The following is a 46756-nucleotide window of genomic DNA, read 5'->3' on the forward strand; positions in this document are numbered from 1 at the left end:
TCGGCGACAGGGACGTCGCCGACGCAGCGTACATGGATGTATTCACAGCGGTTTTGAAAACAAATCCCCGGTGCATTGCCGCCACCGCGCCAGCTTCCAAACCACCAATACCAAAGAAACAAAAAACCGGCAAAAGGCCGGTTTTTTTTATTACAGAGCGAGCTTAGACAACAGCCCCAATATGCCAAGGCAAAAACTCGTTATCACCGTAATCGAGTTTCTCACTGGCACTTTGCTCGCCGGAAGCAATCGCCAGAATGTGCTGGAAAATCATCTCTCCGCACTCGGCAACGCTGTAGCGCTTGTCGAGGATGCCGCCGCAGTCGACATCCATATCTTCACGCATACGCTCGAAAAGATTCGAGTTGCTCGCCAGCTTGATACTCGGTACCGGCTTGCCACCAAATGCAGAGCCGCGGCCAGTAGTGAAGCACACCACGTTCGCACCGCTTGCCACCTGGCCGGTGACGGAAACCGGGTCGAATCCAGGGCTGTCCATAAATACCAGGCCTTTCTTGCGCACCTGCTCCGCGTACAGGTAAACATCCTGCAGCGCAGTGGTGCCGCCCTTCGCCTGCGCACCCAGGGATTTCTCCGCGATGGTGGTCAGGCCGCCGGCCTTGTTGCCCGGAGACGGGTTGTTGTTCAGCTCCACACCGTTCATCTCGGTGTAGTGCTCCCACCACTTGATGCGGTCTACCAGCTTCTGTGCAACTTCCGGACTCACCGCGCGGCGGGTCAGCAGATGCTCCGCACCGTAGATTTCCGGGGTTTCTGAATAAATAACGGTGCCGCCCTGGCGCACCAGGATATCCGCCGCCGCACCCAGGCCCGCATTCGCGGTAATACCGGAGTAGGCGTCACTGCCGCCGCACTGAACTGCCAGGGTCAGCTCGGAAGCGGGAATCGGTTCGCGTACACAGGCGTTGGCGGCCGGCAGCATCGCGGTCAGGCGCTCGATACCCGCCTCGATGGCCGCGCGTGTGCCACCCAGGCCCTGAATGGTCATTACCTGGAAGTGGTCGCCTTCCTGAAGGCCGGTTTCGCGCATCAGGCTGGTGATCTGCATCGCCTCGCAACCGAGGCCGATCAGCAGAACACCGGCAAAGTTCGGGTGCACAATGTGGCCGTGCAAGGTGCGCAGCAAGGTCTGGTAACCTTCGCCGGATGTGGACATGCCACAGCCGCTGTCGTGGCCCAGAGCCACAATGCCGTCGATATTCGGGAAATCGCGCAACTTGCCAGTGTCGCGGAAATGGGCCGCGATAGCGCGGGATACGGTAACGGAACAGTTTACGGTGGACACAACCGCGAGGTAATTGCGGGTGCCGGCCTTGCCACTGGCGCGGCGGTAACCCATAAAGGTCGCGCGCTCATTTTCCGGTACCAGAGTTGTGGGTACGTAGTCCTTACAGAACTCGTGCGCAACCTGGTGGTTGCCCGCCTCCATGTTGTACTCGTGCACATGGGTGCCGGGAGCAATATCCTCCCGCGCAAAACCGATAACCTGCCCGTACTTGATCACCGCCTCACCCGCGGCAATAGCGCGCACACAGACCTTGTGCATGGCAGGCACATCCGTGAGCAGGGGCAGCATGCTGCCGCCCCAGTTCACCAGTGTACCGGCGGGCAGGGGGGCCTTGCTGACGGCGACGTTATCGTCTGAATGTATATGTATGAGATCCATCTTGTCCTGACTCCGCTAACGGACTGGCGGTCAGTTGTCGTTATGATTGGTTGCAATCTAACACTATATTGGTAAGGCCGCAATCTGGAGAATAGTAGCTTTTGGTAAGACTGTGAGCCAGATTGCCGTGTTGTGGTGGCTAAACCCCTTCTGCTAAACTGCGCCGAAATAGTTCCGCTACTTATATATAAGCACCGTGTTCGCGAAATTCGGTCAGCAAAGCGGAAACTCCGGATGGGTCAGGCAGGTTTCTGCCGCAGGCGCCACCCGGATACCATTAAAGATGGGTGTGAGGGTGGCGGCGCAGGTTAGGCATGCGTGCGTCCATCGTCAGAAGCACACAAACAAAAGAACAGACGCAGTATTAGCGCAGGAGATTGGTCTGATGCAGGGTGCCAGACTTTACCAACAAGTGGCCGAAAAACTGGCCGCCGCCATCGCCGCCGGTGACTATCCGGCAGGTACCCGTTTGCCCGCTGAGCGCAAGCTGGCGGAGCGCTTTGAAGTCAGTCGTCCCACCGTGCGCGAAGCCATTATCGCCCTGGAACTCGCCGGCTGTGTGGAAGTGAAAGGCGGCTCTGGCGTCTATGTGACCGATACCGAAGCCAGCGCCTTCTCTGCGGGTGAAAGCGATATCGGTGCGTTCGAGATCCTGCAGGCCCGTATGATGTTCGAAGGGGAGGCCGCTGGCCTCGCCGCCCGCGAAATGTCCGATGCGGAAATCAAGGAGCTGGAAGGCATCCTGGAAGAGATGGTCGAGGAAAACGCCTCTGACTCCAATGCCGAAGTGGCAGACGAAAAGTTCCACCTGCATATCGCCCGCTGTACTCACAACGATGCTGTGGTGTCCGTGTGTGATCACCTGTGGAAGCTGCGCAACAACTCTTCCGTATCCGCACGCATTCTGGAAAAGGTGCGTCAGGTCGGCTCCAAGCCCCGGATTGAAGAGCACCGTCGTATTCTCGAGGCCATCAAGAAGCGCGATCCTGAGGGCGCGCGCAATGCCATGCGCGACCATTTGCAGCGCGTGGTGCAGCAGCTGCTGGATGCCACCGAAGCGGAAGCGCTGGAGCAGGCGCGCCGTGAAATGAGCGCCGCCCGTCAGCGTTTCGCAATGCCCTGATCCTGTTTTTCGTTCGCTCGAACCCGAAAGCCGGCCTCTGCGCCGGCTTTTTTGTGCCCGCAAATCCCCGCCCTTCTTAAGGCCGTTAGCCGCTGCCAACGCCCGCCCGGTTGTTGCCCTGCAAAAATTGGTATGACAGTATTGGCGAAAATTTTGTACTGGTCTTGCCAGATGTGCGGGCAGTCCGGTGGATGATGGGGCTGTTGGTGCCGCAACTCGCCGCGGCAAAGCCCACTAAAAGGCCCAGTAAAACAATAAACCCGGGAGGTAATGATGACTGGACTCAACCGGAGAGTATTCCTGCAATCCATGATGGCGGCAGCGGTGGTGCCCGGTGTCTCCGGTCTGCCCATGCAGGCGCTGGCCATGAGTCGCCCGCCCCGGGCCCAGTACAATGGCCCCTGGGCGCAGGTGCCGCAAATTCTGTCCTCCATCAAGCTGCCGGTTATTCCCGCCCGTGACTTCAGCCTCAAGGCGCTGGGCGCGCGCGGCGAGGGGGAAGATGCCAGCGAGTACTTCGCCGCTGCCATCGAAGCCTGTCGCAAGGCCGGTGGCGGTCGCATTGTGGTGCCGGCAGGTAAATACCGCACCGGTCCCATCCACCTGGTTTCCAATACCGAGCTGCACCTGGAAGAGGGTGCGGAGATTCACTTTATCCCCGAGCCCGAACGCTACCTGCCGGCGGTCAAAACCCGCTGGGAAGGCATGGAAATGATGGGCTACTCCCCGCTGATCTATGCCCACCAGGCAGAGAACGTGGCGCTCACCGGCAAGGGGTTGATCGACGGCGGTGCCGACTGCGACACCTGGTGGCCGTGGAAGGGCGAGAACACCAAGTGCGACAACAGCTCCAACGAAGGGGATACCCAGTTCGCCGCGCGCAATCGCCTGATGGAGGAAATGGAGGCCGGTGTGCCGGTGGGCGAGCGTGCCTATGCCGAGAACTCCTTCCTGCGCCCGCCGCTGGTGCAGTTCTATGAGTGCAACAATGTGCTTATCGAGGGGGTCACCCTGGAAAACTCTCCGTTCTGGGTCATTCACCCGGTTCTGTGTGAAAGCCTCACTGTGCGCAACGTCACCACTCGCAGTCACGGCCCCAACTCCGACGGCTGTGACCCGGAGTCCTGTCGCAATGTACTGATCGAAGGGTGCCTGTTTGACAATGGCGACGACTGTATTGCGATCAAATCCGGGCGCAATGCGGATGGCCGCCGCCTGAACATTCCTACCGAAAACGTGGTGGTGCGGAACTGTCAGATGCGCGACGGTCACGGCGGCCTGGTGCTGGGCAGTGAAATCTCCGGTGGTGTGCGCAATGTCTTCATGGAGGACTGCGTGATGAGCAGTCCGCATCTGGAGCGTGGCCTGCGCATCAAGACCAATGCCATGCGCGGCGGTGATATCCACGATATCTATGTGCGCAATGTGACCATTGGGCAGGTAAAGGACGTCATCGTGATCAACTTCTTCTACGAGGAGGGTGACAAGGGCAGCTTCGACCCGAATGTGTATAACATCCAGGTGGAAAACCTGGTGTGCGAGGAGGCCGATCGCGCCTTCCATATCCGGGGCTTCGAGCGTGCCCCCATTCGTGGTCTGCAGATTTCCAACAGCCGTATTGACCAGGCTGCCTCTCTTGGTGTGATCGAAGAGGTGACCGGTCTGACCGTGAGCAACGTCACCATCAATGGTCAGGCCTTTAAGCCCGGCTGAGCCTCCCTCTCCCAACAGGCTTTCCAAATATCTTCAGAAGACAACCAGTGCGGTGAAAACCGCACTGGTTCTGGGGTCTTTGGCGCTGTATTCTTCGAATTGACGAGAAATAAAGCAGAATTAGGTGATTAATTGGTCTGCCAAAAGTTGATAGTTGGTAGTCCATGTGCGAATATCGGCCTGCATTGATAATAAGCGGTAATACCAAAAAAGGTTTTACCAAAATAACGACGAAGCGGAGATGAGAGTCATGAAGACTTTTGAGCTGAAACCACTCACTCTTGCGATGGCCATGATTGCAGTTCCGGCCTTTGCACAAGAATCCACCCCCTCCACCCTCGGCGATGCCAGCCTGGAGGAGATCACGGTAACCGGTAGCTACCGTGACAGCCTGACGAACGCGCTGAACCAGAAGCGCGACGCAGTAGGCAGCAAAGACACAATTCTGGCGGAAGACATTGCTGACTTCCCCGACCTCAACCTGGCCGAATCCCTGCAGCGTATCCCCGGTGTAGCCATTACCCGCGACGCTGGTGAAGGCCGTAATATTTCCGTACGCGGTCTGGGTGCACAGTTCACCCGCGTGCGCATCAATGGAATGGAAGCCATCTCCACCACTGGTGGTGCAGACTCTTCCGGTGGTGCCAACCGCGATCGTTCTTTCGACTTCAATACCTTCGCTTCCGAACTGTTCTCCAACCTGACCGTACACAAAACCACAGCGTCCGAGCTGGACGAAGGTTCGCTGGGTGCGACTGTTGACCTGGGTACCGGTCGCCCGCTGGACATGGCTGACGATTTCACCTTCGCGGCGAACATGCAGTACGGCTACAACAGCCAGTCTGAAGAAGCGAACCCGCGCACCTCCTTCCTGGTCGGTGGCAAGAACGAAGCCGAAACTTTCGGCTGGATGGCTTCCTACTCCTACTCCGATCGCAACATTCTGGAAGAGGGTTTCTCCACTGTGCGCTGGAGCGGCAGTGAGCAAATCGTAAACTGTTCCGCCTGTGCGGATGACGCCGAACTGGCCACTCTGAACGAAGGTTTCCGTCCGCGTATTCCGCGCTACGGCAAGTTCACCCACGAGCAGGAGCGTCAGGGCTTTACCGGTACCCTGCAATTCCGCCCGACCGATCGCACCGAAATCCTGGTCGACTACCTGACCTCCAATTTCGATGCGACCCGCCAGGAAGAGTTTGTTTCCGTAAACATGGCGAACAGCGGTAACTACCGAGAGTTCGATGTAACCGACTACACCATTGACGGTAATGGCACCGTTACCTCAATGACGGTCGATAACTACGACCTGCGTGTTGAGAACCGCTTTGATGTGCTGGAGACCAAATTTGACCAGTTCTCCATCCGCGCTTCTCACGATTTCACCGATCGCCTGCGCGGCAACATGCTCTGGGGAGCTTCCGAGTCCAATTTCAGCAACCCGATGCAGACCACTGCCATCGTTGACGCGCTCAACGTGCAGAACAGTTTCACCTACAACGCCACCACTTCCGGCGGCTCTATCGATTTTGCCGATTTTGATACCAGAAATCCGGCAAATTTCGATTTTGTTGAGCTGCGTCACCGCCCGAATACCGTCGACAATACGTTCGACACCGCGGCATTCAACCTGGAATTCGACCTCAACGACAGCATGACCCTGAAGGGTGGTGTGTCCCAGAAGAGCTTCGAGTTCGACGTATACGAAGAGCGTGCAACTTCCAGGTTCGGCGGCCAGGGCATTACCGGCGCCGATCTGCAGGGCAGCCTGACCAGCAGCAGTGGCATCACCTGGTTCTCTCCGGATGTGGACTCCACTCTGGCGACCTACGCCGACGTAGTAGCTGGCGACCTGTCGCCCCGCGCTCAGGACATTCGCAACGTTAAGGAAGACAGCACCGGTTATTACGTGCAATTGGATTGGAGCTCTGAAGTTTGGGGCATGCCACTGCGCGGTAACGTCGGCGTGCGTCAGGTTACCACCGAAGTCGAATCCAACGGCCTGACCGAGCTCGGTGACGACCTTATCGCTGTTACCGTTAACAACGAGTACGACGATACCCTGCCGTCCCTGAACCTGGCGCTGGATGTGCATGAAGACATGGTAGTGCGCTTCTCTGCCTCTGACGTAATGGCGCGTCCTGGCTTGGGTACCCTGACCCCCGGCGGCCGCATCGATCCGTTCAACGGCGCTGTCAGCTACGGCAACCCGAACCTGGATCCGTTCCGCGCGCGTGCCTACGACGTATCCTACGAGTGGTACTTCAATGACGACGCGGTATTCGCGGCGGCCTACTTCTACAAAGACATCGATTCTTTCATCACCCGCCAGACTGACTCCGGCGTGAGCTGGGCAGAAACCGGCCTCGACGCCTCGCTGCTCACTGGTGAAGGCTATTTCGGTGTGAATGATCCGTGGGATGTGACCCGCAACGTGAATGGTGAAGGCGGCAAGCTGTCCGGTGTCGAAATGCAATACCAGCAGATGTTCTTCGACAACTACGGCCTGTTGTTGAACTACACCTACGTAGATTCAAGAATGAACTACGGCACCGAAGAAGAGCCGATGTATGACGTTCTCACCGGTATGTCCAAGAACACCTACAACGCGACCGTGTTCTACGAAAACGAGGACTTCACCGCGCGTGTGTCCTACGCCAAGCGTAGCGATTACCTGACCCAGTCTCCGGCTGCGGTGCGTAACGGCAATGACAAGGAGTACACCGAAGGTACTGGCAACATCGATTTCGTTGCCAGCTACAACGTGAACGACAACTGGAAGCTGAGCCTCGAAGGTATCAACCTGACCAACGAGCCCAACCGCCAGATGATCGATACTGCCGGACGTATTGTGGTTGACCACACTACCGGTCGTCAGTACTACGTCGGTGCGCAGTACAAGTTCTGATAACGAGCTGTCTGCTTAATCGGGAAGCCCGGCCAATCGCTGGCCGGGCTTTCTGATGAAAAATTTCAAGTTGTACCCAAACGGCCGAGTGCAGGAATCCGCCACGTCTCGTGGACAAGGAAGATTCGAAATCGCACGCGGCCGTTTTTCGATTTAAACATCGATAAAACAGAATAAAACCCGAATTCGTGGAGACGTCTGTGAAACTGTTTGATAAGTCCATTCGCACCTCGAGCCTGAGTGCCCTGGCATTTGCGCTTACCGCTGCCACCCTCACCGCCTGTGGCGAAAAATCTGCTGAATCCATTGCGGACAACGCCCCTGCGGCCGTTGCTGAAAAGCCCGGTGCCATTGCCACCCTTGAGCTTTCCAACCCCTCGGATTTTCCTCGTCTGGACGAAGCGGTTTACCTGAGCTTCTACGAACTCGGCCTCAAGCAGGGTTTTGCATCGCCGATTGCGGTGTGGAACCAGGCGCAACAACTTCCGGTACAGGCCATCGACAAAGATGCCGATGGCGAGAAAGACGGCATCCTGTTCACGGTGGATGTTGCGGTCGATGAAACCGTAACCCTGCGCATCGCCGAAGCCGACGCGGCGGGTGATGCCGCGGCCAAACGCACCCAGGCGGAGATTTCCCGCAAGGTGGGCGGCGAGTGGAAAGAGCGCGAATACCTCGGCGGCAGCTTTGAAAACGTCAGCACGTTAGAGGTGCCGAAGGAGCATACCGACCACTCGTGGTATATCCGCTATGAGGGCCCGGGCATCGAATCCGATCTGGTGGGCTACCGGGTATATCTCGACTGGCGCAACGGTTTCGATATCTTCGGAAAATCCACCCTGGCACCGGTACTGCAGAACGTTGGCCAGGATGGCTTTGATTCCTACCACGAGCCGTCTGATTGGGGTATGGACATCCTCAAGGTCGGAAGCGCCGTCGGTGTTGGTGGCTACGGATTCTGGGATGGTGAAAAAGTCATTCGCGTGAGCGACGTGCAGGACTGGCGCGCCGAGATCACCGAGAACGGCGACCTCTACTCTGCGTTCAAAATCGACTACCTGGGCTGGAAACCGGTGGAAGGTGTGCAGACCGACCTGAGTGCACAGCTCTCGATGCACGCGGGCAGCCGCCTGGTTGAAGTTAATGCGAAAACCAGCGAAGAGCTGGATAACATGATCGCCGGTATCGTCAATCACCCGGGCACCGAGCTGATTGTCGGTGACATGGATATCACCGGTCACGCCTATACCTATATTGGCACCTACGGCGCACAGAGCCTGGACGGTGCCAACCTCGGCATGGCGGTGCTGGCCAAGCGCAAAGCCATCGACGAGGTGACCAGGGACGAGCACAACCAAGTTGCCATCCTGAAGCCGGCGGACAAGGAAATTCAGTACTACTTCGTCGCCGCCTGGGCCAACGAAGTAGAGAGCCGTCACGGCCCGATCACCAGCAAAGCGCAGTTTGAAACCTATCTCCAGCAGGAAGCGGAAAAGCTCACCATGCCGCTGCGACAGCGCCTGACCACCGCGGCGAGCCTGGCGGAAACTCAGCAGCCGCTGACCGCGGACGTGGCGCTGGCGTGGAGCAAGCGCCTGGCGGACTCCGAGCTGCAGCGCAAAACCCTGGATTACGCCTTCGGCGGTTTCGACCATATCCGCAAGCGTCCATCCTACTTCGAGTACACCACCGGCATGGTGATGCAAGCCTACGATGAACTGAACCAGGTTGCGCCGGAAGCACGCTATGCCGATGCAGTGCAGAAGGTGATGGGTTCCTTCGTCAACGAAGACGGCAGCATCAACGGTTACGAACAGTCGAAATACAACATCGACAGCATTCGCTCCGGCACCATGTTGCTGCGTATGTACGAGCGCAACCACGACGAGAGCTACAAGAAAGCGGTCGATACCCTGTTCGAGCAACTGGAACACCACCCGCGCACCTCCGCGGGCGCCTTCTGGCACAAGAAAATTTATCCGCACCAGGTGTGGCTCGACGGCGTCTACATGGGTATTCCGTTCCTCGCCCAGTACGAGCAGTTGATGCACGAAGAACCCAACGTGGATGAAGTGCTGGCGGAATTCAAAGTGGTGCGCGACAAACTGCGTGACCCGCAAACCGGCCTCTACTATCACGCCTGGGATGAAAAGCGCGAGCAGGTGTGGGCCGACAAGGAAACCGGACTCTCCGGTTACCACTGGGGGCGCGGCATGGGCTGGCTGGCGATGGCGCTGGTGGACGTGCTGGATTACATCCCCAAGGAAAACACGGAACAGCGCCAGTACCTGCTGGACATGATCGCCGAGATTGCGCCGGTGATCGAAAAATACCAGGACCCGGCGACCGGTACCTGGTGGCAAATCATGGACAAGCCCGGCGAGCGCGGTAATTACCTCGAGTCTTCCGCCAGCACCATGTACACCTACTTCTTCGCCAAGGCCCTGAATCAGGGTTACCTGCCGGAGGGCAAGTACCTGGCAACCGCGAAAAAGGCCTATCAAGGTCTGCTGGATGAGTTCGTACAGGTGCATGCCGATGGCAGCATCACCATTACCGACATGTGCCAAGTGGCCGGTCTTGGTTTTGGTCGCGACGGCAGCTACAAGTACTACATGAGCGAGCCGATTTACGACGACGACCCCAAGGGTACCGCACCGTTCATTACCTCGGGCGTCGAGATGTACAAACTGCTGAAATCGAAGTCCTGAACAGAACATTGAAATCTATCCGGATTTCATACACCCAGGATTTATCAAAGAGTTACCGGGAAAAATTATGACCACCGTTTTTGACGAGCGTTACTCCAGCCATCCGGCGGACTACGTGAACTACGATACCGAGCGCCTGAGAAAAGAATATCTGGTGCCGACCCTGTTCACCGCCGACACCGTAAACCTGACCTACACCCATGTGGATCGCGTGATCGTCGGCGGCGTCATGCCGGTGGAAGGTGCGGTAAAACTGGAAACCGTGGACGCGCTCAAGGCGGATTATTTTCTCGAACGCCGCGAGCTGGGCATTATCAACATCGGTGCCCCCGGCTGTGTGGAAGTCGACGGTACCCTGTATGAAATTGGCACCAAGGAAGCGCTGTACGTAAGCCGCGGTTCCAAAGAAGTGGTCTTCACCAGCAATGTAAAAACTTCGCCGGCGAAGTTCTACATCCTGTCCACTCCCGCACACCGCGAATTCCCCACCCGCAAGGTTGGCCAGGGCGATGCCCAGGTCATCGAACTGGGTGCGGCGGAAACCTGCAACAAGCGCACCCTGCGCAAGCTGCTGGTGAAGGACGTGCTGGAAACCTGCCAGCTGCAGATGGGTATGACCGAACTGGCCGAAGGCAGCTGCTGGAACACCATGCCGTGCCACACCCACAGCCGCCGCATGGAAGTGTACATGTACTTCAATGTGCCGGAAGGGCAGGCGGTATGCCACTTCATGGGCCCGCCCCAGCAAACCCGCACCATCTGGATGGCCAACGAGCAGGCGGTGATCTCTCCCACCTGGTCACTGCACTCCGGCGTCGGCACCAGCAATTACACCTTTATCTGGGGTATGGCTGGTGAAAACCACGATTACGACGATATGGACAAAGTGCAGCCCAACGAACTGCGTTGATCCATCGAAATGATTGAAATTTTTGCAGGACCCCGCGTGTGGGCTCCTGCGAAAAGATTGGAGTAGATTTATGTCCAAATCCCTATTTGATCTCACCGGAAAACTGGCACTGGTGACCGGTGCCACGCACGGCCTCGGCATGGCGATGGCGGAAGGCCTCGGCAACGCGGGCGCCAAGCTGGTGATCACCGGCCACTCCTCCCAGGAAAAACTGGATAACGCGGTTGCCGAGCTGCGCGAGAAAGGCCTGGATGCCCACGGTTACCTGTTCAACGTCACCGACGAAGCAGTGGTGAATGAAATGGTGGCGGTGATCGAGCAGGAGCAGGGCCCCATCGATGTGCTGGTGAACAATGCCGGTATCATCCGCCGCGTACCACTGCTGGAAATGGACCTGGCGGAATGGAACCTGGTATTGCAGACCAACCTCACCGGGGTGATGGTCATGACCCGCCCGGTGGTGAAGCGCATGATCGAGCGCGGTGCCGGCAAGATCATCAATATCTGTTCCATGATGAGCGAGCTGGGACGCGACAGTGTTTCCGCCTACGCCGCAGCCAAGGGCGGTCTGAAAATGTTGACCCGCAATATGGCCACCGAGTGGGCGCGCCACAATATTCAGGTGAACGGTATTGGCCCCGGCTACTTCGCCACCAGCCAGACCGCCCCGATTCGGGTGGATGGCCATCCGTTCAACGATTTCATTATTGGCCGCACGCCGGCGGGACGCTGGGGTAACCCGGAAGACCTGCAGGGAACCGCAGTATTCCTGTCCAGTGACGCGAGCAATTTCGTCAACGGCCAGATCGTGTATGTGGATGGCGGTATTCTCGCCACCATCGGCAAACCCAGTAATGAATAACGCGTAATGCAATATTTGCCGGTGTCCTGCCGGCGGCGGTAAACCCTGTTACCGCAAGGCATATCGGCGCCTCCTGCGCCGGTATGCCTGGTTCCGCTGAAATTTCGATTTTCGATTGCTGATTGTCTAGTTGCTTCCCTCTCAAGTTGTTGAGTGAGAGGGCGGGTGGGCGCCTGCCTGCCCAGAATAAATTTAAAAAATCCTTCGGGAGCAACGATGAATGCGATGATATCCCTACCCCGCGGTCTGCGGGGCATAGTCCTGTGCGCCTTATTTGCCGGCGTCTCCACTGCGGTTTGTGCAAAAAGCTCCAATGCCGTTGACAATGACTGGAAACTGGCAGAGAAAATTGTTGCCGGTATTCAGGCACCGGTTATTCCCGCGCGCGAATTTTCCGTCACTGATTTTGCTGCGGATGCCAATGATGTGCGCCCGGCGATTATTGCGGCGATTGATGCAGCGGTCAGCGCCGGTGGAGGCCGTGTCGTTATCCCACCCGGTGAGTGGGTCAGTCACGGTCCCGTGGTTCTGCAGAGCCGTATTGAGTTACATCTGCGGGAAGGTGCCGTACTGCGCTTTTCCGCAGATCCAGAAGACTATCTGCCAGTGGTGAAAAGCCGCTGGGAGGGTACCGAGCTTTTCACCTATTCTCCGCTGATCTATGCCAGTCATGTCGAGGATGTCGCGATTACCGGCACCGGCATCATCGACGGCAATGCGGACAGCCGATTCAAGAGCTGGCACCCACAGCAGAATGCGGATATGCAGCGTCTGCGGCGCATGGGGGCCGATTCCGTCCCCGTCGAGCAGCGCATTTTTGGTGAGGGCACTTTCCTGCGACCGCCGCTGGTTCAGTTCTTCCATGCCAGGCGCGTATTGCTGCAGGATTTTACCGCGCTCAACTCCCCGTTCTGGGTCAATCACATTGTCTATACCGATCACGCCACGGTGCGCGGCATTCGTGTGGACAGTCACTTCCCCAATAACGACGGCATCGACATCGAATCCAGCAGTAATGTGCTGGTGGAAAACAGCTGGTTCCGCACCGGCGACGACTCCGTGGTGGTCAAATCCGGGCGCGATCTGGACGGCCGCAATATCGGTGTGCCGAGCCAGCGCATAGTGGTGCGCAATAACGACATGGGCGGGGAAGACGGCATCGCGCTGGGCAGTGAAATGTCCGGTGGTATTCGCGATGTATTTTTTACCGACAATATCCTGCGCAAGGGCATTTCCGCATTTCGCTTCAAGTCCAATCTGGACCGCGGTGGATTGGTGGAAAATGTGCGCCTGCGCAATCTCACGGTCGAGTCCTTCGACAGCCTGTTCTGGTTCCAGCTCAATTATCCCGGCGAACTTGGTGGCTTTTTCCCGTCCACCTATCAGGACATCGTGTTTGAAAATATTCAGGTGCAGGAAGTGGGTACTTTCCTTGAGGTACACGCGCCCGATGCCGCCCCGCTGAAAGATGTAGTGTTCAGGGATATCCATGTCGAGAAGGTGGCTACACCCCTTGTCATCGAGAACGCGGTCAATCTGAAGTTTGAAGAAGTAAAACTTGGCAGCCAGCGCATAGACGGCGTCTTGAGCTGGCGAAAATAATCGAAGAGAGAGTAATGGAGCGTTAGTAATGAGCAATTACAAAATAAAACCGCTTGTTCTGGCCATGGCACTGGCAACCCCTGCGTTTGCGCAGGAAGCGGCTGAGGAAGTAACCCAGCAACCTGATCAGCAGGGTCAGGTCCTGGAAGAAGTCGCGGTTACCGGCTTCCGCCAGTCCCTGGAGCAGGCACTGGATACCAAGCGTACCAGTGCCAACAATACCGACAGCATCATCGCTGAAGATATCGGCAAGATGCCCGACCTGAACCTGGCAGAGTCGCTGCAGCGGGTTCCGGGGGTGGCGATCACCCGTGAAGGTGGCGAAGGCCGCAACATCACCGTGCGCGGTCTCGGCCCGGGCTTTTCCCGCACCACCTTGAACGGTATGGAAGTGCCCGCCAGTACCGGTGGCCTGGATACCTCCGGCGGTGTAAACCGCAGCCGTGATTTCGACTTCAACATATTTGCGTCTGAACTGTTCAACCGCATCACCATTCACAAGTCACCGATCGCGTCCGTGGAAGAGGGTGGTCTGGCCTCGACCGTGGAGCTGTCCACCGCGCGTCCGTTTGACAACCCCGGTCAGCACTTTTCCTTCGGCGGCCAGATGATGGTCGACAGTTTTGCCGAGAAAGAGAGTCCGCGTTTTGTGGGCCTCTACAGTAATACCTTTATGGATGACAAACTGGGTGTGCTGGTGAGCGCGGCTTACTCCGAGCGCTCCGTGCGTCAGGAAGGTTTCGGTACCGTGCGCTGGACCAGCCCGTTTGATAACGGCAACCGCAGCTGGGCGGGAACCGATGCCGACGTGATCATCCACGGTACGCCAAACCCCCAGGCGAACTACCCGGATGACGACATCAAGGCGGATGAAAAACTGGATTACATGTGGGCGCCGCGTCTGCCGCGTATGGACTCCTTCAACCGCGAGCAGGAGCGTCTCGGTCTGACCGGTTCTCTCCAGTTCCGTCCCAGCGATTCCATGGCATTCAGCCTGGATGTACTGAACTCCAACCTGAAAGCCGACGTAACCTCTTACAACTACTTCGCGCAGTTCCGCAACAGCTTCAACGGAATCACTCCGCTGGAAGTGACGCTGGATGAGAGCGGTCGCAATATCGTAGCCGGCACCTTTGCAGGCGTGAAGCCCCGCTCCGAGAGTCGCGGCCAGTTCAGCGAAACCGACTTCACCCAGGTGGTACTGTCCGGTAAGTTCGATCTTACCGAAAACGTGGTGCTGGATGTGATGTACGGCAATGCGGTGTCCAAACATACCGAAGACCAGCTGCGCTTCAACATCGAAGCCCGAGACGCGTCCACCTTTTCCTACTCCTTCCTGGAAGATGGCGATATCGCGGAAATGTCCTACGGCTTCGATATCCTGAATCCGGACAATTACGTGTTCTCCGGCCCGACCCTGCGCCGCGACGTGGTCGAGCGCACCAATGACACCGTCCGTGCCGACCTGACCTTCAATGGTGACAGCTCCGTGCTGAAAACCGGTCTGATCTGGAACAGCCGGGAAGTGGATTCCGAGCGTTGGGATCCGACCAGAGGCACGCTCAGCAGCCCCACGCTGACCGCCGCGCTGACCACACAGTTGGCGAACGAGATCAGCGGGTTTGGCAGCGGCATCGATTCGCCTTCAGGCTTCCCCACCAACTGGCTGGTGAACGACTTCAATGCGACCAAGCAAGCCTACGGCGTCGGTCAGTGGACGCTGAACGACAACGACTCCAGCACCTACAACGTGGTGGAAGAAACCCTCGGCGGCTATGTCGAAGCAACCGTGGAAACCCAGCTGCTGGGCCTGCCGCTGACCGTCAACAGTGGTCTGCGGATCGTGGAAACCTCCACCGACGTGGGCAACCTGCCGGAAGACAGCTACACCGAAATCCTGCCGTCCACCAACCTGGTGCTGGAGCTGCAGGAAGACCTGCTGCTGCGTGTGGGCCTCGCGCGTAACTTCGCGCGTCCGGGTCTCGGCGGCCTGGCGGCGACTACCGTGACCCCGGTGCGCGGTACCGTGAGTGCGGCCAACCCCGAAGTTGAGCCGATGCGCGCCGACTCCGCGGACGTGAGCCTGGAGTGGTACTTCGACGCGGAGTCCGTGCTGGCGCTGACCGTATTCCACAAGCAGATCGACAGCTTCCTCACCAGCGTTACCGTGAACGACCAGGAACTGCCGGCCGAACTGGCTGCGATCGTCGCCGCCCGTCCGGAATACGATCCTGCCAGCCCACTGTATGACGCGAACGTGGAAAACCCCTACAGCAGTGGCTGGGACATTACCACCACTGTGAACGGTGAAGGGGCAACGGTGGATGGTTACGAAATTTCCTACCAGCAGCCGCTGAGCTTCCTGCCCGGCTGGGGCAGCAACTTCGGTGTGCTGGCCAACTTCACCCACGTGAAGTCCAATGCCGAGTACGGCAATGGCGTGCGCGGTCCGCTGGAAGGTTTGTCGGAGAACAGCTACAACTTCGGTGTTTACTACGAAGAAGATCGCTTCGGTGCCCGCGTGGTGGTCAATGACCGTGACGACTACGTGACTTCCGGAACCGGCGGCGAAGGCAACGCGTCCTTCGCCACCACCGGCCCGACCCGTGTGGATATGTCGGCGTTCTACGATGTAACCGACAACATCAAGGTCAGCCTGGAAGCGATCAACCTGACCAACGAAACCGAGCGCCTGTACACCACTGGCCCTATGGGTGATCAGGATCTGGTGCGTGAATACAACAGCACCGGTCGTGAAGTACTGCTTGGCCTGCGGGTGAATTTCTAACCCGCCGCAACGCACATCGCGTTCCGCGCCCGGTGTGGTTTCCGGTCGCGGAACGGATGGTTAGGTGACGCTATCCGAGATTCTGGCGGCACCGAACGCAGTTGGTTGTATTCTCGTTTCCGCTTATTTTTTGCCGGACCCTGGTCCGGCATTTTTTCGGGGGAATTTACTCCCCCGTCCTTTTCATCCTTCTCCCGATCTCAATACGCTTACGCTGCCATTTTCCACTACAGCTGGTTTTCCCTGTTTGTCGGGCTCGCGGCGGCGTCAGGGGAAATAGCATATCTAAGGCGAAAATATTGCCGCTAGATGCCCAGTGCTTTCTACACTCTAGATATATGGCCGGCAATGGCGCCGGACTTTACCTGTTTGCATATGCCCGGGGCGTAAAGGCTGTTTTTCCCTTGGATGTCGCTGCCGAGAGCAATTGTCATATCCAAAGCGCCACTGATTTCATTTGGTAATGAACAGGGAGAATTCCTTGGCACAACAGAACCCCATGGCCACCTCGGAACAGCGCCGCCGCGAAAGACGCCTGGTGCTGTTCATCCTGATATTTCTGTTCCCGATTCTTGCCATCGCCATTGTCGGTGGCTACGGATTCCTGGTGTGGATCTTACAGATGATCTTTGGTCCCCCGGGGCCGCCGGTCTGAGTCTCCCCGTAAACGGCTCAAAAAAGTGGTCAGCATTTATTGGATTGCAAACTTCCGGCGCCTCGCCGGAGCGAGCGAGTAAACGGACTATGCCAGAGCAGTGCGCACAGAGCGGCCAGGTCACCGACAACCCATCCCTGCATATCGTCAGCCTGATCGTACATGTGCGACCACAGCAGCTTGCTTCCGTCAGCCACTGGATGCACGAGCGCCCGGACCTCGAAATTCATCTCGGCAACGAAGAGGGCAAGCTGGTGGTGGTGGTGGAGACACCAGACCAATTTCAGATTAATGAAATTATTGAAGCCATCAAGGACCGTGCCGGTGTGCTGAACGTGGCGATGGTTTATCACGAAGAGCTGACGCTTGCGGATGCGGACGATGTGCTGGTGGAAGCGGCGGCCGCAGCGACCGTTGAGCAACCGGTGAAGATTGTGGGAGAAGGGTGACATGGCGATCACGCGCAGAGAATTTTCCAAGGCGAGTGCAGTGGTGGCTGCTGCGGCGGCTGCAGGATTGGCTGTTCCCGCCAGGACCCAGAACCTGGTAAGCCAGGGGGCCGCCAACGAACTGCAGTGGAGCAAGGCCGCCTGCCGCTTCTGTGGCACTGGCTGCAGTGTGATGGTGGCCACCAAGGACAATCGCGTGGTTGCCACCCACGGCGATATCAAGGCGGAAGTGAACCGCGGTCTCAACTGTGTAAAGGGCTATTTCCTGTCGAAAATCATGTATGGCAGCGATCGGCTGATGAAGCCGTTGTTGCGCATGAAGGACGGCAAGTACGACAAGAATGGTGACTTTGCCGAAGTGACCTGGGACCAGGCATTCGACATCATGGAGCAGAAATTCAAGCAGGCCATCAACAACCATGGGCCGGATTCGATTGGCATGTTCGGTTCCGGTCAGTGGACGGTGTGGGAAGGCTATGCCGCCAGTAAATTGATGAAAGCGGGCTTCCGCACCAACAATATCGACCCCAATGCCCGCCACTGCATGGCATCCGCGGTGATGGGGTTTATGCGCAGCTTTGGTATCGACGAGCCCATGGGCTGCTACGACGATATCGAGTCTGCCGATGCGTTTGTGCTGTGGGGCTCCAACATGGCGGAAATGCACCCGATCCTGTGGACGCGGGTGACCGACCGCCGTCTCTCCCACCCCGGCTGCAAGGTAGCGGTGCTCTCCACCTATGAACACCGCAGTTTCGAGCTGGCGGACATCCCGATTATTTTCAATCCCCACAGTGATCTGCTGATCCTGAATTTCATCGCCAACTACATCATTCAGAACAACAAGGTAAATACCGATTTTGTAAAAAAACACACGCGCTTCGTGCGCGGCGAAACCAATATCGGCTACGGCCTGCGCGATGAAGATCCGCGGGAACAGCAAGCCAGCGGACGCAACAAGGCGAATACCTGGACCGACATGAGCTTTGAGGAGTATGCGGACTTCCTCAAACCCTACTCGCTGGACCGCGTATCCAAGGAAACCGGGGTATCCAAAGACCGGTTGACGGCGCTGGCAGAACTCTACGCCGATCCCAAAATCAAGGTCATGTCCTTCTGGACTATGGGATTTAACCAGCATACGCGCGGTGTGTGGGCCAACAATATGGCCTACAACATTCACCTTCTGACCGGAAAAATTTCCAGCCCCGGCAACAGCCCGTTCTCGCTCACCGGCCAACCCTCCGCCTGTGGCACCGCGCGGGAAGTGGGCACCTTTTCCCATCGCCTGCCGGCCGATCTGTTGGTGACCAATCCCAAGCACCGCGCCACCGCGGAAAAAATCTGGCAACTGCCCGCGGGCACCATTCCAGAAAAACCCGGCTTCCACGCCGTCGAACAGAGCCGCGCACTCAAGGACGGCAAGCTCAAGGTGTACTGGACCCAGGTCACCAACAATGCCCAGGCCGGCCCGAATCTGATGCAGGAACTGCTGCCGGGGTGGCGCAACCCGGATTCTTTTATCATCGTCTCCGATGTCTACCCCACCACATCCGCGCAGGCTGCTGACCTGATCCTGCCTTCCGCCATGTGGGTGGAAAAAGAGGGGGCTTACGGTAATGCCGAGCGCCGCACCCAGTTCTGGCATCAGCTGGTGAAGTCACCCGGCGAAAACCGCTCGGACCTCTGGCAGCTGGTGGAGTTTTCCAAGCGTTTCAAAACCGATGAAGTCTGGCCGGAAGCATTGCTGAACAAGGCACCGGAATACCGGGGCAAAACCCTGTACGACGTGCTGTACGCCAACGGCAAGGTCAATCGCTTCCGGAATTCGGAGCGCGACGGGGCTTATGGCAACGACGAGGCGGATGCCTTCGGCTTCTATATCCAGAAAGGCCTGTTCGAGGAGTATGCGGAATTCGGTCGCGGTCACGGCCACGATCTCGCGCCGTTCGACCGCTACCACGAGGAGCGCGGGTTGCGCTGGCCGGTGGTGAATGGTGAGGAGACCCGCTGGCGCTTCCGTGAGGGCTATGACCCTTACGTCAAGAAAGGCGCGGAAGTGCAGTTCTACGGATACGAGGATGGGCGCGCGCGTATTTTTGCTCTTCCCTATGAACCGCCGGCGGAATCGCCGGATAAGGAATATCCCTTCTGGTTGTGTACCGGACGGGTGCTGGAACACTGGCATACCGGGTCCATGACCCAACGGGTGCCGGAGTTGTTCAGCGCGGTCCCCTATGGGCTCGTATACATGCATCCGGATGATGCCCAGGCCCAGGGCTTCCGCCGCGGTAGTGAAATCAAGGTGATCAGCCGTCGCGGTGAAATGATCGGGCGGGTGGAAACCCGCGGGCGCGCGCGACCGCCCCAGGGGCTGGTGTACGTACCATTCTTCGATGCCCAGCGGCTGATCAACAAGGTCACACTGGATGCGACCGATCCCATTTCCAAGCAGACCGATTTCAAGAAGTGCGCGGTCAAGCTGGAACTGGTTTCCCTGGCCTGACGGGAGGCGATGATGAACAGCAAGCAGGTTTTTTCACTCGCTGGCGCGCTGATTGTATTGGTGTGCGGGCTGGCCACAGTGGCGGAACAGTTTCCGAACACTCCCGGGCCAGATGGTATCCGCAAGGGCGGCACCCTGTTCGAGGAGCTGCCGGCACCGCAGCTGGCAGACCCGGTGAATGCCCAGGGTCGGCGTGTGCGCGCCTATCCTGAGCAGCCACCCACCATTCCCCACACCATCCGCGACTATCAAATCACCAAAAACAACAATCGCTGCCTGGAATGCCACAACCGCATCCAGACCGCAGTGAGTGGCGCGCCGATGATCAGTATCACCCACTTTATGGACCGGGATTTCCAGGCATTGGCCGATGTGGCGCCGCGGCGCTACTTCTGCCTGCAGTGCCATGTGCCGCAGACCTCGGCGAAATCTTCGGTGGGCAATACCTTCAAGGATGTGGATATTTTGCTGCGCAACCAGCAACAGCAGCCGGCCCAATAAACGCGATCCGGGAATTAAGCGATGATCGACTGGATTAAAGGTTACTGGCAAACACTGAGCCGCCCGGCCACGGCGTTCAGTCTCGGATTCCTGTTGCTGAGTGGGTTTGTGGCCGGGATCATTTTCTGGGGTGGTTTCAACACCGCGCTGGAAGCCACCAATACGGAAAAATTCTGCATCAGCTGTCACGAGATGCGCGACAACGTGTATCAGGAATTAAAGGGCACCATCCACTGGACCAATCGCTCCGGGGTGCGCGCCACCTGCCCGGACTGTCACGTGCCCCACGAGTGGACCCACAAGATTGCGCGCAAGATGCAGGCCTCAAAAGAGGTGTGGGGCAAGATTTTCGGCACCATTAGCACCCGCGACAAATTCCTCGACAAGCGCCTGGAACTGGCGCGTCACGAGTGGGCGCGGCTGAAAGCCAACGATTCCCTGGAGTGCCGCAATTGCCACGACTTTGAATTCATGGATTTCAGTGTGCAGAGTCCGCGCGCGCGCAAGCTGCACTCCACCCAGCTCGCCTCCGGAAATGCCACTTGTATCGATTGCCACCGCGGCATCGCCCACCACCTGCCCAACATGGCCGGCGAAGATGCCTGGGGCCCGGATAACCCCGCGGACGATGCCAGCCGCTTTGGTGAAGGCAATCCATTGAACAAAGAAGAAGGTGAAAAAAAGCCGGAGAGTGAGTGACGGAAATTTCCGGACGCGCATAAAAAATCCCGCGGTGTTAGCCGCGGGATAGAAGGGAAATGGTTTCCAGTGAAGTCCTCAAAGCGAGGGGCTGGAAACTAAGCGAGAAACAAAAATAAAAACGAAAAACTGACAAATACAAACTGTGCCCCGGTATACAAAACGTGGGGCAATCAAACCACTGCAATCAGCCGATATCGGCAAAACTCTCCTGTACGCAGGCCAGCGTGCCTTTGGCATCCAGCTTTTCCAGCCAGCCAGTAACTGCATTGTGCAGGCGCTCACTGTTGCGTAGGTCGTCACCGAAAACCGGGGTAAACGCCAGGAAGGCCGCTGCCAGCGCTGCGTTACCCTGGGGCTTGTACACATCGCACAGTGACTTCAGATCCGCTGCCAGCGGGTCGGAGACCTCGATGGCATTGCCTTTCTCGTCCACCGCAGACACGTAGCGAATCCAGTTCGCCAGCGCGAAACTCAGCACCTCGATGGGACCTTCGTTGGTAAGCTGGTGACGCAGGGTACCCAGCCAGCGCTGCGGAATCTTCTGCGAACCGTCCATGGCGATCTGCCAGGTGCGGTGGCGCAGTGCGCGGTTTTCAAAGCGCTCGATCAACTCCGCCTGATAGGCCGCGATATCGAAATCCGCCGGCACCTCGATGGAGGTGGTGGCCTCGGACCTCATGAAGTGCAGCGCCAGCTTGTTGAACGCGGGCTCTGCCATCACATCCGCCACGGTTTCAAAACCGGACAGGTAGCCGCTGTAGGCCAGCATGGAGTGGCTGCCGTTCAGCAGGCGCAGCTTGATCAGCTCGTAGACTTCCACCTCTTCCACGAAGGTCGCGCCGGCCTTGTCCCACTCCGGGCGGCCGCGCAGGAAATTGTCTTCCACCACCCACTGGGAGAAGGGCTCCGCCATCACCGCCGCCTCATCGCGACAGCCGAGAATCGCTTCCAGCTCCGCGCGGTCGCTGTCGGTGGTCGCCGGCACAATGCGGTCCACCATGGTGGCCGGAGTCGTGGTGTTCTGTGCAATCCACGCCGCCAGTTCGGAATCTACTTTTTCCGCGTACTGCACCAGCACCTTGCCCAGCAGCTTGCCGTTGGAAGGCAGGTTGTCGCAGGACAGCACGGTAAAGCCCGGCAGGCCACGCTCCTTGCGCAGCGCCAGTGCACCGACGATATAACCCAGCGCAGACTTCGGCGCTTGCGGGTTCGCCAGGTCGTGCACCACATCCGGATGCTGCGGGTTCAGGTTGCCGCTCGCCGGGTCGTGGCAGTAACCCTTCTCGGTAATGGTCAGGGAAACAATGCGCACACTTTCCTGGGCCAGCAACTCCAGCAATTGCTGTGGGCTTTCCGGGCCCACAAGCACATCACTCACTGCGCCGACGATCTGCACCTTGGTGCCCGCGTTGGATTTTTCCACCACGGAATAGAGGCCGTCCTGCGGTACCAGCTGATCGCGCACACCGGGTGAGCGCAAGCTCGCACCCACAATGCCCCAGTTTTTTTCGCCAGCGGCGATGCGGTTCTCGGTGTACCACGCCTGGTGCGCGCGGTGGAATGCACCGATACCCAGGTGCACGATGCCGGTAGTGACCTCTCGGCGGTCGTAGGCCGGCTTGATCACCTCGGTGGGGAGGTTTTCGAGAATGCTGTTGTTGAGTCTTTGTTGGTCAATAGATTGACTCATAGCTTGTACGCCTTCTTGGCCAGGTTGTAGGCGAGGTCCGCGGCCAGTTCGAAGGCCTCGTCTTCCTGTAGGCGGTGGTCGCTCACCAGCTGCGCCAGCCACACACAATCCATACGGCGCGCCACATCGTGACGGGCGGGGATGGACAGGAACGCACGGGTATCGTCGTTGAAGCCAACGGTGTTATAGAAACCTGCGGTCTCGGTCACCTGCTCGCGGAAACGGCGCATACCCTCGGGGCTGTCGTGGAACCACCAGGACGGACCCAGCTTCAGCGCCGGGTAGTGACCAGCCAATGGTGCCAGCTCGCGGCTGTAGCTGGTCTCGTCCAGGGTGAACACAATAATGCTCAGGTCCGGCTCGTTGCCCACCGCTTCCAGCAGCGGCTGCAGCGCGTGTACGTAATCGGTCTGGGATGGAATATCACAGCCCTTGTCGCGGCCGAAACGCTCGAACACCACCTTGTTGTGGTTGCGGAAGGAGCCCGGGTGAATCTGCATGACCAGGCCATCCTCGATGCTCATGCGCGCCATCTCGGTCAGCATCTGACCGCGGAACAGCTCCGCATCCGCCGCACTGCAATTGCCGCGGCTGACCTTCAGGAACAGCGCCTCGGCTTCCGCCGCAGACAGGTTCGCGGTGGTGGCGGTGGGGTGACCGTGGTCGGTAGAGGTCGCGCCCATCTTCTTGAAGAACTCGCGACGGTTGCGCAGCGCCGCCAGGTAGCCGGACCAGGTGGAAGTGTCTTCACCGGTGATTTCCGCCAGCTGCGCCAGGTTATCCACAAAGCCCTCGAAGTCCGGATCCAGCACCGGGTCCGGGCGGAACGCGGTGATCACACGGCCTTTCCAGCCGCTGTCCAGGATCTTCTGGTGATGACGCAAGTCGTCCAGCGGGGACTCGGTGGTGGCCAGCACTTCAATGTTGAAACGCTCGAACAGCGCGCGCGGCAGGAACTCCGGAGTCTGCAGGTAGCTGTCGATGCGATCGTAATAAAGCTCAGCGGTTTCCGTGCTCAATTGCACGTCGAGGCCGAATACATCGTGGAACACCGTGTCCAGCCAGGTGCGTGACGGGGTGCCGCGGAACAGGTGGTAATTATCCGCAAGCAGTTGCCAGATCTTGCGCGGGTCCTGCTCAACCGGAGTGCCGTCCTTGGTGCGAATGCCCAGGCGCTCCAGCGCAATGCCCTGGGAGTAGAGCATACGGAAGACATAGTGATCCGGGCGAATCAGCAGGTTGGCGGGGTTGCCGAAAGGCTGGTTGTCGGCAAACCAGGATGGGTCGGTGTGACCGTGCGGGCTGATGATCGGCAGATCTTTGACGCTCTCGTAAAGATTGCGGGCGATGTCCCGGCTCACTTTGTCGGCCGGAAACAGACGGTCGGGATGCAGGATCAGAGGGCGTGTCATTGTGGATGCTTCCAGATTTCGGGTTTGCCATTTGAGGCCGGCTGCTCGGGCTGCTTGTACCGGTGCCGGTCCCGCTTATTGTTGTAAGGTTTTGCTGCCACCGCGAGAATCCGCAGGGGGCGGATCCCTGGCTTCTCATGCCAGCCAGACGAAGAAAAGCCCGGCTCGCTGCCCGGCAAATGACCGGAAAGGGAGCGGGCGGTATGCGCGAAACAAAGGCAAAGGGGTCCAAACCAGCCCCCTTGTGCCCGGTGCGCCAGGCGATGGAGAAAACCGCGATGCTGATTCGAGGTGTGGATCAGCGCCGCTTGTTGCCATACTGCCAAAAATTGGTTATACCAGTCAACCATTCTGGTAAGGCATTTTTTGAGGCACCTTGCCCAAGGCAGTGCGGCATTAAATTGGTGCAGCGGTGAATGATCCCTGCCAATTAGTCTTAACGACGGTTAGATAACGTTTTTCGTGGATTTGGAGAGAAGAGTGAAACTGGCAGCACTGGGAGAAGTCATGGTGGAACTGGCGCCGCAAGCGGTGAGCCAGGGCAGTGGGCAGAAGGCACTGCTGGCGCAGTCCTACGCCGGAGATACTTACAACACCGCCGTCTATATCGCCCGCGGTGGTGTGGATGTCAGCTACGTCACCCTGTTGGGGGAGGATCCCTACAGTGAGGAAGTGCTCACCCGCCTCGCCAGTGAGGGTATCGACACCAGTGCTATCGCGCGCCTGCCGGGCCGCTGTCCCGGCCTCTATATGATCCAGAACACCGCCGACGGCGAGCGCTATTTCACCTACTGGCGCGGTGAGGCACCGGCGCGCGAGCTGTTTGCCGACCCGGCTCGCCGCGAGGTTCTCAAGGACTACCTGCGGCAGATGGACTGCATGTATCTGTCCGGAATCACCCTCGCCATCATGAACCCTGAAGCCCGCGCGGAACTGCTGGCGTTCCTGAAAGAGTATCGCGCCAACGGCGGCCGTGTAGCGTTCGACAGCAACTATCGCCCGCGCCTGTGGGCTTCCGCCGACGCCGCGCGCAGCGTGGTGGCGGAGTTCCTGCAGCAGGCAGATATGGCGCTGCTGACCTTTGAGGACGAGCAGGCCCTGTGGGGCGATGAGCTCCCGGACAGCTGTATCAAACGCAACGGCGATTTCGGCGTGGCCGAGCTGGTAATCAAGCGCGGCGCCGAACCGGTACTGTTGCAGTACCAGGGGGCGCTGATCTCCGTTGAAGTGCCGGCCGTCAGCAGTGTGGTGGATACCACCGGTGCCGGGGATTCTTTCAATGCCGGCTACCTGGCGGCACGCCTGCAGGGCGCCAGCCCGGAAGAGTCCATCGCTGCGGGCAATCGCTGCGCCGCGCGCGTCATCGGCCACCGCGGCGCCATCATCCCGCGTGCGGACTATTTTGCGGCAACGGCTACCTGCTGATCACAACTTCTAATTCGGTTTCCCTGTCGGGACTGGTCAGGCGCAGGCGGTCGGGCAGGGGGCCGCAATTAACGGTCAAAAAAACGTCATTCTGGCGTAACATGCGCCTGCTGGCGCGCGCGAGTCCCATTTCCACCCGCGGGCGCACAGGTTTCGGCGCCATGGTGGCGCCCATGTTTGCACCACTTTAGTGCCCGATAGAGCGCGTCCGGTATTGTGGCTGGATGCGGTAGGCCATATGGGCGGCGAAAACCGAAATCACGGATTGCACCCCCTGACCGGTTGTTGATAGCATGGTATGACCAATTTGGTCTGCCATGACCTCCTGCGCGTCGCGAGCGCGCGAAGCGCAATGTGGCACACCGGCAAACCTGTACCCGATAAGAAATAGATCGCAGGTCACGATGATGATAACCAGAAGATTCTTGCGGCAGCTCGGCGCTGCGGCACTGGCGGGCACCACCCTGCTGATGACTAGCTGCGGCTTCAAAGATGACCAGGTGGCGCTGAAACTGGCCCACACCCTGGACCAGCAGCACTCCGTGCACCGCGCCATGGTGTTCATGGACAAGCGCCTGCGTGAACTCTCCGGCGATACCATGCGTATCGATATCTACTCCGGCGGCCAGCTGGGCAGCGAGCGCGAACTGATCGAGCTGCTGCAGATCGGCAGCCTGGCCATGACCAAGGTCTCCGCCAGCCCCATGGAGGGTTTCGTGCCGGAGATGAAGGTCTTCAACCTTCCCTATGTATTCCGCGATTCCGACCATTTCTGGAAAGTGCTGCAGAGCCCCATCGGCAAAGACCTGCTGGTGGCCTGTGAGCGCGCGCGCCTGCGCGGCCTGGGTTACCTGGATGCAGGCAGCCGCAGCTTTTATATGAACGATGTGGCGGTGCAGACACCGGCCGATCTCAACGGCCAGAAGATCCGTGTGCAGAACAGCCAGACCGCGATCAAGATGGTGAACACCCTGGGCGGCGCCGCCACCCCGGTGAGCTGGGGCGAGCTCTACACCGCGCTGCAGCAGGGCGTGGTCAATGGGGCCGAGAACAACCCGCCGAGCTTTTACCTCTCCAAGCACTACGAAGTTTCCAAGTTCTACACCCTGGACGAGCACACCTATGTGCCGGACCTGCTGCTGATCAGCACCACAGTGTGGAGCAAGCTCGAACCGCAACAGCAGGAATGGCTGAGCCAGGCGGTGGATGAGGCGGTGGCCTACCAGCGCCAGCTGTGGCAGGAATCCACCGAGGAATCCCTGGCCGCGGTGAAGGCCGCCGGTGTTGAGGTGATCTACCCGGACAAGCAGCCCTTTATCGATGCGGTGAAACCGCTGCATGACAGCTACAAGGGCACAGAGGTCGGCGACCTGCTGGAGCAGATCAAGGCGATCAACTGAAGCCCGTACCCTGCAGAACAAACCGGCTTACCGATCTGGCTGAAAAACTAAGCCCACTGACAACGATAAAAAGTGGATGGCGAAGATGATGCAAAAAATTGAAAAGGCGCTGGCCTTTGCGCTCGGCGCGCTGCTGGCGCTGATGGTGGTGGACGTCACCTGGCAGATCCTCACCCGTTTCCTGCCCATGCAGCCGAGTTCCTATACCGAAGAACTGGCGCGCTACCTGCTGGTGTGGATCGGCATCCTCGGCGGTGCCTACGCGTTCCGCAAAAAATCCCACCTGGGCATCGACCTGCTCACCAATGCACTGCACGGCACGGCGCGCAAAACCGTGCAGATTTTCGTGGTGCTGGTGTGCTTTGGCTTCGCCGCATCCGCCATGGTCTACGGCGGCTCAAAATTGATGCTGCTCACCTTCGAACTGGAGCAGTATTCCGCGGCCCTGAATATTCCCATGGGCTATGTCTACAGCGTGCTGCCGCTTTCCGGCCTGCTGATTTGCCTGTTCTCCATCGACCAGCTGGTTGAGCTCATCACCGCGAAGCAGGAACTGCCCGCCGAATTCGATTCCAGTGTGCACCCCTTCGCCGAGGAGGCGGAGGAGATCCAGGCACAGGTGGCGCGGGAGCAACAAGAAAAACAAAAGCAGCCTTCCGCTGCTGCAGAAGCGTAAGCGAGGAGAGCCACCGTGGAAGTCGCCGTTATCGTACTGCTGGTCAGTTTCCTGATCCTGCTCGCCCTGAACGTACCCATTTCCATCAGTATTGGTGCGGCCACCGTGCTCACCATGCTGTGCACCATCGATTTTGATCCGGCCATGATCACCATGGCCCAGCGTATGGCCAGCGGTATCGATAGCTTCGCGCTGCTTGCGATTCCGTTCTTTATTTTCTCCGGCATGCTGATGGGCAGCGGCGGCATTGCCCGGCGCATCATCGACTTCGCGCGGGTGCTGGTGGGCATGCTGCCCGGTGGCCTGGCATTCGTGAACATCATCAGCTGCACCCTGTTCGGTTCCATCTCCGGTTCCGCAGTGGCGGCTACCTCGGCCATCGGCGGTTTCATGATTCCGTCCATGACCAAAGAGGGTTACGACAAGAACTTCAATACTGCGGTGACCGTGGCTTCCTCCACCACCGGCCTGCTGATTCCACCGAGCAACATCCTGATCGTGTTCTCGCTGGCGTCCGGTGGTGTGTCCATCGCCGCACTGTTTATCGCCGGTTACCTGCCGGGTCTGCTGCTGGCACTTGGCCTGATGATCGTGTGCGGTATCTGGGCCAAGGCCAAGGGTTATCCGGTGGGTGAAAAGCCGACCCTGAAGTTTGCCCTGCAGAAAACCCTGGATGCAGTACCGAGCCTGTTCCTAATCTTTATCGTGATCGGCGGCATCATCAGCGGCTTCTTCACCGCCACCGAGGCCAGTGCGGTTGCGGTGCTCTACTCGCTGCTGTTGTCCTGTGTGGTGTACAAGGAAGTGAAGTGGGGCGAGCTGCCGGCGCTGCTCACCAAGTCCGTTGAGACCACTGCGATCGTGATGTTCCTGATCGCCGCGTCCTCCGCCATGTCCTGGATCATGTCCTACCAGAACATTCCGCAGACCATCAGCCAGGCGCTGATCACCATCAGCGACAATCCGCTGCTGATTCTGCTGACCATCAACCTGATTCTGCTGGCTGTGGGTGCATTCATGGACATGACCCCGGCGGTGCTGATCTTTACCCCAATCTTTCTGCCGGTAGTCACCGAGCTGGGAATGTCGCCGCTGCAGTTCGGTATCGTGATGATCCTGAACCTGTGTATCGGCCTGTGTACACCGCCGGTGGGCAGTGTGCTGTTCGTGGGGGCGAGTATTTCCAAAACATCAATCACCGCGTTGATTCGCCCGCTGATGCCCATGTACCTCATGATGTTTGTGGTACTGGCACTGGTCACCCTGGTGCCGGGTATCAGCGAGTTTCTGCCGCGTGCGCTGGGATTGATCGAGTAACCCCGAGTTGTGAAACCCGGGGTTGCGAGAGGTGATATGCACCTCGATTTAACGCGGCTGTAGTTCAATCTGTTTCATTGATTTCCTCGCATCATCATCAGGATGGTATTGCCGGGCTTTTCCAGCCCGGCTTTTTTTTGCCTGAAATTTTGCCCGCGTACCGAGTACCGGAGCGCGATGCGCCGGCACGGGTGGAAGCTGTGGGGGCTTTGATCTGGGTAGTTGCACCGGGCCTGGTCATATAACTTTGGCAAGTCCAATTACTATTTTGGCGACTTTTCAGGACGTCTTGCGTTGCATCGCGCGCCATTTGTCCGCAAAGTTTCCCTCTTTTGGTGCGACCAGTCACACTTTATACATTTGTGCCTGTCCGCTACGTTTACACCTTCAGTCATGTTGCCTAACCTCTCCCTGTTCTTTGGTATTGCCAATTAATCAAGCGGTATAACAATAACGGCAAGCCGAACACACGGGATGGTGCCGCGGTACCCGCCTCCCACAGCGATGATGATTGGTTCTGCTATCCCCTCAAGTTGTATTCCGGGCATTAGCTTTCGGGTCACTCCACCGTGGAGTGCGCACCCGTGGCCGGTCGTCTGAAAAATATCTTCTCGATAAAAAAATAAACGGAAGGTCACATGCAATTTGAGCTGAAAAAAACAGCCGTGCTCGGTGCACTGCTGGGTAGCTTTATGGCTGCCGGAGCAGTGGCGCAGCCAGTGGGCTACGCGACACTGAACGGCGGCACCACCGGTGGCGCCGGCGGCGAGGTGGTCTACGCCACCACCGGTACCGAAATCCATGCGGCGCTGTGCAATCGCGCCTCCAGTGATACCCCGATCATCATCCAGGTCGAGGGCACCATCAATCACGGCAATACCAGCAAGGTTTCCGGCGACAGCTGTAACACCGCCGACGGCGTCATCGAAATCAAGGATGTGAGCAACGTCTCCATCATCGGCGTTGGCAACGGTGCGCTGTTCGACGAACTCGGTATCCACCTGCGCAATTCCTCCAACATCATTCTGCAAAACCTGCACGTGCGGAATGTGAAGAAATCCGGTTCCCCGACTTCCAACGGCGGTGACGCCATCGGTATGGAAACCAATGTGTACAACGTGTGGGCGGATCACCTCACCCTGGAGGCCCAGGGGGGGGAGAGTGACGGTTACGATGCGCTGTTCGACATGAAGGCCACCACCAAGTACGTGACCCTGTCCTACAGCATCCTGCGCAACTCCGGTCGCGGCGGACTCGTAGGTTCCAGCGACAGCGACGACAACAACGGCCCGGTGACTTTCCACCACAACCTGTACCAGAACATCGATTCGCGTACGCCGCTGTTGCGCCACGCCACCGCGCACGCGTTCAACAACCACTACCTGAGCCTGAACAAATCCGGCATGAATCCGCGTATCGGCGGCATCATGAAAGCGGAAAACAATTATTTCGAGGACTCCCAGGACCCGCTCGGTACCTTCTACACCGACGATATGGGTTACTGGGATGTGAGTGGCAATATCTTCTCCAATGTCACCTGGACCGAAGAGGCTACCGACAACCACCCGGCGGGACCGGATCCGGTATCCACCACCTCACTGAATATTCCCTACAGCTACACGTTGGATGACGCGGGCTGCGTACCGCAGATCGTGCTCGCCACTGCCGGCGCTAACACTGGCTTGCTGACTTCCGACGGCAACTGCCAGTCCTCCGGCAGCTCCTCCAGCAGCAGTTCGTCCAGCAGTTCCTCCGGTGGCAGTTCCAGTTCCTCCAGCAGCTCTTCCGGCGGAACCTCCAGCAGTTCCTCCAGTTCCTCTTCAAGCAGCTCCTCCGGCGGTACCGGCAGCTCGGGCGGCGGTGTGCCAACCGAGCTGGGTGCCAACCTGTCCATCGGCGCCGGCTCCGACGGTTCCAGCAAGGGCAGCGGCAGCTACGGCGACGTGCGTGATGGTGACCTGACGTCTGCTTGGCAGCCTTCATCTGCCAGCAATGAGCGTGTTTCCATCAAGTGGAGCAGTGCTACCAACTTCAACACCGTAATCATTCGCGAGAATGGCAATGCGGTGCAGAGCTGGCGCCTGGTAAACAACGACACCGGCGAAGAGCTAGCGTCCGGCACCGGTATCGGCAGTGAGATGCTGGTGTATCTGGGCGATGTATCCATGGCCAAGATCAATCTGGAAATCGACACTGCCAGCAGTGCGCCATACATCGCCGAGTTCGAGGTGTACAACGCGACGGGGGGGCTGAGTTCTTCCTCCTCTTCGTCATCGTCCTCCGGCGGTAGCAGCAGTTCCTCGTCCAGCAGCTCTGGCGGTGGCGGCACCGTGTCTACACTGGTGCTGCAGGAAGCGGAAGCCGGCTTCTGCGCCGTAGACGGTGCGCTGGAAACCGAGCACAGCGGCTACACCGGTTTTGGTTACGCCAATACCGAGAATGCTAACGGCACCGGTGTCGACTGGTCCGTGATGGTGCCCGCAGCGGGCGTCTACACGCTGGAATTCCGTTATGCGAACGGCTCCGGTGACCGTCCCGCCGATGTACTGGTGAATGGCGCTAGTGCGGCTTCCATTGCTATGGGCGAGAGTGGTGCCTGGACCAGTTACACCACTGCGTCTGTCGCTGTAGCCCTGAGTGCGGGTTACAACGAGATTCGCCTGCAGGCGACCAGTGGCAATGGCCTTGCGAATATCGACAGTCTCGCCGTGACTGGCGTTGAGCCTGTGGCGGGCGACTGTGCCGGTGGCAGCGACAGCGGTTCGTCTTCCTCAAGCAGTTCTTCCAGCAGCTCCAGCTCTTCCGGTGGTACCACCAGCTCCTCCTCCAGCAGCTCGTCTTCCGGTGGTAGCAGTTCTTCGTCCAGTAGTTCCTCCGGCGGCAGCAGCTCCTCGTCCTCTTCCGGTGGTACTTCCTCTGGCGGCGCCTTCCCATCCACGGAGGTGAGCAACGCCTGCTACATCCTGTCCACCGACCCCAACGTAAACTGGCGCGACTCCAGTGAGCTCACCAGCGATCAGGAAATTGTCGAGTGCCTGTTCCAGACCCTGGGGCGTGCGGTGGGTTACGGTGAAAGCGCCATGGGCGGTTACGATCCCGCGGGCAACAGCCAGCTGACCGTGATCACCAAAAACGATGCGCAGGGCCGCAGCGTCGAGCAGCAGATCCTGGATGCGGTCACCGGTGATGAACCGAACTGGATCGTGTTCGACAAGTTCGAGTTTGCCGATGAAACCGAAGTGGCGATGTACCGCAATTTCTGTGGCGATGCCTCGGTGCAGGCAGCGATCGGCGGCAGCGAAGCCCAGTGTATCGATTACCACCAGTGGTGCGCGGACAATGGCTACAGCGATAACGAATCCTGCATGGCGGAATTCTTTAATACCCGCCTGAACGATCAGGACCTGCCAATCCGCAACACCAAAATCGGTTCGCACAAGACGCTTGATGGTCGCCAGAGCAATGCGTATTTCCGCTTCAACGGTTTTGCCATTGGCGCCGACAGCAGCGGCACGCCGACCATGACCTCCGAGCATGTGATCCTGACCCATCTGGATTTCCGCGGTGCTGGCCATACCGAGGATCACGGCCTTGATCCGGACATGATCCGCAATACCGGTGCATCCCATGAAATCTGGATTCACAAAAACTCCTTCGACACCACCGGTGACTCGGCGTTTGATGTGAAAGTAGGGGCGTACAACATCACCATGTCGTTTAACAAACTGGTGAATGTGAAGCGCGCGGCGCTGCACGGTTCCAGCGACAGCCGGACCATCAACGAGCAGATCCGCACCACCATGCACCACAATGCGTTTGTCACCACCGACGATCACTACAGCTACCTGGGCAACACCCTGCGCCGGGTGCCACTGATCCGTCGCGGCACCACGCACATGTTCGACAACCTGTTCATGAACTATCGCAAAGACATCCTCAGTGTGCGTGTCGGCGCGAGTGTGCTGTGGGAAGACAACATGTTCCTGATGAACCGTATTCACCAGGAGAAGGACGATGTGGTGCAGGCGCTGACCGAGCGCGGTGAAGAGCTGGCCCGCGATGTGGACGGTGGCAACTTCCGCAGCGAGGGCAGCAAGGTGTGGTTCTCCGATGCGGCGTGTAACCTGGATCCGTCCCTGGTGTACGACATCGTCAGTGCCTCAGGCAGCGTTGCGGACCTCAAGCTGGATTACTCCCAGTACTCCCGCGATGTAATTACTGCGGAAGGCCGTCCGGCTGGCCAGGCACTGGCGGACTACGTCAGCGCCACCGCCGGTAAAAATGGTGAGATTCCGTTCAACTCACCGCTGGGTTACAGCCAGGCGTATGTAATTGGACTGGGCGAAGTGGCCTGCCAGTAAAACAAAAGACTAACCTGTCTTTATATAAAAAAGCCCGCGTACCTCACGATACGCGGGCTTTTTTTATTGGACTTTCAAAGAGGCCTGCGAGCGGAAGTGCCACAAGCTGCGTCGGTATTGGCGCCTGCCGCCCGTGAATAGGCTTTACATAAAAACGCTTTATGGCTAACCTCTTTTCCAGTTTTGGTATTGCCAATTAAGGCTTTTGCAAAGGCCGGATAAAACAATAATGGCAAACCAATCTTGAAGCTGCCTGTCCCTTGGCGGCGATTAGCGATGATGATTAGTCCCTCTGTAGTTCCCGTTAGCCCCGAATAGTCGGTGCGTAAAAGGGCGTTGTTTGCGGGTGTGGTGCCTGTGACTGGTCGTCTGATTTCGACTTCTAATAAACATAAATACGGAAGGTCACATGGAATTCAGACTGAAGAGAACAGCAATGCTGGGTGCGTTGCTGGGCAGCCTCGCGGCCGCGGATATCTCCGCGCAGGCCACGGGCTTTGCCACCCAGAACGGCGGAACTACCGGCGGTGCCGGCGGCAGCGTGGTCTATGCCACCACCGGTACCCAGATTCACCAGGCGCTGTGCAACCGCGCCTCCAGCGATACCCCGATCATTATTCACGTCGAGGGCACCATCAATCACGGCAATACCAGCAAGGTATCCGGTGACAGCTGCAATACCGCCGACGGCGTGATTGAAATCAAGGAAGTGAGCAATGTGTCGCTGATCGGTGTCGGCAACGGCGCTCTATTTGATGAGCTGGGGATTCACTTGCGCAGCTCCTCGAACATCATTCTGCAGAACCTGCATGTGCGGAATGTAAAAAAATCCGGTTCCCCCATTTCCAACGGCGGCGATGCGGTCGGTATGGAATCCGATGTGTATAACGTGTGGGCGGATCACCTGACCCTGGAAGCTTCCGGAGGTGAGAGCGAAGGTTTCGATGCGCTGTTCGACATGAAGGCGAACACCAAATACGTCACCCTTTCTTACAGTATCTTGCGCAACTCGGGCCGCGGTGGTCTGGTCGGCTCCAGTGACAGCGACCTGAACAACGGGCCGGTAACATTCCACAACAACCTCTACCAGAACATCGATTCACGTACTCCGCTGCTGCGCGGCGCCACCGCGCACGCGTACAACAATCACTACCTGAGTCTCAATGAGTCCGGAATGAACCCGCGCATCGGCGGCAAGATGCGTGCGGAAAATAATTATTTCGAGGATTCGAAAGACCCGCTCGGTACCTTCTACACCAATGATATGGGTTCATGGCAGGTAAGCGGTAACGTCTGGTCAAATGTGCAGTGGACGGCAGAGGCGGACAAGAATCACCCGGCCGGTCCCAACCCGGTCTCCACCACCTCCATCAGCATTCCCTACAGTTACTCCCTGTGTGATGCCAACCTGGTGCCGCAAATCGTTGCCTCCACTGCGGGCGCCAACAAGGGCCTGGAACGCGCGGCAAACTGTACGGTCAGCTCCTCTTCCGGTGGCGGCTCCAGTTCGAGCTCAAGTTCATCCGGTGGCAGCTCCTCGTCCAGCAGTTCTTCCTCCAGCAGTTCCGGTGGCACTTCATCCGGCGGTTCCGGCGGTGGCACACTGGGCCAGAACCTGGCGCTTGCCGCCGGTGTGGACGGCAGCAGCAAAGCCAGCGGCTCAAGCTACGGCAATGCCATCGATGGCGATACCTCAAGCTACTGGCAGCCGGGCTCCAGCAGCGGCGAGCGCATCTCGGTGAAAAACCTCACGGCCAGTTTCAATACCGTAGTGATCCGCGAGATCGGCGATCGGGTGCAATCGTGGCGCCTGGTGAATAACGATACCGGTGCGGTACTCGCTTCCGGTTCCACCATCGGTTCCGCACTGCAGGTTTATCTCGGCGATGTGAGCATGAGCAAGATCAACCTGATGATCGACTCTGCCAGCAGCGCGCCGCAGATCGCAGAGTTTGAGCTCTACAGTGCAACCGCCAGCAGTTCTTCCTCCGGCGGCTCATCCGGCGGCAGTGCCAGTGTCACCCTGAGCGTGTCGGTCTCCGGTAGCAACGCAATCCTGAACTGGAACGTAAGCAATATCGATGTGCGCAACCAGGAGGTTTACCGCGATACCGACCCCGATCCCAGTGGGCGCCTGCGCATTGCGTCCGGTGTCACCGGCACCAGCTATACCGACAGCGGGCTCGCCGACGGCATCTACTACTACTGGATCAAGGTCACCGACCAGAACCTCGCCACCTACAACTCCAATGGTGACGATGCGCAAATCGGTTCCGCCACTTCCACCATCACGCTGCAGGAAAGCACCACCGGATTTTGCGGTGTGGATGGTGCGATCGAAACCGAGCACAGCGGTTATACCGGTGCGGGTTACGCCAATACCGACAACGCCTCAGGTATGGGCGTGGACTGGTCCGTGGTTGTGCCGAGTGCCGGCAACTACAGCCTGACATGGCGCTACGCCAATGGCGGCAGTGAACGTCCCGCAGCAGTGCTGGTAAATGGTGGCAGCCAGGCTTCCCTCAGTATGGGCGGCAGCGGTGCCTGGACCAGTTACAGCGATAGCGGTGCCGTTACCGTGTGGCTGAATGCCGGCACCAACTCCCTTCGCCTGCAGGCTACCGGCAGCGGCGGTCTTGCGAATATCGACAGCATGTCGATCACCGGTTCCGCACCTGCTGCCGCAAGTTGCCAGTAGTTAGCGCGGGCTAAAAAACCACAGAAAAAACATGGCTCATCTCGCCGATGGCGAATGGGCCACGTCAATCAAAACAAAAGCCGTCATTTCCACCGGCACGAAACCAAGCGGGTTAGCTCAGAAATTTGACAGGACTTTGTCGGGCGGAAAATCCCGACATTTTCTGTCGCCATGATCATTTGTCTTGCCGTAAATCAATTGGGGAAAGTTGTGGTGCGGTAGGGCGGTGAAGGCAGCACCGGCGCAGGCCGGGTAACAACAATAAAATTGAAAATTAGGAGTGTTCGATGAGAGTACACGGCGCATTGATGGCCGCATTGCTCGGCAGCCTACTGGCTGGCTGTAGCGACGACGGTAGTAAAAAAGAACTGGTGGAACTAAATCCAATAGTAACGCCGGAGCCTGAACCCCAGCCCGAACCTGAGCCCGAACCTGAGCCGGAACCTGAGCCGGAACCCGTCACCTTTACTTGTCCGGAAACCGGTCTGTATTTTTGTGATGACTTTGAAGACGGTGAATTTGCCAGTAACTGGGATTCGCTGATCGACGGCTACGGGCTTGCCGATCCCGGTGTATTCGATATTCTCGACGAGGGCGAGCGCAAGTCGCTGCGCTTTACCGCTGGCACTCGCGGAGAAAATCTGCGCGAAGGTGAATTGATTCTGGTGAAAGAGGGCGTGTTTGGCAGTGTGCCCGCGGACTACTTTGTCGAATACCGTATCCGCCCGCGTAACAACGGCAATACCGGCAACAAGTACCTGTACAGCATCGGCCGCTACCAGGGGCCACTGCAGTGGTATTTCGGCGGCCTGAATATGCAGGGCAGCCCGGAGTCCACTCAGGTGGAAGCGGGCTATGCCAGCACCGACGACAACGGCGCGAGCGGTTCTATCAGCCGCGCTGTGCAGGCGAAAAAGCCGCTGCTGCTGGGTGAGCAGGGAGGCACAGATGGTAGCTGGTACACCGTGCGCTACGACATGGTGGGCAACAGTGTGACCGTGTATCTCGACGGCGAGGAACTCGGCACCTATAGCGACGAAGATAATAAATACTCAACCGCCGGGCGTATCGGCTTCTTCACCTACAACCGCTCCTTTGAGGTGGACTACGTGAAAGTGGGTGACCCCACCGTTAAACCGGTGCAGCTCACCATCGACTATGTGGAGCCTACCTGGACCGCCACCGCAGGTGATCCGGCGCTCGAGGTTAACGTCACCGCGATGCAGAGCGATGGTGTAACCGCGGATACTTTTGATGCGGTTTCCAGCGATACCAACGTAGTTTCCGTCGAGGTCACCGGCAACCTGGTGAAACTGTCACCACTGGCGCAGGGTACTGCGGAAGTGACCTTCATCAGTGGCTCCGACAGTAGCCTGCAGCGCAGTATCAGCGTGGAAGTGGCCAAAGCATTTGCCATGCCCACCGCCACCTACGGTGATATCAGTGCGCTGGTAACGCCACTGCCAGGTGCCACCGGTATCTATGAAGATACCCGCCTCAGCATCACCTTCGATAACACGCCGACCCTGAATGCTGCCGTCGGTTCTGTGCGGATTTTCCGTGCGGATAACAACACCGAGGTGGATGCCATCCGCGCCGGTGGTGAAACCGACACCCTCGGCTACAAAGGTCAGGCGCAGACCCGCACCCTGAATGTCACCCCATTTGCAATCAGTGGCAACACCCTCACCATTGCCCCGCACACCGATGTGCTGGAGCCCGGTGTCGAGTACTTTGTGGCGATCAGTTCCGACCTGGTGCAGGGCGCGAAGCTTAATGGCAGTGATTTTGTGGGTCTCGGAAAAGACGCCGGCTGGAGTTTTACCACCCGTGCTGCGCTGCCATCGGGAGCCAACGTCACCGTGGATGACGACGGTGCTGCGGACTTCCGCACGGTTCAAGGCGCACTGAACCATGTGATGGAAAATGTCGCCGCGGACGAAGCGGCAACCATTACCGTTGCCACGGGTGATTACCGGGAAATGCTGTATCTCACCGGAAAAAACAATCTCACCATCAAGGGTGCCGGCGCTGATCAGACCCGTATTTACTACGAGAACTACGAAGCGCTGAACGGCGGTAGCGAAGGCCGCAGCCTGTTCCTGGTGAAGGGCGGTGACATGCTCACCCTGGAAGATCTGAGTATCGAAAACACCCATGTGCGCACCGGTGCCGGTGACCAGGCGGAAACCCTGTACTTCAACAGCGAAGGCCGCCTGATCGTACGCGATGCCGCGTTCTATTCCGAGCAGGACACGCTGCTGCTGAAAGGCTACAACTGGTTCCACAATGCTTTGGTTGTCGGCAACGTGGATTTTATCTGGGGCTACAGCACGGCCACCGTGTTTGAGGGTTCGGAAATCCGCTCCATTGGCGATTCCAAAAGCACCGAGGCTACTAGCACAGGCGGTTACCTGTTGCAGGCGCGCACCCCAGATCCGGCCGCACCGGGCTTCGTGTTCCTGAATTCGAAACTCACCCAGGGCCCGGGTCCGAAAGGCGTCACCATCCAGCCCGGTACCACCTACCTGGCGCGCAGTGGTGGCAGCAGCACTTACTACGACAATGTCACCTTCATCAATACCGCCATGGACACCCATGTGGCGGCGGAAGGTTGGGCCTATGAAGGGATCAACAGCCAGCCTGCACCCAACCCCAAAACCGCAACTGCGGATGCTGGCTGGCGCGAATACGGCAGCACCGATCTCGCCGGCAGTCCGCTGGATCTGAGCGGCCGCTGCGGTACTTCCGGCAGCTGCTATCAGCTGAGTGAGGCGGAGGTAGCTAGCCGCTTCTGCTCGCGCGCGCAGATCTTCTCCGGCTGGAACAGTGGCGAAGGTTGGGACCCGTACCCGGAAGACACCAGTGACGACCACTGTGTCGTTGCAGCCGGTTCCGGCGAAACCTGGAGCGGCAGCGGCCAGCTGGTGGGCGACAGCAGTCAGTCCTCTGCCACCGTCGCCACCGGCAGCATCGGTGCGCAGTCCGACAACAGCGTCACCTTCACTGCCAGCGACGGTAAGTTTGAAACCATGGCGCAGTCTTTCTACCTTGTTTCACAGCAGGTGGAGGGTGACTTTGTGCTGACAGCGAAACTGAAAAGCGCGGGCGGTAACTACGCGGCCAACCAGTTTCCGGTGGGCCTGATGATGTGTGAGTGCGATACCACCGCCGGCACCACATCCCCGTTGGTGCATGTGGGCATACACATGTCAGGCGCCGAGTGGGTGACCCAGTACGGCCACATTCTTGCGGCCGGCGGCGGCTGGGGTAAGGCCAGCGGCGCTGCGGTGGTGCCCGGTGACAGCCTGTATTTCAAACTGCAGCGAGTCGGGCAGGCTTACTACGTGTACGTCTCCATCGATGGCGGTGTGACCTTCACCCAGCTGGGCGCGAATACGTTTACCGGTTTACCGGCTTCCGTGAAGGTGGGCCTGTTTGCGGCGCCGTACAACGACGACCAGTCCTTCACTTTCGAAGATATTCAACTGTCCCAGTAAACCCCAAAAGCCCCCGCGCAGAATTGCGCGGGGTTTTTACTTTCAGGATTACGCGTTATGCAGACCTCATTGCAAACACTACTGGCGCTGGTACTCTGCGCCGGCTTAACCGCCTGTGGCGGTGGTGGCAGCGACGGCGGCAGCAGCTCCAGTAGCTCGTCCAGCAGCAGTTCTTCAAGTAGTTCCAGCAGTAGTTCCTCCAGCAGTTCGAGCAGCTCTTCCTCAAGCTCATCCAGCGGTGGCTCTTCCAGTTCGTCCAGTTCCTCGAGCTCGTCCGGCAGTTCCAGTTCCTCCGGCAGTGGCAGTGCCGATGGCGGCTTTGCTGGTTACAGTTACAATCTCACCGGCGGTGCCGGCGGGCTGGTTTACACCGTCAATAATGGTGCCGACCTGCAGGCGAAACTGGACGAGGCCAAGGACGCTAGTCAGCCGATCACGATTTATATCGACGGCACCATTACCGATTTCAATACCGGCACCGGAACCGATATCCAGGTGCGCGATATGGATAATGTGTCGCTGATCGGTGTGGGTGAAAACGGCGAGTTCGACGGTATCGGCCTGTATATCCGCCGCGCCAACAACATCATCGTGCAGAACCTGAAGTTCCACGAAGCCTGGCCCGGCCAGGAAAAGGACAATATCAGTATCGAAGGGGACGACGACGGCTCCACCACTAGCCACATCTGGATCGACCACTGTGAGCTGTACAACTCCATGTCTGTGGGCAAGGACTATTACGATGGCCTGGTGGATTCCAAAAGCGGTGCGCGCTATATCACCCTGTCGTACAACTACCTGCACGACGCGTGGAAAACTTCCCTCCACGGGCATACCGAAAGCGACACCAATCCGGATACCGATCGCTTGGTGACCTTCCACCACAACCGTTTCGAAAATCTGGAATCCCGCGTGCCGCTGTACCGCCACGGCAAGGGCCACGTGTACAACAACTACTACAACAATATCCAATCCACGGCGATCAACTCCCGCGCCGGTGCGGAAATGCTGATCGAGCACAACGTGTTCGAGAATACCCAGAATCCCATCGTGTCCTTTTACTCGGACGTGATCGGTTACTGGAACCTGAAAGGCAACGTGTTCGGCACCGGGGTCACCTGGACCGCCGGCAGCGGCACCGATATCACCGCGCAAAACGGTGAATCCACCTCCAGCTACACCGTGCCCTACGGCTATACCCTCGACGCGACCGATGGTCTCAAAGAGCACGTCATTGCCAATGCGGGCGTCGGCAAGATCGACCAGTCGGGGCTTGAAATTCCCGAGCCGGTGACACCGGAAGGTGAAGTGCCGGTGGAAGAGGAGCCGCTGATTGAAGACGTGGCGCTGCCCTATGCGGAAAACTTTGCCACCGATACCGCGGACTTCTTCAGCAACAACTACCGCGATCTCAGTGGCGCGCCGGGCGACGGCACACCCATGTATTACCGGGTGACTGGCACCGTGGAGCTGCAGAGCGGGGCGCTCAGTCTGACCGGCGCCCGTGTGTCCATTGGCAACAGTACACCGAGTGTGAGCACCACCAGTGGCGATACCAACACCGGCGTTTTCGATCTGAGCGCGCCCTGGCAGATTAGCTTCAAGGTGGTGAGTGTGGGCGGGGATACCAGCAAGTATTTCCAGCTGTATGTGGATAACAACACGTCGTCCAGCAGCAACTCCCTGTGGGGAACCAGCTCCAAGTTCCACCAGATCTATCTGAGCGAGCTGGTAGTGGGGCAGAGCTACACCGTGGCAGGTCTCACTGCCAGCGCTAACTCGTTCATCACTCTGAGAACGGAGAGCGGTGCCACTGTGGTGGTGGATGACCTGCTGATCGAAGCCACACCCTGAGATGCTGTTACAGTGTTTTTAAATTCGGGGGCGGGTAGCGCAAGGCTGCCCGCCACGACATAACAACAATGCGACACTTTCCTGAGCTGATAATGAATCGAATAAAACCGCTTGAAGAAAAAGGTTGGGTGATCGGTCTGGCCTTTCTGCTGGTGCTGGCGGCCACGGACACCCGCGCTGCTGTCGTCGACGAGCAACAAAGTCACGGTCACATTTCATTCCACGCAGCGGTATCGGCTGTTGGTCTGGCCGCTTTCTAGGCATTCCCACACCGCTGCGGCGGCGTTTTCCCTGCGATACCCATCACGATTTCTGTAGTTTAATTACAGAAAAACCCTGTTTTTGCCCATTATTTGTGCATGTTTGGCGCCTAATACACCTTAGTCGGGCCGGTGATAACCACCGTTATTACCAGTCGGCACAAATGGTTGAATATGCCTAACCAATCTGCTTTCATTGCCAAACCAATAAGTATCATGGCTGGGCCTGGGTGGTAACCGCGCGCTAAATAATTCAAACAGCGCCACCATCAGGAAGCTCTCCGGGCGGCAAGACCCGGGCTCATAAAAATAACGACGGAAAATGAGAGAGAAGGGGTGAGTATGAAACCTTTACCTTGGGCGAAATCCGCACTTGCGCTGTGTATTATGGGGACCCTGACCGCCTGCGGCGGCGGTGGCAGCAGTTCCGCGGGAGAGGGCGATATCGCCGACCTGCCTGAGCCACCACCCGTGGTAGTGGTACCGCCGGAAGAGAGCGGTATCATCAATACCGCGCTGCCGATCCTGGAAAACTTTGGTGAGTACACCAATTTTGACCAGAGCGATGTCATCGACTTCTTCAGCCCTGAGTACAAAGCGCTGGCTACCGTGGGTAGCAGCGAGTACATCGACGAGCGCCCCTCTTTCTACTACCCGACCTGCTGTTTCTTCGATCAGGACGATCCCAATAACGAGATCACCGTCGATAGCGCTACCCGCCTGGGTATCGTCAGCGACAACGGCGATCCGTCCCTGCTGATCAGCAATGCGCGCTTCACTATCGGCCAGACCAAGTCCGATATGGCTGACGCCTCCAAGCTGGACCCGAAAAAAGATTCCACCCCCGGCACCGATGGCGGCAGTGGCTGGGGTGAGCTGGACCTGTCCGAGCCCTACCGGATTTCTTTCTGTGTGGCTTCTGCCAGCGGCTCCGGTTCCATGACCCAGATTTACGTGAACAACAACACCACCGGTGAGGCCAACTCCATTCACGGCGGTGGCGGTACCGGCTCACGTCTCTTCAACGTGGAAACCGGCAGCCTGATTCCCGGAAAACGCGTGGAAATCAATGTGCCCGGCGATATTACGCTGCAGCCCGGTGCTGACCCCGTCGATATCAAAACCCAGCTGGTGGGTACCGAAAAATCCTTCCTGCACCTGCGTGTTTCCGCGGGCGGTACTGCGATCATCGACGACCTGCTGATCGAGAAGCAGACCGAAAACGGTCAGGCCGCGCTGGGCGAATGTACCGTGTTCCAGCCTGCGGTTGCGCCGGAAGCGCCGGAAGCGCCGACCACCTTTGCCACTGACGCGCAGATGGCTGTGAGCTGGGCTTCCGTACTGGGTGCGGCAAGTTACGATCTGGCTTACAACACCAGCGACGATGTAGTGACGGCAACTGTTGTTAACGGCCTTACCGAGACCAGCACGACTGTGACCGAGCTGGAAAACGGCACCACCTACTATGTCTGGGTGCGCGGCGTGAACAACGTCGGTGCCGGTGACTGGAGTGCCTCGGCAATGGGTACCCCGGAAGCCCCGGTAGGTGACAACTGTACCCCGACCACCACGGTTAATCCCTCCGCGGTGAACGGAATCCTGTGGAATGTGTACGACGGTTGTACCCACCCGGGCGACCTCGGTGCAGTAGTAATCAATGGCAGTGAGCAAACCAACTTTACCTTCGCCGATGAAGAGAAGCCTTGGTTTACCGTCAGCGGCGAAGGCATCATGACCATGGATACCCTCGCCGGTGATGCCGACACCAAACCCGTAGGTGATTTGGACGGTATCGTCGCCGACGGTGCCTATCCGAAGCACTTCACTTGGGTTGCGCGTATCGACAATGCCTATGCGACTACCCAGAGCGGCGCGCGCGGTTTCGAAATTGAAACCCATATTGATGAGCGCCGCATCAAAGCCATTCTGCGCCCGGACTCCGGAAAAATTCAGCTGGAGAGATTCCTTGCGGGTGAGGTAACTGCAGAGATTTCCGACCTGAATTTCGCAGACGGTTACCACACCTATCAGATCAGCTTTACCGTCAATGATCCGGCATCCGTAGCGGACAACATCACCGCAGTTATCTACCGCGATGGCGTTGAGATCGGCAACCTTGCCGGTCCAGGTCGCTCGGGCGGCTCAGCTAGCCTGCTGCGTGTTGGTGAGGGCTCTGGCAGTGCCTTCCATGCGAACCTCGACTGGTTGGTGTGGAGTGACAATGCGGCCGCAGCCGTTGCCGCGGAACAGCTGAAGGGCGAGCTGCCGGGCGGTATCGGTGATCTGGGCTCCTACGCGGGTGCCGACGCATCAGCACTGTTTGCAGAAGACTTCAGTGGCACAGGCCTGGTCGAGGATTCCGAAACCACCGCCACCAACTTCTTCACTGCCGACTACAAGGCCCAGTCTGGCGATGCCAGCAAGCCGATGTACTTTGTGACCAGCGGCAGTACCCGTATCAGTGTGTCAGGCGGCGCTCTGGCGCTGCACAACGCGCGTTTCTCCATTGGCGATGCACTGCAGGGCACGGATACCGCGGACACCGATACCGCTGGCCGCGGTGATCTGGATCTGAGCAAGCCCTACACGATTTCGTTCGATGTGGTGCAAAACCCCAACACCTCGGTGGAAACCGGCAAGTGTCAGGTGTATGTGGATAACAATACCTCCAGCTCTGGTAGCTCCATGCACGGCAGCGGCTCCAAGATTTTCGAAAGTCTGGCCTCGCAGATGGCGGGCGGAGCACCTACCGGCACCGTTAGCATCTCTAGTGATGTGGGAACCGCGAATTCCTTCCTGCAGCTGCGCTGTGACAGCGGTACTGCAGACAAGGCAGTGGTGATCGACAACTTCAAAATCAGTTACCAGTAATAAGCCTTGATTAAGTCGCCGGCTGCAAACGTGGTACAGCCGGCGGCCACCATAATCATCGACGCGGCCCGAAAAGCGGCTGGATAAAAACGATGGGAGAGTCACAATGACTTATAAAAAACAGATTCTCGCTATGGCCATCGCCATGGCTGCTTCCACCAGCCTGATGGCACAGGAAGCGCAAGAACAGCAACAAGAAACTTCTTCCGATATGTCCATGGAAGAAGTTTCCGTTGAAGGTGTCCGCAACGCGGAACTGAACGCCCGTCAGGCGGAGCGTGACAAGAACATTTTCAGTTCCGTGATCACCCAGGATGACTCCGGTAACTTCGCCGACCAAAACGTGGCGGAATCCCTGCAGCGCCTGCCCGGTATTACCCTGCAGAGCTCCGAGGGTGAAGGTAAGTTCATCAACCTGCGTGGTCTCGGTCCGGGCTTCGTTTCCGTACAGATGAACGGTTCTGAAATGGCCAACAGCGGCGGCGGTCCGGCTGACGGCGAGAGCCGCGGCTTCTCCCTCGATGCACTGCCGGCTGACGTACTGTCTTCCATCGAGGTGTTGAAGTCTCTGACCCCGGACATGGACCTGAACTCCATCGGTGGTAGCGTCAACGTCACCACCGTTTCCGCGTTGGATCGCGGTGAGAACACCTTCAAGGTGCGCGCCCAGAGTGCCTACCAGGATCAGAGCGGTGAAATGTCGCCGAAGCTGACCCTGCAAGGGACCAACATTTTCGCCGACCAGAAAGTGGGTTTCAGCTACTCACTGTCTTACGAAAACCGCGTGAGTGAAGGTTACGAGTCTCGCGCCCACGACAGCACCCTGCCGCGTTACATCACCCTGGACGGCGCCGACAGCCCGATGCTGATTCCGTTCGAGCTGCAGAACCGCCAGGAAAATGCCGAACGTGAGCGTATCGCCGGTATCTTCGATCTGGAATATCGTCCCACCGACAACAGCAAGTACTACGCGCGCTACAGCAATACCGTATACACGGATAAAGACACGGCGCTGCGCGAATACTACCGCTGGGGCCAGGCGAGCGCCGACGAAGTGGTGTATCTGGACCCCGCCAACAATGTGTTCGGTGCCGGCGGCATCGACCTGCAGCAGCAGTTCTTCATGCAGGAATCCGAGAGTGACACCAAAGTGTATGCCCTCGGTGGTGAAAACCTGTTTGGCAACAACTGGACCCTGGACTACGAACTGACCCACTCCAGCGCCACCCAGGACTCCCCGGACAGCAGCCGTGTACAATTCCGTGTGCGCGACATCACTGCGCTCGGTCGCACCGGTGAGGATTTCCTCAATGGCCAGATCGTGCACCCGTCGCAGCTGGCGGATCTCGCCGGGCTCGACAGTGTGCCGGGTTCCGGTGGTTTCGGTCCCTCCGGCTACCAGTACGGTGAAAGCGTGCAGCCCTACATGCTGTACGACAACCTGTTTATGGAAGACAGCTTTCGCGAGGACACCCTAGACCAGGCCATGGCCAACCTGCGCAAGGATTTTGATATCGGCCCGGTCAACTACATCAAGACCGGTTTCAAAATCAAAAACCGCGAGCGCAACCGCGACAAGAACCGCGTAAGTATCGTGCCTAACGACAAGGCCGTTGCCGGTTGTGCTGGTGATCAGGCATGTTTGGTGGCCGCTGGTTCGCGCCTCGGCGATTTCGAAACCTTCATGCCGGACAACCCCCTGTTCGACCACGCCTTCATTACCGAGGACGAGGCCAAGCGCCTGATCGAGCAGACGCGCGTCATCGGCGATAACTACGACCCCGAACAGCGCGAGCTGGACAGCACCCGTAACGATTACGAGCTTTCCGAGGACACCGCCGCGGCCTACGTCATGGGTGAGTTCCAGGTGACCGATACCGGTACCCTGATCGCCGGTGTGCGCTACGAGAAAACCGATTTCAACTCCACCGGTTACCTCTCCATCCGCAACGATCGTGAGGAGAGTGCTGACCAGCTGGAATCCTTCGATATCGCGGTACCGCTGGACGATACCTCCAACTCCTACGACGGTTTCTTCCCAAGCCTGCACTACCGTGACGAGCTGCGTGAAGACCTGCTGTTCCGCGCGTCCCTGTGGACCTCTTTCTCCCGCCCATCCTTCGATGAAGCCCGTGCATACGCGCAGGTGGTCGATCGCGTGATTTTCTGTAACTACGA

28 protein-coding genes are annotated in these 46756 nt (G+C 58.3%); 24 read left to right on the forward strand and 4 right to left on the reverse strand.

Annotation, left to right across the window (positions count from 1 at the left end; genetic code table 11):
* Positions 1–163: 163 nt before the first annotated feature.
* On the reverse strand, positions 164–1687 hold the full coding sequence (locus VIL80_RS01710) for a D-arabinonate dehydratase (RefSeq protein WP_332034434.1): 1524 nt from the start codon (positions 1685–1687) through the stop codon (positions 164–166).
* 385 nt (positions 1688–2072) lie between these two features.
* Here VIL80_RS01710 and VIL80_RS01715 point away from each other — a divergent pair, with 385 nt between their 5' ends.
* The 13 genes from VIL80_RS01715 (at position 2073) to VIL80_RS01775 (ending at position 21111) form a co-directional block, all read left to right on the forward strand.
* Positions 2073–2810 carry a FadR/GntR family transcriptional regulator gene (locus tag VIL80_RS01715; protein WP_318955507.1) on the forward strand — a complete coding sequence of 246 codons (738 nt, stop codon included), beginning with the start codon at positions 2073–2075 and terminating at the stop codon, positions 2808–2810.
* 273 nt (positions 2811–3083) lie between these two features.
* Entirely contained in the window at positions 3084–4523 is a 1440-nt protein-coding gene (locus tag VIL80_RS01720; RefSeq protein WP_332034435.1) for a glycoside hydrolase family 28 protein, read from the forward strand.
* A 250-nt stretch (positions 4524–4773) separates the two neighbouring features.
* Positions 4774–7428, forward strand: coding sequence for a TonB-dependent receptor (locus VIL80_RS01725; RefSeq protein WP_332034436.1), 2655 nt, complete (start codon positions 4774–4776; stop codon positions 7426–7428).
* 200 nt (positions 7429–7628) lie between these two features.
* Positions 7629–10139 carry a DUF4861 family protein gene (locus VIL80_RS01730; protein WP_332034437.1) on the forward strand — a complete coding sequence of 837 codons (2511 nt, stop codon included), beginning with the start codon at positions 7629–7631 and terminating at the stop codon, positions 10137–10139.
* Positions 10140–10206: 67 nt separating this feature from the next.
* Positions 10207–11049, forward strand: coding sequence for a 5-dehydro-4-deoxy-D-glucuronate isomerase (kduI, locus tag VIL80_RS01735; protein ID WP_318955503.1), 843 nt, complete (start codon positions 10207–10209; stop codon positions 11047–11049).
* Between the two features lie 70 nt (positions 11050–11119).
* Positions 11120–11911: a gluconate 5-dehydrogenase gene (locus VIL80_RS01740; protein ID WP_332034438.1), complete on the forward strand. Its 792-nt coding sequence runs from the start codon at positions 11120–11122 to the stop codon at positions 11909–11911.
* Positions 11912–12127: 216 nt separating this feature from the next.
* Entirely contained in the window at positions 12128–13513 is a 1386-nt protein-coding gene (locus tag VIL80_RS01745; RefSeq protein WP_332034439.1) for a glycoside hydrolase family 28 protein, read from the forward strand.
* A 28-nt stretch (positions 13514–13541) separates the two neighbouring features.
* Complete coding sequence (locus tag VIL80_RS01750; RefSeq protein WP_332034440.1) at positions 13542–16301, forward strand: TonB-dependent receptor; 2760 nt, start codon at positions 13542–13544, stop codon at positions 16299–16301.
* 481 nt (positions 16302–16782) lie between these two features.
* Positions 16783–16956 (forward strand): periplasmic nitrate reductase, NapE protein, encoded by a 174-nt coding sequence (locus VIL80_RS01755; protein WP_332034441.1) that lies wholly within the window; start codon positions 16783–16785, stop codon positions 16954–16956.
* 89 nt (positions 16957–17045) lie between these two features.
* On the forward strand, positions 17046–17405 hold the full coding sequence (locus VIL80_RS01760; protein ID WP_332034442.1) for a chaperone NapD: 360 nt from the start codon (positions 17046–17048) through the stop codon (positions 17403–17405).
* 1 nt (position 17406) lies between these two features.
* A complete protein-coding gene (gene napA / locus VIL80_RS01765; protein WP_332034443.1) occupies positions 17407–19911 on the forward strand; it encodes a nitrate reductase catalytic subunit NapA in 2505 nt (834 codons plus the stop codon).
* Positions 19912–19923: 12 nt separating this feature from the next.
* On the forward strand, positions 19924–20412 hold the full coding sequence (locus tag VIL80_RS01770) for a nitrate reductase cytochrome c-type subunit (RefSeq protein ID WP_349257174.1): 489 nt from the start codon (positions 19924–19926) through the stop codon (positions 20410–20412).
* A 21-nt stretch (positions 20413–20433) separates the two neighbouring features.
* Positions 20434–21111 carry a cytochrome c3 family protein gene (locus tag VIL80_RS01775; RefSeq protein ID WP_332034445.1) on the forward strand — a complete coding sequence of 226 codons (678 nt, stop codon included), beginning with the start codon at positions 20434–20436 and terminating at the stop codon, positions 21109–21111.
* 187 nt (positions 21112–21298) lie between these two features.
* On the opposite strand, the gene VIL80_RS01780 is transcribed toward VIL80_RS01775, so the two are convergent.
* Genes VIL80_RS01780 through VIL80_RS01790 form a run of 3 tightly spaced genes read right to left on the reverse strand, consistent with a single transcriptional unit; the run spans position 21299 to position 24566 of the window.
* A complete protein-coding gene (locus tag VIL80_RS01780; protein WP_332034446.1) occupies positions 21299–22804 on the reverse strand; it encodes a mannitol dehydrogenase family protein in 1506 nt (501 codons plus the stop codon).
* Positions 22801–24216, reverse strand: coding sequence for a glucuronate isomerase (gene uxaC / locus VIL80_RS01785; protein ID WP_332034447.1), 1416 nt, complete (start codon positions 24214–24216; stop codon positions 22801–22803). The genes VIL80_RS01780 and uxaC overlap by 4 nt, the downstream gene beginning before the upstream one ends.
* Entirely contained in the window at positions 24213–24566 is a 354-nt protein-coding gene (locus VIL80_RS01790; RefSeq protein ID WP_332034448.1) for a hypothetical protein, read from the reverse strand. The genes uxaC and VIL80_RS01790 overlap by 4 nt, the downstream gene beginning before the upstream one ends.
* 130 nt (positions 24567–24696) lie before the next feature.
* Between VIL80_RS01790 and VIL80_RS01795 the strand changes: the two genes are divergently transcribed.
* The 11 genes from VIL80_RS01795 to VIL80_RS01845 form a co-directional block, all read left to right on the forward strand.
* Complete coding sequence (locus VIL80_RS01795) at positions 24697–25641, forward strand: sugar kinase (protein WP_332034449.1); 945 nt, start codon at positions 24697–24699, stop codon at positions 25639–25641.
* A 407-nt stretch (positions 25642–26048) separates the two neighbouring features.
* Positions 26049–27041, forward strand: coding sequence for a TRAP transporter substrate-binding protein (locus VIL80_RS01800; protein WP_414684509.1), 993 nt, complete (start codon positions 26049–26051; stop codon positions 27039–27041).
* Between the two features lie 85 nt (positions 27042–27126).
* Positions 27127–27717: a TRAP transporter small permease gene (locus tag VIL80_RS01805; RefSeq protein ID WP_332034450.1), complete on the forward strand. Its 591-nt coding sequence runs from the start codon at positions 27127–27129 to the stop codon at positions 27715–27717.
* 15 nt (positions 27718–27732) lie between these two features.
* Positions 27733–29034, forward strand: a complete 1302-nt coding sequence (locus VIL80_RS01810) for a TRAP transporter large permease (protein WP_318955495.1) — start codon at positions 27733–27735, stop codon at positions 29032–29034.
* Positions 29035–29672: 638 nt separating this feature from the next.
* Positions 29673–33395: a pectate lyase family protein gene (locus VIL80_RS01815; RefSeq protein WP_414684510.1), complete on the forward strand. Its 3723-nt coding sequence runs from the start codon at positions 29673–29675 to the stop codon at positions 33393–33395.
* A 409-nt stretch (positions 33396–33804) separates the two neighbouring features.
* On the forward strand, positions 33805–36093 hold the full coding sequence (locus VIL80_RS01820; RefSeq protein WP_332034451.1) for a pectate lyase family protein: 2289 nt from the start codon (positions 33805–33807) through the stop codon (positions 36091–36093).
* 287 nt (positions 36094–36380) lie between these two features.
* Positions 36381–39593, forward strand: a complete 3213-nt coding sequence (locus tag VIL80_RS01825) for a pectinesterase family protein (protein WP_332034452.1) — start codon at positions 36381–36383, stop codon at positions 39591–39593.
* A 57-nt stretch (positions 39594–39650) separates the two neighbouring features.
* A complete protein-coding gene (locus VIL80_RS01830; RefSeq protein ID WP_332034453.1) occupies positions 39651–41447 on the forward strand; it encodes a pectate lyase family protein in 1797 nt (598 codons plus the stop codon).
* 92 nt (positions 41448–41539) lie between these two features.
* Positions 41540–41707, forward strand: a complete 168-nt coding sequence (locus VIL80_RS01835; protein ID WP_332034454.1) for a hypothetical protein — start codon at positions 41540–41542, stop codon at positions 41705–41707.
* Between the two features lie 342 nt (positions 41708–42049).
* Entirely contained in the window at positions 42050–44578 is a 2529-nt protein-coding gene (locus VIL80_RS01840) for a fibronectin type III domain-containing protein (RefSeq protein WP_332034455.1), read from the forward strand.
* Between the two features lie 106 nt (positions 44579–44684).
* The coding region (locus VIL80_RS01845) for a TonB-dependent receptor (protein WP_332034456.1) at positions 44685–46756 on the forward strand (2072 nt) is incomplete at its 3' end.

It is taken from the genome of Microbulbifer sp. (genome assembly GCF_036563125.1).
Lineage (GTDB): Bacteria > Pseudomonadota > Gammaproteobacteria > Pseudomonadales > Cellvibrionaceae > Microbulbifer.

What these genes read in the sequence shown, in the direction of transcription:
- VIL80_RS01770 (WP_349257174.1), top strand. Translation starts at nt 19,924, where the DNA reads ATGAACAGCAAGCAGGTTTTTTCACTCGCTGGCGCGCTGATTGTATTG.
- VIL80_RS01815 (WP_414684510.1), top strand. Translation starts at nt 29,673, where the DNA reads ATGCAATTTGAGCTGAAAAAAACAGCCGTGCTCGGTGCACTGCTGGGT.
- VIL80_RS01775 (WP_332034445.1), top strand. Translation starts at nt 20,434, where the DNA reads ATGATCGACTGGATTAAAGGTTACTGGCAAACACTGAGCCGCCCGGCC.
- napA (WP_332034443.1), top strand. Translation starts at nt 17,407, where the DNA reads ATGGCGATCACGCGCAGAGAATTTTCCAAGGCGAGTGCAGTGGTGGCT.
- VIL80_RS01820 (WP_332034451.1), top strand. Translation starts at nt 33,805, where the DNA reads ATGGAATTCAGACTGAAGAGAACAGCAATGCTGGGTGCGTTGCTGGGC.
- VIL80_RS01760 (WP_332034442.1), top strand. Translation starts at nt 17,046, where the DNA reads ATGCCAGAGCAGTGCGCACAGAGCGGCCAGGTCACCGACAACCCATCC.
- uxaC (WP_332034447.1), bottom strand. Translation starts at nt 24,216, where the DNA reads ATGACACGCCCTCTGATCCTGCATCCCGACCGTCTGTTTCCGGCCGAC.
- VIL80_RS01740 (WP_332034438.1), top strand. Translation starts at nt 11,120, where the DNA reads ATGTCCAAATCCCTATTTGATCTCACCGGAAAACTGGCACTGGTGACC.
- VIL80_RS01725 (WP_332034436.1), top strand. Translation starts at nt 4,774, where the DNA reads ATGAAGACTTTTGAGCTGAAACCACTCACTCTTGCGATGGCCATGATT.
- VIL80_RS01710 (WP_332034434.1), bottom strand. Translation starts at nt 1,687, where the DNA reads ATGGATCTCATACATATACATTCAGACGATAACGTCGCCGTCAGCAAG.
- VIL80_RS01825 (WP_332034452.1), top strand. Translation starts at nt 36,381, where the DNA reads ATGAGAGTACACGGCGCATTGATGGCCGCATTGCTCGGCAGCCTACTG.
- VIL80_RS01790 (WP_332034448.1), bottom strand. Translation starts at nt 24,566, where the DNA reads ATGGTTGACTGGTATAACCAATTTTTGGCAGTATGGCAACAAGCGGCG.
- VIL80_RS01830 (WP_332034453.1), top strand. Translation starts at nt 39,651, where the DNA reads ATGCAGACCTCATTGCAAACACTACTGGCGCTGGTACTCTGCGCCGGC.
- VIL80_RS01750 (WP_332034440.1), top strand. Translation starts at nt 13,542, where the DNA reads ATGAGCAATTACAAAATAAAACCGCTTGTTCTGGCCATGGCACTGGCA.
- VIL80_RS01745 (WP_332034439.1), top strand. Translation starts at nt 12,128, where the DNA reads ATGAATGCGATGATATCCCTACCCCGCGGTCTGCGGGGCATAGTCCTG.
- VIL80_RS01835 (WP_332034454.1), top strand. Translation starts at nt 41,540, where the DNA reads ATGAATCGAATAAAACCGCTTGAAGAAAAAGGTTGGGTGATCGGTCTG.
- VIL80_RS01780 (WP_332034446.1), bottom strand. Translation starts at nt 22,804, where the DNA reads ATGAGTCAATCTATTGACCAACAAAGACTCAACAACAGCATTCTCGAA.
- VIL80_RS01800 (WP_414684509.1), top strand. Translation starts at nt 26,049, where the DNA reads ATGATAACCAGAAGATTCTTGCGGCAGCTCGGCGCTGCGGCACTGGCG.
- VIL80_RS01805 (WP_332034450.1), top strand. Translation starts at nt 27,127, where the DNA reads ATGATGCAAAAAATTGAAAAGGCGCTGGCCTTTGCGCTCGGCGCGCTG.
- kduI (WP_318955503.1), top strand. Translation starts at nt 10,207, where the DNA reads ATGACCACCGTTTTTGACGAGCGTTACTCCAGCCATCCGGCGGACTAC.
- VIL80_RS01715 (WP_318955507.1), top strand. Translation starts at nt 2,073, where the DNA reads ATGCAGGGTGCCAGACTTTACCAACAAGTGGCCGAAAAACTGGCCGCC.
- VIL80_RS01840 (WP_332034455.1), top strand. Translation starts at nt 42,050, where the DNA reads ATGAAACCTTTACCTTGGGCGAAATCCGCACTTGCGCTGTGTATTATG.
- VIL80_RS01720 (WP_332034435.1), top strand. Translation starts at nt 3,084, where the DNA reads ATGACTGGACTCAACCGGAGAGTATTCCTGCAATCCATGATGGCGGCA.